Raw genomic sequence first — 55834 nt, 5'->3', positions numbered from 1 at the left:
GCTGGTGCGGCCCTTGGTGGACGCCGGATTGCTACCGGCGAACTACCCGCTCTCGGCCTTCTCGCTGACCGGTTACAGCGGCGGCGGCAAGGCGATGATCGCCGAGTACCAGAACGACAGTGACAACCGCCTGGCTGCGCCACGCCCCTACGCCATGGCGCTCGGTCACAAGCATCTGCCGGAGATGCAGCAGCATGGCCGCCTGGCCCAGCCGCCGGTGTTCTCGCCGATCGTCGGCCCGTTCCTGAAGGGGTTGATGGTCAGCGTACCGCTGCAGCTCTCGCACCTGCCGGAGGGCGTGGGCGCGGAGGACCTGCTCGGCGTCTATCGCGCGCACTACGCCGACGAGCCATTCGTCCGGGTGCGGCCGGTCGAGGCACTCGACAATCTGGACAACGGCTTCTTCGACGTCCAGGGCGCCAACGAGACCAACCGCGTCGACCTGTTCGTGTTCGGCAACGACGAGCGCGTCTGCCTGGTATCGCGACTCGACAATCTTGGCAAGGGTGCAGCGGGCTCCGCCGTGCAGAACATGAACGTGCATCTAGGTGTGGACGAGACGACTGGCCTGGACGTCTGACGCCTCGCCTGTCGAGGCCGGGGCCGCCGACAGGCCCGGCCCGGCAGGTTCGGCAGCCGTTATCGGCGACGATAGCGATCCAGATACGCGTGGATCGCCGCGATATCCTGCTCGCCATGGCCGGCGTTGACCGCATCGAACCAGAGGTTGCGGATCTGGGCCAGTGACGGCAGCGCCTCTTCGTCCCCCGCCTCCAACGCGAGCCCCGCGTCCTTCAGCCCCCACTGCAGCGCCATCTGCGGATCGAAATCGCCGCCGGCGATCGTGTCCAGCTTGAGCTTCATGTAGGGCGTGGCCAGCGGGCCGCCCTCGAGTACCTGCCACAGCTCGTCGCCCGCGACGCCGAGCGCGTCGGCGAGGTGGGCGGTCTCGGCGATCCCCTGCATCATCGAGATCAGCCAGGCGTTGATGACGACCTTCATCCGGGCGCCCCGTCCGGCCTGCCCCAGCCAGTGGGTCTGTTTGCCCAGCACGTCGAAGATCGGCTCGACGACGCCTGCCGCGCGATCCCTGTCGCCGCTTGCCAGTACGACCACCGCGCCCTGCTCGGCCGGGGCCTTGGTGCCGGAAACCGGGGCATCGATGAAGACGATATCGTCCCGTGATTCACCGACTTCGGCGATCAGTCGATCGGTTTCGGCCACGCCCAGCGTGCCCATCTGAACCAGCACGGCGCCTCTCGCCATCGTCGCCAGCGCCCCGCGGTCGCCTAGTAGCACATCACGGGTTATTGCCAGGTCCGGCAGCATGACGATGACCGCCTGGGCATCGACGACGGCATCGGCGGCGGAGTCGGCGAGTCTGGCGCCACCGGCGACCAGGTCATCCGCCTTGCCGGGCGAGCGGTTCCAGACGCTGACATCGAAGTCGGCCTCGAGGAGGTTGTCGGCGAAAGCGTGGCCCATGGCGCCCAGGCCCAGCACGGCGACGGAGCGGGAATCGGACATCAGCAAGATCCTCGAGACAAACACGACTCTCGAAGCCTAGGCGGGCACTGCCGTTTCGTCATCCTCGCGTGCCGTCATCGGCATCCGGCAGACGGCGACCAGACTCAATGCCGCGAAGACCAGCATCGGCCATAGCGACAGGCTCGCACGGTCGAAGGCTTCCGCCATCCAGCCGCCGACCATCGGCATGACAAAGGCCAGGGAGTAGCCGACGAAAGACATGCCGGCGGTCAGCGAGGCCACCGCCTCGCCGCGTTCCAGGCAAGGCGGCAAGGCCATGATCAGGGTCAGCTCGAGGGTGATGCCGAAACCGGAAACCACCAGCGCGATCAGGGCGGGCCACCCCTCCATCGCCAGGAAGCCGACCAGCCCCAGCACGCCGAGCGCGGCGAAGATTCCCAGCGGCCAGCGTCGAGTGATCCAGCGTCGCCCCCGCCACAGCATGACGAGCGAGGCCGCCAGCGGACTGGCGTTGTAGAACAGCAGCGCCAGGGTCAGCAGCTCGGTCTCGTCGCGGGCATCGAGTATGCTGCTCATGTAGGCATTGGTCGCCATGAAAAGCCCGACCGACGCGGCCAACGGCACGCCCATCAACCAGACACGCCGGGAGCGCAGCGAAATGCCACGCCGGGGTCCACTTTCGGCCTCTGATACCCCGCCGGCACGTCGCGGTGCCGCTCGCAGCTTCAAAACCAGTAGTGCCACGATCATCAACGCCGGCAACGACCACAGCAGCATCGCCACCTGCCAGCTGTCGCCAGCCAGTTTCAACACGATGGGTCGGGTGGCGCCAGCGCCGATCAGCTCGCCCACCGTCATACCGTTGAGATAGACCGTGCTACCGAGCGCCAGGTGGCGTGGTGTCCAGTCCCGCAACAGCGCTGGTATGGTCACCTGCATCAGTGCCAGGCCCAGCCCCATCACCACCGACGCGATGAACAGAACGGGGACGGAGAGCGTCAATCCGCGAGCGCCGGACCCCATCGTCACGATGACCAGCGCCAGCACCAGCGCTCGCAGCATGCCGATTCCCCGGGCGAACCGGACCGCCAGCATCATGCTCAAGGCCAGCACCACATAGGGCACGGTGGTCAACGCCCCCACCGCCGCGCTTCCCAGCGAGAGTGCCTCGGCAATATCCCCGGCCAACGGCGGCGCGATCAGAATCGGCAGGCGCATGTAGAGACCGACCAGCCAGAGCAGGGCCAGCGCGCTCCAGGGCAGTGCCTCGCGGGCGACCGACGACGGAGTGGAAATTTGTGTGCGCGAGAAAAATCCCATGATGCCACCCATGAACGACGACTCGAGCTTGCCGCTCCGCGGATGCGGGTCGGCCCCGGCTGTCGAAGGGACCCGTTCGAACCGGTAGCCGATGAGAAAAAATCACCGACACCGGGGTTTTCGACTGCTGAACTGTCTCGCAATCTAGGCAAGTCGCCGGGTAACGACAAAAGAAACTTCTTGCCATAATAAATGAGTTATTTTCACTCATGGTGTCACACTCCAATGCGCTACCTGCCGTCACTGAACGCCTTGCGCGCCTTCGAGGCCGCAGCCAGACACGAAAGTTTTCATCACGCCGCCGAAGAGCTTCACGTGACCGCATCGGCGATCAGCCATCAGGTGAGAGGACTGGAAGAGACGCTACAGACGACGCTGTTCGTACGCCGCACTCGGCAAGTGCTGCTTACCGACTCGGGGCGACGGTTGTTCGGGGGTGTTCGCGACGGCCTGGATCGCATCGGCGATGCCGTCGCCGCGGTCACACCCAGGCCGGAGGACCCTGTCCTGACGGTCTCGACGGTTCCGATCTTCGCCAGCGGGTGGCTGATCCCGCGGCTGGCCGACTTCCAGTCCGCCTACCCGGCCTATCAAGTGCGACTGGAGACTTCCGTCGATCTTGTCGATGTCGAACAGGCGGATGTCGACATGGCGATCCGTTACCTCTCCAGGCCTCCGGCCGCCAGCCTCGAGACGCGGTTCCTGTTCCACGAGAGGCTAACCGTGGTCTGTTCGCCCGCCCTGGCGGAGAGACTGAAGACGCCCGAGGACCTCACCAGCGTGACGCATATCCAGACCCGGCTGCGCCCAGAGGGCTGGCGGGCGTGGCTCACCCCCCGCGGCCTCTCTCACCTGGACAACGGCAGAGGCCCGACCTTCGACAACGACACGCTGGCGCTGGAGGCGGTCATGACCGGGCTCGGCGTCGCCATCACCCACCAGGAGATCGCCCACCCGCTGATCGCCAGCGGCCGCCTGATCGAACCTTTCGGCGCCGGTCACGTGATCGGCCTGAGTTGCTACTGGGTCTGCACCCGCCGTCGCAGCCAATTGCCCAAGGTGGTCGCCTTTCGCGACTGGCTGCTCGACCGCCTGGCCGAAGAGGGCCTGCTCGACGCCGGCCGCCCGACCCACCGCTGAAGCGCCCGACGCGGGTCCGCACACCCAGCGCTTTCACCCGGCACGACTACATGCCGTGCTTGATGCCCCGTTCGATCAGCAGCCAGTTGGCGGGGTAGGAGGTCATGAAGCCGACCAGCATCGCGACCTGCATCATGAACCAGAACGGCGCGGTGAACGCATCCATCTCTCCCAGCCAGGCGTGGAGCGCGATCAGCATCCACAGATACATGCCGATCTGGAATGCGATCAGTGACAGCGTATCGGCCTTGATCGCGTCTCGCAGCGCCGCTCCCGGGCCGGCGTCGCTCATCGCCCGAATCGGCAGGTACTGGAACAGCACGCCAAACAGATAGGCGCCGATGAACGCCAGCGCGAAGTGCCCCAGCACCGTCGAACCCAGCAGTGCGAACCCGGTCACCGTCGCGATGGGCGCCGTCACCACATCGCCCAGCGTGCAGCCGCCGCCGCAGTGCGTGGCGGAGACGAAGACGCTCTGCCACTTCGGCTTGTCGCCGCCGTGATGGTGTCCATGGTGGCCATGGTCGTGGCCATGATCCTGCCGGACCTGCTCCGACCGGGTTGGCGCGCGTCCCATCCGTCGATACGCCCACCATCCGATCAGCGGCATGTAGAGCCCCGTGATCGGCCAGGTCACGTTCATGATGGACATCGGCTGGGGGCGCCTCGAGACATCGACGGCGATCGTGAGCGCAGTGGCGATGCCCAGCAGCAGGAAGCCCCAGGACCAGACAGTCAGCATGGCATTGTCCTCCCTTACGGTTTGTTGACGCCGGATATCCGAATCCGGGCCATGACGTCGAGCATGCCCTAGGTATAGAAACGCCCGGCGTCGTCCACAAGCGACGTCCGGGACACCGGTTGGCAGGCGCGCCTGTCATGGCTTGGCGGCTCTCCCCACGTGTCCTCCAAAGCTTCACCTGAAAAAAGACGTTAAATCACGCAAATAAATACCCCTCATCACCCGCATCGGTGTAATGATCGCCGCTACCGAGTAAAGATTACGAATCTATCGAGCAGACGCTTCGACAGGCGTCAATACCACCATGGTCCGACGCGTGGATGGTGACAATTTCCTTATCGTTCTAATGATGAACGGCTACTTTATAAGCCACCTCGCTTAATGCATCATCTCGCGCCAGCAACCGCGCTGACACGACGGGGTCGGGTCGGTAACGCTCATTTCAGGACTTGTCACCATAAGGATTTCGCTCATGCCCGACATGCAACGATCGAACTATCGCAGCGCGCTGGTCGTCGTCACGACGATCTTCTTCATGTGGGGATTCATCACCTGTCTCAACGACATTCTGATCCCCCACCTGAAGGCGGTCTTCTCGCTCAACTACACCCAGACCATGCTGATCCAGTTCACCTTCTTCGGCGCCTATTTCATCATGTCGTTGCCGATGGGCAAGGTGCTGGCCAGAATCGGCTACAAGAACGCCATCAGCCTGGGCCTGCTGATCGCGGCCGTGGGCGCGGTGATGTTCTATCCCGCTGCCCGAGCGCCCTCCTATCCGCTGTTTTTGACCGCCCTGTTCGTGCTGGCCAGCGGGGTGACGATGCTGCAGGTCGCGGCCAACCCCTATGTCAGTCTGCTGGGGCCGGAAGGATCCGCTTCCAGCCGGCTCAACCTGGCCCAGGCGTTCAACTCCCTGGGCACCACGCTGGCGCCGTACTTCGGCGGGATGCTGATCCTGGGCGCGGCAGTGCTGGGCGCTAGTGAGCTGGCCGAGATGTCCAGCGCCGACCGGATGGCCTACAAGTTCCAGCAGGCCCAGAGCGTGCAGCTCCCCTACCTGCTGCTGGCGGCGGTCCTCGCCATTCTCGCGGTGGTGATCTACCTCTGGAAGTTGCCCAACTTCAAGGACCAGGCCCGCGACGACAGCCCCACCGAGAAAGTTACCGCCGCCCAGGCGCTGCGCCATCCCCACGTGCTGTTCGGCGTGATCGGCATCTTCGCCTACGTCGGCGCCGAGGTGTCCATCGGCAGCTTCCTGATCAACTACATTTCGCTGCCGGACATCGGCAACATGAGCGAGAGCGATGCCGCCAGCTATGTCGCCTACTACTGGGGCGGCGCGATGATAGGCCGCTTCATCGGGTCGGCATTGATGCAGAAGATACGTCCCAGCCTGCTGCTGGGCCTGTTCGCCATCGTGGCGGCGCTGCTCACGGTGACCACCATGCTGGCCTCCGGTCATACCGCCATGTGGAGCATCGTCGCCATCGGTCTGTTCAACTCGATCATGTTCCCGACCATTTTCACGCTGGGCATCGCCAAGCTCGGCCCATTGACCAGCAAGGCGTCGAGCCTGCTGATCATGGCCATCGTCGGCGGCGCCATTCTGCCGGTCGCCCAGGGCGCGATCGCCGACACCGTGGGTATTCACCACGCCTTCGTACTGCCGCTGATCTGCTACCTGTTCATCGCCTTCTACGGTTTCCGCGGCTCGCGGGTCATCGATCCGCATCCGTCGGTGCGGGACGCCCACGCCGCCTCGTCCTGAACGCCCCGGCCGCCACCTGAAACGCCCCTTCCGCGAGGGGCGTTTTCGATGGGGCCCTCGACTCGTCGAAGCCGGGCATCGGTTCCCGGCTTCGATCCGTCACCCGGCTGGCCGGTGGCTCCGCCGACCGCGCACCACTCGACCAAACGCCAGACGCATGACGAGCGCGACCTTAGTCGCGATCCCCTTGAAAGTCATACAATCAAATCGGGATAATCGCTTAGCGAGCAAAACATAGACGCGTTATCGATTCGCCTGCTTCCTTCATCGCCGTCCCCTCGTCCCAGCCACGAGAGCCCCGACGTCGTCTCCTTCGCGAGCCAGCAACCTGCCGCCCCGTCGCGGCAGGCGAAGTCGGCTCGATAGCGTGCCCATGAACCGACAAGGACTTCCATTGCTTCTCATGACCCGGACGATCGCCAGCCAGGGCAACGACGCATGACCCAGGTCGAGCAGCTGTTCGAGCGCTACGGCCCCCGCTATAAGCTCTGGGTCACGCTGACGGTGATGCTGGGGCTGGTGGCGCTGGGCATGTCGATCACCATCGTCAACGTGGCCATCCCCTACATCAAGGGTGCCTTCGGCATGAGCGACTCCCAGGTTCAGTGGCTCTCCACCGGATTCCTGGCCTCGACCACGGTATCGCTGCTGATCGCTCCCTGGCTGGTGGCGGCGGTCGGCCAGCGTGCCACCTTCGTGGGGCTGCTGCTGGCGTTCATCGCGGCTTCGATCCTCGGTGGCCTGGGCCAGGGCATGGCGGCGCTGGTTGCCGCCAGGATCGTCCAGGGCGGCATGACCGGGTTGATCCGACCGGTCGCCATGCAGGCGCTGTTTGCCACCTATCCACCGGAAGGACGCGGCATGGCGACCGCCATGTACGGCATGTGCCTGGGGCTGCCGTTGACCCTGGCGACCGTGGTCGGCGGCTGGCTGGTGGAGCACTTCACCTGGCGCTACGTCTTCTTCGTGACTCTGCCGATCTGCTTCGCGGCCATCGTCATGGGGCTATTCTTCCTGCCGACCCGGGAACAGAAGGGGCCTCGTCCACCGTTCGACTGGGCCGGTGTCGTGCTGCTGTTCGTCGGCGTCTTCTCGCTGCTGGCGGCGCTCTCCAACGGCCAGCGCTGGGGCTGGTACGACCCGCGAGTGCCCGAACTGATCCTGACCTCGGTGCTCTGCGGTGCCGCCTTCATCGCCTGGCAGAGACGTATCGCCCACCCGCTGCTGGATCTGGCGATCTTCCGCAACCGGCTGTTCGTCGCCGGTACGCTGGCGATGTGCCTGTTCGGCGGCACCTTCTACGGCATCATGTACCTGCTGCCGCAATTCGTGCAGGCGGTGCTGCACTACAGTCCGATCACCGCCGGCCAGATATTCCTGCCGTCCACTGCCGTACTCGGCATCCTGGTACCGCTGGTGGGCTGGCTCAGCGATCGTTATCCACCCCACTGGATCACCCTGCCGGGGCTGGCCTGCACCCTGTTCTCGGTCTGGCTGATGGCGCAAATGGACTGGGACACCTCGTTTTTCTACCTCGCCATGGCGATGGGCATTCTCTCCATCGGCATGGCCTCGTTCCCGCCACCGACGCTCTCCAACGCCATTGCCGGTCTGCCCGGCCACCTCACCGGCCACGGCTCCGGCGCGATCAACTTCGCCCTGCAACTGGGCGGCGCGCTGGGCACGGCGGGACTGGTCATCCTGCTGGACCGCCAGACCGCCTATCACGGCCAGCTCCTGAATGCCGGCGTCAACGCCGGCAACACCACCGCCCGCCAGGCCCTGGGACAACTGACCGACCTGGTGGGCCGCCTCGGCGTGCCGGAAATTCACCAGCCGGCCATGGCCGGCTATCTGCTGGGCCGCATCGAGGCGATCTGGGCGTCGATTCTCGCCTATCAGGACGGCTTCTGGATTCTGATCGGCAGCCTGCTGCTGGTGGTGATCCCCTCGCTGCTACTCAGCCGCTGGCGCCGTTCGCCCCATGCCTGACTCCGCTCATCCGATCGACGAAGGATCCACTCGCACCATGACCGCCGACGCTTCCCAGCCCCGCAAACGCCGCCTGCCGCGCAGCGCCAAGCTACTGATACTCGCCATCGTCGTGGTGCTGTGCCTGATCTGGATCGGCCTGGCCGTCGCCCATCGCCTGACCCATGTCAGCGCCCAGGACGCTCGCGTCATGACCGACGAGGTCACCGTCAGCAGTCGTCTCGAGGGTTGGGTGACGACGTTCGACCTGATCGAGGGCGACACCCTGCAGCGCGGCGATGCCGTCGCCGCGCTCTACAGCAAGCCGGACCAGCGCAAGCTCGAAGCGCTGACGGCCAGGGTCGCGACCCAACAGGCACGCCTGGCGTACGAGCAGGCACGACTGGCGACGGCCGAGAAACAGTTGAAAGGCGGCATCAGCCTGATGCAGCGTCAGCTGGAGGCGAGCAAGGCGGCCGAGAAGGCCTCCCAGGCCCGGCTGACCGAAGCCGAGCGCGATTTCCAGCGCTCCGACACGCTCTACCAGAAGCGCTCGGTCTCGGAGCAGCGCCGCGATCAGGACTACTACGCCTATCAGGCCGCACTCGCGGAACACGCCCAGGCGCAGCAGGAGGTCCGGGTCAGCCAGGCACTGGCCGACAACGCCGAGGTCGGCTTCATCAACGGTTCGCAGATGCCACTCCCCAATCCCGAGGTGCTGACACAGCAGGTGCGGATCGCCCGCCAGCAACTGGCCGAAACCCAGGCGACGCTGGAAGAGGCGCAGTTGCGCATCGCCGACCTCGAGATCGACAGCCCCGTCGACGGCGTGATCGACAAGACGCTCATCGACCAGGGAGAATACGTCAGCGCCGGCCAGCCCATCGCGATGATGCACGATCCCTCGAAGCTGTGGGTGGAGGCCAACATCAAGGAGACCGATGTCGGTGCACTGCGCACCGGCCAGTCCGTCGCCATTACCGTCGACGCCTTTCCCGACCAGACCTTCAGCGGCCATGTCGCCGTCATCGGCCGCGCCGCGACCAGCCAGTTCGCGCTGCTGCCGGATCCCAATCCCTCCGGCAACTTCACCAAGATCACCCAGCGAATCCCGGTGCGCATCCGCTTCGACGACGGTCCCACCGAACTGATCGGCCCCGGCATGATGGTCGAGGTGGATATCGATGTGAGCGGCGCAGGGGAACGTGAGCCGGCCGACGCATCCTCGGTCCAAAGCTGAGCGAACCCCGCTACCGGCCCAACGCCCGGTCTACGAATGGCTGGCCGATCAGGCCAATGCGCCACCGCAGGAGCATGGCGTGCCACGCGGCAAACCGGCCGAGATTTCTCACACCGATCCGGCTTCGGCATGGTCGGCGCGCACAGCGCGGGGCCGGTTCGGCTGATGCCGGAGACCCTGCGACACGTCAGATCATTGGCCAATCGCCGACCAGTCCTGTTCACCACCATCGGCCTCAATGATCGCGTCCATGCGCGAGGCGATCAGCTCAGTCAGCGGCAGATCGGCGTCGCCTGCCGCCGCGAGCGCCAGTCCCACGTCCTTGCGGCCCAGCCGCATCGGGAACCCCGCCGGCTCGAACCGCTGCTCCGCGATGATCGGGCCGTAGCTCCCGATCAGGCGATTGCCGTAGTTCACGTCGAGCAGCAGTGCCACCATCCGATCCGCAGCGATGCCGTGGGCGGCGACGATGCGGAACTGTTCCGTCAGCATCTGCATGACGGCCGGGATGCCGGCGTTGAGCGCGACCTTCGCTGCTGCGGCCATCACCGGGCGGTCGCCGACCCGTTGCGTCCCCGCCCCGATTACGTCGAACAAGGGCTGTGCGACATCCAGATCCTCCGCCGCGCCCGCCGCGATTATCGACAGCTTGCCGGCCGCTGCCACATCCGGGCGACCCAGCACCTGCGCCGACACGAAACGCTGTCCCGCCGCGGCGTGCGCCGCCGCCAGTCTGGCGGTGAGGTCCACGCTGACCGTGCTGCACGAGATATGGAGCAGGCCGGGACCTGCCGCGAGCAGTCCGCCGTCCCCGAACACGACCGCCTCGACGGCCGCGTCGTCAGCCAGCATCGTCATGACGGTGCCAGCCTGGGCGGCCGCGGCGGGGTCGGCGGCGATCTTCGCACCCCGAGCGGCGAACGGCTCGGCCTTGGCCCGGTCCCGGTTCCAGACGGTGACCTGATGACCGGCCACCACGAGATTGTCGGCCATGCCCGAGCCCATCTGCCCGAGCCCGATAAGTGATACATCCATTTTCATCTCCTTTAGCTCCGAAGTCCCCGGCGATCTGAGTTGACCAACCTGGCGACATCGGCGTTGATCGTTAAGCGTCGACCGGATCGGCAATGTGCGCGACGATGCCGGTTTGGCCCGGCGCGACATAGTCGGCCATGGTGTGGCGATCGGGGAAGTCACCGCCATTTTGCGGCCGGAAGGGGATCGGTGTGTCGGTGAATAGCCCGTCAAGACGCACACGCCATGCTGCCTTGATCTCCTCCACTTCTTCCGCCGTTGAAACGTGACCCGCGCCATAGACCGCGTGCGTCGGGAGCACGTCCATGCCGGGGTAAAACAGCGCGCCATGGGTCAGCGGGAACAGCAGTTGCTCGATCGGCCCGTTGATACCCCGCGGGCCATAGTCGGCCGCTGGGCCGCCTGCCTGCACGTTGACCAGCGCTCGCTTGCCCTTGAGGATGCCCTCGCCAAAGCGGAACTCGTTGGAGCCATTCTGATATCCGTAGGCAAAGCCGAAGGCATAGACCCGCTCTATCCAGCCCTTGAGGATCGCGGGCACGCTGTACCACCACAACGGGAACTGCAGGATCACAGCATCGGCCTCAAGCAGCTTCCGCTGCTCAGCGACCACGTCGGGCGTCTGATTTCCGCTTCCGTATGCATTGCCTGATTCCATGATGAAAGACAGCCGCTCGGGGTTGTCACGCACTGGAAAGTCATCGGCGTCGTACACCGCCTTCCACTTCATGCCGTAAAGGTCCGAATGGATCACGGTGTGTCCCGCTGCCGACAACGTCTCAGCAGTCACATCGACCAACTGCCGTGTCAGCGAAGTGGGTTCGGGGTGCGCGTAAACAACGAGAACTTTCATGATTATCTCTTCCTGATAGTTGGGGGTTGCTAGAATTCGACGACGATCTTGCCGAAATGGCCGCCAGATCCCTGGAGCCGGAAGGCGTCCGCGATTTCGGCCAGCGGAAAGGAGCGGTCAATCGTCGGGTGGCGGTAGCCGGCGTCGATACCGCGGATCAGGTCCAATTGATGCCGGCGACTGCCGACGTTCAGGCCCTGGAGCCGTTGCTGCCGCGCCATGAGCATGCATAGGCGAACAGGTATCCGTGCCGTCGATTGAAGCGCCGCAGGACTTAGCCCGCTCTCGGCCATCGTAGTGCAACTACTTTGGGGGGTTGAAATCGAACGTTTTATGTGTCGTTATCGACACGATGGATACTAGGAATCTCGATCTCGGACTTCTCGTGACGCTTGAGGCCCTGCTTGCGGAGCGCAACGTTACACACGCCGCGCGCCGGCTGAACCTCAGTCAGCCGGCCTTGTCGGCACGGCTGGCAAGACTCCGCAATGCATTCGGCGATCCGCTCCTGATCCCGGGCCAGCGCGGGATGGTTCTGACCCAGCGGGCACTCGAGCTGATGCAGCCACTGCACGAGGCACTGGAGGGTGTTCGCCGCGTCGTCGAGCAAGGAACGCCGATCAATCCGGAGACCCTGCGTGCGACCGTGGTGATCGCCGCGAGCGACTACGTCCAGTATGCGCTGCTGGCACGCTACTCGGTCGCCTTGCGGGCCGAGGCGCCGATGATCCGCATCGCCTGGCGGGCGTTCGACATGATGGCACTCACGACACAGTTGGAGCATGGCGAGGTAGACCTAGCCTTGGCAACGCCCGAACACGCGCCGGCGGTGATGCGCCAGCGCCGACTCTACGAGGAGGAGTATGTGGTCGTCGCACGACAGGGGCACCCAGCCGTACGCGGGGTCCTTGATCTGGACTTGTTCTGCGCGTTGGACCACGTCGTCGTTTCGCCTCAGGGCGGCGGCTTTGCCGGGTCCACCGATGCGGCTCTTGAGGCGATCGGCCGCCGTCGTACCGTCGCCTTGTCCACATCGGGCTTCCTGATCGTGCCGGAGATCGTGTCACGGTCCGATATGATCGCGCTGATCCCACGCCGGATCGCAGACGGTTGGTCAGACCGGGTCCAGGTGCTGGAGCCGCCACTCCTCATACCTGGGTTTGTCATCGCGATGGTCTGGCACGAACGCACGACCAACCATCCAGCACAAAACTGGCTGCGTGACCGGCTTGCTGCGTTGGCGTGACGCTCCGCCCCTAACCGTACCCGGCCACCGGCGGCCCATTTTTCAACAGTCCCGCTCGGTTTCCGAACAGTGCCGCGATCAGGACTACTACGCCTATCAGGCCGCACTCGCGGAACACGCCCAGGCGCAGCAGGAGGTCCGGGGCAGCCAGGCACTGGCCGACAACGCCGAGGTCGGCTTCATCAACGGTTCGCAGATGCCACTCCCCAACCCCGAGGTGCTGAGACAGCAGGCGCGGATCGCCCGCCAGCAACTGGCCGAAACCCAGGCGACGCTGGAGGAGGAGCAGTTGCGCATCGCCGACCTCGAGATCGACAGCCCCGTCGACGGCGTGATCGACAAGACGCTCATCGACCAGGGCGAATACATCAGCGCCGGCCAGCCCATCGCGATGATGCACGATCCCTCGAAGCTGTGGGTGGAGGCCAACATCAAGGAGACCGATGTCGGTGCACTGCGCACCGGCCAGTCCGTCGCCATTACCGTCGACGCCTTTCCCGACCAGACCTTCAGCGGCCATGTCGCCGTCATCGGCCGCGCCGCGACCAGCCAGTTCGCGCTGCTGCCGGATCCCAACCCCTCCGGCAACTTCACTAAGATCACCCAGCGAATCCCGGTGCGCATCCGCTTCGACGACGGTCCCACCGAACTGATCGGCCCCGGCATGATGGTGGAGGTGGATATCGATGTCAGCGGCGCCAGCGAGCGACGGCCCGCGCCGACCGTCGACGGCTGAGCGCAATATTCTTCAAGATTCCCCCGCTCCCCGCCATCTACGCTCCTCTTCCCCCGGACAAGAGGAGCCATCCATGTCATCCGCTATCGTCGTCTCCATGGCCGCTTTCGCCCTGGCCGCCTCGCTATCTCCCGGCCCGGTCAACCTGGTCGCGTTGAGTACCGGGTTGAGCTACGGCTTTCGGCATAGTCTTCGCCACGTGAGCGGTGCCACCTGCGGTTTTACCTTGCTGTTGCTGTCGATCGGCTGGGCGCTGCAGCCGATCCTGAATTGGCCGCTCGCCATGATCGCGATTCGCTGGGCCGGCGTGCTTTTTCTGCTCTACATGAGCGTCGGACTGGCACTCGACGACGGCCATCTCCGCGCCCGCGACTCTCACCGCGCTTCGTTCCGCCGTGGGGCACTCATGCAGTGGCTGAATCCCAAGGCCTGGATGGCCTCCGCGGCGGGCACCGGCGCCTACACGGCTGCCGGCAGCGCCGGTTCCGTCGCGCTGTTCGCGCTGATTTTCTTCGTCATCTGTTATCTGAGCCTGGCGAGCTGGGCCGCGTTGGGCGCCTGGCTGGGAAGCCGCCTGCCGACGCCACGCCAAGTGCGCTGGATCAATCGCGGATTGGCACTGATGCTGTTGCTCAGCGCCTCGAGTCTTGCGGTCGTCCCACTCGGCGATACTGGTCAGGCGTCGCTGCGGTGAAGCGTTTGAAGGTCCGCTGAAAATGCGACTGGTCGGCGAACCGGCACTCGAGCGCCACATCGGCGATGGCACCACCCGCTCTCAGGGCGGCCTGGCCATGGCGAACGCGACAGTCGGTCACAAAGGCATGGGGCGTGATGCCGTACTGGCGCTTGAAGCTTCGCACCAGATGGGCTGGCGATAATCCTGCCTCGGCGGCAATGCGCTCGAGTGGCAAGCACTCGGTGCAGTGGCCGCGAATGAAGTCGACCACCGGCTGCAGCGCCGAGTCGTCGCGCCACGGCTCGGCTCGATAGGCTCCTGGATGCGTCGACAACCGCCGGAAGAATGTCTCGCTTGCCGCAGCCTTGACGACCGGCGGGCAGTCGTCTTCGAACAGCGTGCCGCACAGTCCCAGCAGATCGCGGTACAGCGCTGGCGCGCGCGTCATGTGCATCGCCAACGGCCGAAAGCCACCGTCGCCGATGCCGGCCTCTCGCTGCAGGTCCGAAAGCCAGCGGGCATCGGCATAGAGCATGACGTAGGACCAGGGCGTGTCGTCGATCGGGTTGCAGGCGTGTATCTCGAACGGATTCATGACCACTACCGCACCCTCGGATACCGGTACGGCCCGCCACGGCTCGCCGGGCATCTGATACTCGTAGAGACTGCGTCCGGCCAGCACCGCGCCGATCGAGAACGCCTCGTGGCTGTGCCGCGCATAACCCACGCCCCGACCCTCCCGGGTCAGTCTCGCTTCCAAGAACGGCAATTCGCCGCTGCGCCAGAAGCGCATCTCGCCACGTTGGCGTGAGTATCCCTTCATGAGCTGATCGCCGATGCCTCGATGTGGACAGGTTTCGGGCCGCGATGCGGCCCGGTCTTCCCAGTATGCCAGCGCTCAGGAAGCGCTGAATAGATCGCCGAACGAGATGAAGGGCAAGGCGCACGGAACGCAGAGGCGAGACATGGCATGGGGTCAGACGAGCCTTCGACCGGGCTGGCGCACCAGTACCGCGCAACGCAGCCATTCGCTCGTGCAGGCATTGATGCCGTGGTTCCCTAACGCCCGAACCCGGCTGCATCCGGACTCGCTATTCGTCCTCCCAGCGCCCGGCAGTGACGCTGTGACGACTCCTCGATGACGCGTTTGGCGTCGACCAGTATCTCGCGCCCCCAGAAGGCGGAGTAGGCGCTATCGAACGCAAGCGGTTCCAGGCGTAGGGCGATGCCCGCGACCGTCCCCGCGTCCAGCGGAATGTTGTTGGGATAGGACCACATGAACGATGCCATGCGGTCCGGCGTGACCAGCAGCGTGTCCCCGGTCAGCAGTATCCCGTGCTCGGGCCAGTGCAGCACGCTGGCACCGGGGAAATGACCGCCCAGGCAATGCGCGGTGACGCCGGACAGTATCTCCCGCGAGGCGCCTTCCCAGAAGCGGATTCGCGCATCCGGCACGCTGACCCAGTCACGGTCCTCGGCGTGAACGTAGACCGGACAGTCGAACGCCTGTGCCCACTCCGCCATGGTGCTGAAATAGTGCGGGTGCGACAGCACGATGGCATCAAGCCCGCCGAGTCCTTCGATGATCTCGATGGTCGCCTCGTCGAGCAGCGTCAGGCAGTCCCACAGGACATTGCCCGCCGGCGTCCGTAGCAGGAAGGCGCGCTGACCGATGGCGAAGCTGGGCGTGGTACCTATCGCCATCAACCCCGGCGCCATATGGCGAAAGGTGTTGGTGTGATTGGCCGCCAATTCGCCCGGCGTCGTCCAGCGCTGCCCTTCGACCGGCACGAACTGGCGCTCGTCTTCGCAGATATCGCAGTGTTCCGGCGGCGTATCGCTCTCCGGGTACTGCAAGCCACAAGTGGTGCAGATGAAACCGGTATTACGCATTTCTACCTCTCCGATCAGGAACGAGACATCATCCTCTCTTCTCAAGTTAGCTTGAGGTCAAGGCTTTGCCATGGGCAGTCGACGTTCTGGGTGTCGCATGACCAACCAGCCCGAGATCAGGATCACCATCATTCCGAGCAGGGTCGGCAGGTCGGGAACCTCGTCGAACAACACGACGCCCCAGACAGCGGCAAAGGGGAGATAGGCATAATCGAACGTTCCTACCAACGAAGCGGGAGCGATCTGATAGGCTCGCGCCACGCCCGTGTTGACGCTCACCATCAGTAGCGCATAGAGCAGTATCAGGGCGGCCTCGGCAAGGTCGAGCGGTTGCCACGGGCGACTCAGGAAACCCCGTGTCAGTACCGAGCCATCGGACAGCATCGCCACCAGCCCACTTCCCACGATACCGACCAGCGCAAAGCAGAGATTCAGCCCCAGCGCCAGCACCAGAGGGCGCTCGCTCGCGCAGTGGCGACGCGTCAGCACCATGGCGCCGGCGTAGCAGCAGGCCGCCGCGACCGGCAATGTCATGGCGAGGGAAAATACGCCCAGTCCCGGTCGCAGTACCAGCAGGACACCACCGAAGCCGAGTGCGATCGCCGCCCAGTTCCGGCGGGTGAGCCGCTCTTCGCCGATGGCGGAAGCGAGAACCGCGATGAACAGCGGCGTGGTGTAGATGCCCACGGCTGCAGTGGCAAGCGGGATCAAGGGTAGCGAAGCGTAGAACAGCAACCACATCGCCAGCAACAGCAGACTGCGCAGGATCACCCACCCCGGCCGATCGGGTACCAGCGCCATCCAGCCGCCGCGTAGGAGCAGGCATCCCGCGAGGAGGGGGATCGACATCGACGATGCCGACACCAGCAACTGCCAGAGCGACGGCCCGGCGCCGAGATACTTGACCAGCGCGTCGGACAACGCCAGCAGGCAGACCGACCCGACGATCAGCACCACGCCCTGGGAATGATTGTCATGGCGCTCATGCTGCATGATGATCTCCGTGGTTCACGACGGGTATCACCATGCCCGCGGAGACCGTCATCCGACCAACGACTTCTGCGTCGTTATCCATGAGCTCAGGTTATGAATTGGCTAGGTAAATCGCTGCCGCCCCTGTCGACGCTGCTGCCCTTCGAGGCAGCGGCACGTCTCGAGAGCATCTCGCGCGCGGCCGAGGAACTGCATCTCACCCAGGCCGCCGTCAGCCGCCAGGTTCGCGCGCTAGAGGAGAATCTCGGCGTGGCGCTGTTCGAGCGTCGCAATCGCGGGGTCTTCCTCACCCCGGCCGGTCGCGAACTGGCAGCCACCGTCTCTCGTTCGCTGCGCACCATGGCGGATCGAGCCAACGACATGCGCAGCCCCGGTCGCGGCGCCCAGGTCACCCTGTTCTGCCAACTCTGCGAGGCGTTCTACTGGTTGATGCCGCGCCTGGCCGCCTTCAATCGTCGCCATCCCGATATCGATCTGAAACTGGCCACCTCCACGCGCCCCATCGAGGAACATCACGACCCGTTCGATATCGCCCTGCAGACGAGCGGCAGGCCCAGCGGCAATCACCCCCTGGCGTTCACGGCCAGCGACGAGATCTACCCCATCTGCAGCCCGGATCACCCCGCCGCTCGCGGTCATCCGCGTTCGCTGGCGTCGCTGACGGCGTTCGATCTGCTCCATCACCACGCAACGCCGCCGGACTGGATGGAGTGGCCCGACTGGCTCCGGGCGATGGGGCATTCGCCGGATCCCCCTAACCCCGGAAAGACCTTCGACAGCTATCCGCTGATGCTTCAGGCGACATTGGAAGGCCACGGCGTGGCGCTGGGCTGGCGCCGCACGACCGAGCGGCTGATCGCCTCGGGCGAACTGGTTCGCCCCGTGCGCGAGAGTCTGCATCAATCGGAAGCGATCGCCATCTACACCAGACGGGGCTCACCGGAACGCCCCGCCGCCCGGGCATTGCTCGGCTGGTTGCAGGAAGCGCTGGAGGGCACACCTCCATAGCGCGACCTCCATGCCACCGCTGCTCTCTCTGGCTCCCCGCACGATACTGATCTCCCCCTGCCTGCCCGGGGCGATACGCGGCCCTCAGCCCGAGGCGTCGAGGTGTCGAAGCCAGCCGTCCACGAACGCCTCGCCCGACAGCACCCGGAAATATTCCGTCGAGCGCACGGCAGTTTGAAAATAGGGGTCCCTGTCCGCGGCGAACGTCGGAACGAACCCGGCCCGCCTGGCCCGACGCCGCCGCTGGCGACGATTGGCGCGTGGCGAGAGATCGCTCATGCTGTCCAGCAGCAGCGCCTTGTGTTTCTGTCTTTCCGTGTCGAGCGGCCACAGCATCGGTACCGGCGCATCACCGAACAGCGATTCGATGGCGATGGAACTCGGTGGCATCCAGGCAGGCTGGAAGGCCGGGCCGGGCGGATAGGCACGGCGATAGTGGTTGGCGTAGAGCATGACGCTGGTCGGTCGATGCGCGCTTTTCGACAGTGCCATGGCCAGCGCCAGCGAGGTCGCGCGATGATCGGCATGCGGGTCGAACTCCGGGTCGGTCACCAGTATCGTGTCCGGGCGTATGCCGTCGATCATCTGGCGCAGGGCCGCCAGCACATGCTCGCGTTCGAGTACATCGATATCCGAAAACGGCAATTCCACACGATTGAATGCACGAGCCTCGCGTAGAGGCCAGATGGGTGTCTGGGGAATGCCGTCATGAATCAACGGCCACCCTTGCCCATCCGGCACCCCGACCAACGTCGATCGCTCCGGCGGCAGACCGGCCAGCAATGGCGTGGCGTAGACGTTCCAGCGCCGCCATTCGGCCTTGCGCCGGGTGCCATCCTCCAGCGTTCGGTCCAGTCCGTCCAGGTATTGGCGATCCACGCTCTTGAGCTTCTCGCCACAGGAGAGGGTGACGATGTGCATGGTCTCGGCCTGGTCGGTGTAGAAACCGCCGGCAGCCAGCTCCGCATCGTCTGGATGTGGTGCCAGGATCAGAAATGGGCCGTTCAGTCGGGGGCGCGGGTGCCAGTGAAGACGCGGCGCCCCGGCAAGCCGGGCGCCGTCGATGCCGAGCCGCATCTCGCTCTCCGCGGGGATGTCGGGAGTCAACGGATAGGCGATTCGCTGGCTGTCGCGTGTCGGTTCCAGGGTGAAGGACTCCCTCTCGCGATCGCCACGACCGACAGTGACGATGGGCAGGCCTCGACGCCCCATGCGCCAGCCCTCGATCTTCAGCGTCAGTTCGATCTCCACCATTCCGGCCATACCGGCCATGGCGTCCGGCAGGCGAAAGCGGTAGCCACCGCCGGCCACGGGCTCCGCCTCATTCCGTCCGTTCATGCCACCCCCATCGATTGCAGATGCCGGGTCATGCTGTCGACGTACCGCTCCAACGCAAAACGCGCATTGACGAATTGCCGACCTGCCACGCGCATGCTGTGATGACGCGCCGGATCGCCGAGCACAGCGGCAACGCTCTCGGCCAGTCGCTCCGGCGAGACGCCGAGCGGCACGCGCAGTTGGTCCGTGTCAGGATCGTAGACTTGGGCGGAGATGCTGCTGTGGTCGGCATGTGTCGTGAGCGATTCGACCGCTTCCGTACATGGCAGCGTGAGCCCCGTAACACCCTCGTCCATGGTCTCCGGCAGACCGTCGACCCGACTCCCGATGACCGGACAGCCAACGGCCGCGGCTTCGATGCCGACCATCCCGAAGGTCTCGCGAAACGAGGGAGACAGCAGCAGGTCGAGTCGGGACAGCGCAGTGGGCATGTCGTCGACGAAACCGTGAAAGACGACCCGGTCTTTCAGATGCAGTTCCTCGACCAGACGCTCCAGATCCCGCTGCATCATGCCGCTGCCAAGTACGTGCAGTTCGGCGTCGAGGCCACCATCCACCAGCCGACGAAGCGCGCGAATGGCAATCGGAAAGCCCTTGACCGGCACCAGCCGCCCCGCCACGCCCAGCCGCCAGCGCCGATCGACAGTCGACTCGGGCGCGTCGATGGAAACGCCGTCCTGCAAGGGATGGATCAGGGGATTGTGCTGCACCACCATGGGGCGATCGGTAACGTCCCAGCGCAGTTGCAACATGCGGCGAGCCGCGTGAGATACACAGATTACGCCATCGCAGGCAGCGATGTGCGCCAGTCGCGACGGACTCGGACTGGAGCGCCAGGCAGAGCCGTGATCGTAATGAACCGCTCGCGCGCCGAGCTTGCGATGGGCCGCGATCAGCGGACCGGCGTTGAGTTGGGACCAGCTCAGCAGCACGTCGGGGCGCGGTTGCCCGGTCAGCGCTCGAGACACGCCCCACTGCCGCAAACCCGGCACCCAGGCCGGCAGCTTGACGCCCTGTGGAGACTTGTAGCGAATCACCGGTATGCCCGGCGGCATCCGAGAGGTCATTGCCGCGGCGATCCGGTCGCCCTTGTTGACCACCACGTTGGTGTGGTGGCGTCGAGACAGCTCCTGAATCAGCGTGGCGCAGAGCATGCCAATACCGCCCGCCACGTTGAGACTTGCAAAGTGCGATACGTTCATGAAACCGCCATCCCCATCGAGCCAGCGACGTCCAGCGCCAGCGTGCCCAGCATGGTAAGGGAAGCGGCAGCGAGCGCAAGCGGCGGTTCACCGAAGCCCCTAGACGAGAATGTCCGAGGGCCCGCGAATCTCCGTCTCGATCCGTGTGCCTGTCTCGCGCTCCTCGTTGGAGAACCCGTCGAATTCGACCAGGTTGCCGAAGTCGAGCCCGGCCAGCTCCCCGATCCGGGCCACGCTGCGCTGGTAGGTCCTGTACTGCCCGAACATGAAGCCGAGCCCGTCGAGCTCCCCGGCCTGCTCGATCATGTAAGCCGTGGCAGAGGGTTGACCATCCGCCATGAAGGCCACCACCTTCCAGTACGCCTCGGGGATTCTCACGCCTCGGTAGCGGCGGTCGTCGTCCCGAAACACGGGGCCGGTGAAGACCGTGATTCGCTGCTCGTCGGCGCGGGCGTTCTCCAGCAGATAATCTTCCAGCCCCAGCCAGGTCTGCTGGTTGAAACCCGCCATCTGCGGCGTGCAGTTGGTGAAGTGGAAGGTGTCGGCGTTGGCCTGCTCGGCCTCTGGTCCCCAGTTGGCCGAAGTGCGGCGAACCAGATGCCCCCGGTCCAGCGGATTGCGCGCGTAGAGCGATTCACCGACCTGAAGCGATTCGTCGATTCGGGGATCGAAACGCCAGTTGTCGTTGTGTCTGGGTACACTGTCGAGCCGGCTGCCATCGAGATTGAGGGCGGTGAAGATCGCCAACCTGCGGGAGCACGACATCACGACCGAGAAGTGCGTGTAGTCGAGCCGGCCGTCGTCACGTCCGGGAACCGGCGTAACATCCTCCGCACGTTCTCCGACGGGCTCCGGCAGTGGCACCACGAGGTCGCCCAGAAACGCCGTGTCGTAGCCTTGCCGGTCGTTCAGTGACTCGGTATCGACGGCGCCCATTGACGGCGCTGCCACCATCGATCTTTCGGTGCCAGGGGCAGCGAGGCGACGCAGGTCGCGCAGGCCGGGACGGTGAAATTCCTTGTGGGGCATGGGACTTTACTCTCCAGGGTCCGATCGAGCGCGACCGCCAGCCTGCCACGCCGTCATGAGCGTCGCATGACAGGCCGACGACTTACGTCCAGAAGTTGATCTACGACGGGGCGCAAAGTCGTTGGACTGCACTGTATCGAGACATGCAGCATGTTCAGAAGTCGTGCTCAGCCTCGGTCAGCGACGATGAGCCGACATTCAGCCGCTGCAGATGCAGGCGCCGAGCCAGGCGAATGACCGGCCGAATCAGCATCTCGACGCTACCGATCAAGAACAGCCAGGTACCTGCGTACGCTAGGGAATCGTAGAAGAAAAAGAGGCTCCCGATCACGAACCAGACACCGATCAGGATATCGTTGGCGATGCTCACGACCTCGTAGCGTTGGCGAATTACGAGTTCGTCTCGCCCGAAGTGGAGCGTCAACGCTTTGCTGCCGCCGCCCGCACGCTGTTGGTTGCTCTCGCTCATGTCGCTATCGCTCCGCTTGAAATTCGTCACGCTAGTCTGGTTCAGCCTGACGATGCCCGCAAAGCCGGTTCCCGCCGAGTTATCGAAGCAACGCGCTGGCCCCCATGGGGATTGTCTTCCATGATGGAGTCATACGAATTGGCCTGCTTCAGGCAATCCACATGAAGAGGTGAAAGTCAGTGTCCCATTCGACGCAAACGCGGTATGAGCAGACGCCTGCCGCCGACAACACCACGATGTTCATCTTCGGCGCTGGCGGCGATCTGGTGAAGCGGCTGTTGATCCCTTCACTCTACAACCTGGACCGGGATCGCCTGATCGCCCCGGAAATGCGGATCGTCGGCATCGATCTCGCCGAGCACGACGACGAGAGTTTTCGTCGACATCTCAAGGACTTCATCGCCGACAATCATTCGGAGAGCCGGGGCGGCTCCTTGGACGAGTCCCACTGGCGGGATTTCGAGAAGCGACTGCACTATCGCCAGGGCGATTTCACCGATGACGCCATCTATCGCCAGATCGAGGATGTCATCGCCTCGTCGGGCAGCGACAACGCGCTCTTCTACTGTGCCACGTCGTCGCGCTTCTTCAGCGACATCGCCAGAAAACTCGACGGCGCCGGACTGCTCGAGGAGCGAAACGGGCAATATCGCCGGCTCGTGGTCGAGAAACCGTTCGGTCACGACCTCGAATCCGCACAGACATTGAACGCCAACCTGCTCGAGGTGATGAAGGAAGAGCAGATCTACCGAATCGACCATTTCCTCGGCAAGGAGACGGTCCAGAACATCCTCGTCGCCCGCTTCGCCAACGTCCTGTTCGAACCGTTCTGGAACAATCATTACATCGATCACATCCAGATCACCGCCGCGGAGACGGTCGGCGTCGAGGAACGTGCCGCCTTCTACGACAAGGCCGGTGCGATGCGCGACATGGTACCCAACCACCTGTTCCAACTGCTGGCGATGGTCGCGATCGAACCGCCGGCCGCGTTCGGCGCCGACTCCCTGCGCAGCGAAAAATCGAAGGTACTGGGCGCCGTCCGCCCGTGGACCACCGAGGAAGCCGCCCACCACTCCGCCCGCGGACGCTACGAGAAAGGCACCCTCGACGACCGCCAGGTGCCCGGTTATCTCGACGAAAACGGCGTCGACGCGGACAGCCAGACCGAAACTTTCGTCGCCATGAAGGTGATGGTCGACAACTGGCGCTGGGTCGGCGTGCCGTTTTACCTGCGCACCGGCAAGCGCATGAGCGCGCGGGATACCGAAATCGCGATCTGCTTCAAGCCGGCGCCCTACGCGCAGTTTCGCAACACCGACGTGGAGCGGATGGCCTCCAACTGGCTGATCATCCAGATCCAGCCCAACGAGGGCATGTGGTTCGATTTCCAGGCCAAGCGACCCGGCCCCGAGCTCGAGATGGACACCGTCAAGATGGGCTTCGCCTACAAGGACTTCTTCGATCTACCCGCGGTCACCGGCTACGAGACGTTGATCTACGACTGCCTGACCGGTGACCAGATGCTGTTTCAGCGCGCCGACACCATCGAGAACGGCTGGCGTGCCGTGCAGCCGTTCCTGGATGCCTGGGCTCGGCAGTCCGAGGCCGGGGAATCCGGTATCGAAGGCTATGCTGCCGGCACCGACGGACCCGCCGGCGCCCATGAACTGATCCAGCGTGACGGCCGCACGTGGCACAAGGTAGGGGAAGCGACGGGCCCCGGCGTGGCGCCGGTGCCCGGCAAGCGCTGAGACCGTGGCGCGCGCCGAATCGGACCGCCGCGAACGACGCCGGATAGGCGCGGTCGCTATCAGGTCACCCGCTACGGCTATCAGATCACCCGCTATGGCTACCAGATCTCCCGATACAGCTCGGTCATCTCCTGGTGGCTCGGCACCCGTGGGTTGTTGCCCGGCGAGCCGGAGGCCAGCGCCTGCTCCGCCATGGTGTCGAGCAGCGCGAGGTAGCGCTGCTCGTCGATGCCGTAGTCGCGCGGTCGCGGCACCTCCAGCTCGCGGTTGAGGGCGGCCAGTTCGTCCAGCAGTCGCTGGCCGGCGCGAGCATCATCGTCGACGGCGGCGGCAACGCCCATCGCGCGGGCGCAGGTGGCGTAGCGTTCGCGGGCCTCGGGCAGCGAGAACGCGGTAACCGCCGGCAGCAGCATGGCATTGGACATGCCGTGGGGCACGTGAAAGGCCGCGCCGATCGGACGACTCATGCCGTGCACCAGCGCCACCGAGGCGCTGGAAAAGGCCAGTCCCGCCAGACTCGATCCCAGCATCATCGCTTCCCGCGCCGGACGGTCGTCGGGCTGGTGGTAAACCCGGCGCAGATGGGGGCCGATCAGGCGCATCGCGGCCAGCGCATTGTGATCCGAGAAGGGGTTGGCCTTGCGACTCACGTACGCCTCGATGGCATGGGTCAACGCATCGATGCCGGTATCGGCGGTGACCCGTGCCGGCACCGAGAGGGTCAGCTCGTAGTCGATGATCGCCGCCGCCGGCATGAAGCCGATCCCGGGGCAGAGCATCTTCTCGCCGACACTATCGTCGGTGATGATGGTGAAGCGCGTCATCTCCGAGCCGGTGCCGGCGGTGGTGGGAATGGCGACCAGGGGCAAGCCGATCCGCGCGGCCGAACGCGGAAACTGATAGTCACGGATCGCGCCACCGAAGTGCCCCAGCACGCCGATCGCCTTGGCGGAGTCGATGGGGCTGCCGCCACCCAGCGCGACCAGGCCGTCGAAGGCACCCCGCCCGGTGCCATCGCGCATCGACTCGACGCCCGCGCGAATCGATGCCTCGGTGGGCTCCGGCACCGTATCGGCAAATACCCGGTAGTCGAGATGCGCCGCGTCGAGCAGCGCCTCGACACGCGCCAGATAGCCGAGCTTCACCATGGTGGTGTCGGTAACGATCAGCGGCCGCCGCACGCCCAGCGCCGCGAGCACCTCCGTCAGCCGCTCGAGCGCACCACCACCGACCTCCATGATGCGTGGCATCAGGATGTTGCTGGACATCGACTCTCCTCCTCGTCCGACCTTGCGACCTTTCCAGCGGCACGCCGGCCACCGCCCTCCACAGGCAGCATGCCACGCCATGGCGACGCTGGACGCGAGCCTGCCACCAAAGTGCAAGATCCAGCGACGGCTCTGCCGCCGAGACCGGCTTCGGAGAGCGCGATGCGCAAGGCGCACCCAGCGAGGCCGTCAGGAAACGGAATCCAGTCCCCGCGCCATCAGCTTCTCGACCAGCGGCTGGCCCGCGATCTCGAAGTTCTGGTCGAGCTCGAGATCGCGGAAGCCGCAGCCCGCATAGAAGCGGATGGCGACAACGTTGCCGGCCAGCACCCACAGCCCGACATCGCGATAGCCATGGTCGAGGCACCAGCGGTAGGCCCGGTGCCACAGCGCACTACCCACGCCCTGGCGCTGTGCCCGCGGGGAGACGTAGAAACCGTACAACTCGGCCCAGCCGGGGGTCATCGCACGCACCTCGGGGCGCGCCTCTTCGGTCTGACGGAAAGGGCCGATTCGAACCCATCCCAGTATGTTGCTCCCACGTGATGCCACGAAGACGCTGGTGTCATCCACCAGCGCCTCGCGCCAGGTCTCGACCTTCGACGCAACATCAAGCGACGCCAGCGTAGCGTCGTCGATCAATCCGCGATAATTGTGGCGCCAGGCGTCGACATGAATGCCCGCGATCGACGCCGCATCGTCCCGCGTCGCCCAGCGTACGCTAACGCCGTCCGCCACGTTCACTCCGCCAGCCGGCCCAGCGCGAAGCCGGCGATGGCGGTGTCCTGCACCCCGGTCCCGGTGAGATCGCAGACGGTGATCTGGGAATCCGCAGTACGCAGGCTGCTCCCACCGGCGACCACCCTGCCCAGCTCGTTGATCCGGAAAGGCGCGTCGTGGCCGGCGTAGGCCTTGAGCTCGCCGTTGTTCTCGCTCTGGGCGCGGGCGTCGGCTACGAAATGATCGGCCCGCTCCATCACCGACGAATCGAGTTCGCGCTTGTCCGGGCTATCGGAACCCATGGCGGTGACATGGACGCCATCGCGCAGATGCTCTCCGGAGAGCAGCGGCTCGCGCGACGGCGTGGTGGTGACGATGATGTCCGCCTCGCGGCAGGCGTTGCCGATCTCGGCGTGCACCGTCACGGTCAGCCCGTATTTTTTCTGCATCCGTGCCGCGTAGGCTTCGGCCTTGGCGACGTCCCGCGCCCAGACGTCCAGCGTATCGATGTCGCGCACCAGCTTGAGCGCGGCGACCTGCAGCTCGGCCTGCAGCCCGGCGCCGAGGACGGTGACGCGCTTGCTGTCGGCGCGGGAAAGATGCTTCGCCGCAATGGCGCCGGCCAGCGCGGTTCGAATATCGGTGAGATAGCCTTCGTCGAACAGCACCGCCTCGACCAGCCCGGTCTTGGCCGAGAATACGATCATCAGTCCGTTCAGGCTCGGCAGGCCGAGCTTGGGATTGTCGAAGAAGCCGGGGCTGACCTTGATAGCGAAGCGTTCGTTGCCCTTGATATGGGCGGTCTTGACGTCGACTTCGCCGTTGGACTCCTCGATCGCCATCGACAGGATCGGCGGCTGGACGACGTTGCCCTCACCCAGCGCGCGAAAGCCGGCTTCGACGGCATCCAGCGCGGCATGATCGAGCGTGACGACGTGCTGAATCTGTTCGCGGTTATAGAGTTCCATATTCAATCCTTCTAACCCGTGCAATAGCTATTAAGATTGAGCGGGTCTGAAAAGTCGGCGAGCGAAGGCCAGACCGGGCGCGTAGCTAAGGCAAAAATTAGCGGAAGAGGACCGGGCTGGCGCTCCAGTTTACGGGTTGTAAATGAGTACTTTAAGCTCATTTTTAACGCCGTATGGCCGAGCGCAGGCAGTTTTCAGACGATCAGCGCTCGGGATAATCGATCAGGGCCCTGGCCCGCATCAATGTCTCTGCATCGACACCGTTGCCCGAGACGATCAGTGCGACTTTCTGGCCCCGGATATCGATATCGTGCTCCTCGATGGCGGCGAGCCCGACCGCCGCGGCACCTTCCACCAGCATCTTCTCCTGCTCGAAGAAGTGCAGCATGGCGCGGGCGATCGCCGGCTCCGAGACCCGGTAGTGATCGTCCATCACCTCGCGCACCAGCGCGAACGTGCAGCGGTTGTCGAGCCCGATACCACCACCGAGCGAGTCCGCCAGCGAGGCTTCTTCCTCGACCTCGACCGGCCTGCCGGCTGCGAGACTGTCGATCATCGCCGCGCCGCGCTGCATGCTGACGCCGGTTACCGTGGCGCGCGGATTGACGCCCTTGACCGCGCGGCCGATACCGCCCAGCAGACCGCCACCGGAAAGACCGACGAAGGCACGATCGAGGCTTGGCAGGTCCTCCATCAGCTCCAGGCCGATGGTGCCCTGGCCGGCCGCGATCAGCGGATCGTCGAAGGGTTCGATCAGCGCCATGCCCTCCTCGGCGACCAGGCGCCGCGCCTCGACGAAGGCATCGTCCTGGGAGCGGCCGATCACCCGCGCTTCCGCGCCCAACGCTTCGATGGCTGCCACCTTGTTGGCCGGCACCAGCTCGGAGAGGCAGATCACGGCCCGCGCGCCGAGTCGCTTGGCCGCCCACGCCACCGCACGGCCGTGATTGCCGGTGGAGGCCGTGGTCACGCCGCGCTCGAGCTGCTCCGACGATAGCGAGGCGATCTTGTTGAGCGCGCCCCGCAGCTTGAACGCCCCGCTCGGCTGCAGGGTTTCCAGCTTTAGATAGACTTCGGCCTCGAACCGCAACGACAGGCTCTGGGAGAGGATCAGCGGCGTGCGTGCCGCCTGCCCGGCGAGTCGCTGGCGTGCCAGGTAGATATCGTGAAGCGTGACGGGGTCGGACATGCGGGCTCCCGAAGCAATAATGAAAAGCGGCAGAGCTTTCACCCTGCCGCAGGCGTACGGTTGCATCAAGCCGATACGGCAACAGCCGTCGGCCCAGGCCTATAGCGCCTTTTCGCGGGTCAGCTCGTCGGTCACGCGGTCGACGGCACGCTTGGCGCGAGCGATCACCTCGTCGACCTGGCTGCGGTCGATCACCAGAGGCGGCGCAAAGCCGAGGATATCGCCGTTGGGCATGGCCCGGGCGATCAGGTTCTCTTCCAGCGCCGCCGCGGCGACCCGAGCGCCAACCTTCAATGAGGGATCGAACGGCGTGTACTCGCCCTTCTCCGGCGCGAACTCCAGTGCGGCCATCAAGCCTTCGCCACGTACATCGCCCACCAGCGGATGCTCACTGAAGGTCTTCTTGAGCTGGGCATTGAAGTAGGCGCCGGTCTCGGCGGCGTTACCCACCAGGTTCTCGCGTTCGATGATATCCAGATTGGCCATCGCGGCGGCGGCGCCCAGCGGGTGCCCGGAGTAGGTCCAGCCGTGGCCGATTGGCCCATATTCGCCGGTCCCATCTTCCAGCGCTTTCCATACGCGCTCACCGACGATCACACCGGAAAGCGGCTGATAGGCGCTGGTCAGGCCCTTGGCGATGGTGACCAGGTCCGGCTCGATACCATAGTGCTGGAAGCCGAAATCGCTGCCCAGACGACCGAAGCCACTGACGACCTCGTCGGCGATCAGCAGGATGTCGTGGCGCTTGAGCACGGCCTGGATCGCCTCCCAGTAGCCTGCCGGCGGCGGAATGATGCCACCGGTGCCGAGCACCGGCTCGCCGATGAAGGCGCCGATGGTTTCCGGGCCTTCGCGCTGGATCAGCGCTTCGAGCTGCTCGGCACAGTAGACCGAGAACTCGCGCTCACTCATATCGCCGCGCTCCCTCCTATAATAGTAGGGGGCCTTGGTGTGCAGAATGCCCTCGATAGGCAGGTCGAAATGCTGGTGGAACGCGGGCAAACCGGTCAGCGAACCGGCGGCGATGCTGGAACCGTGGTAGCCCCGCTGACGCGCGATGATCTTTTTCTTCTTCGGCTGGCCGGTGACGTTGTGGTAGTAGCGCACCAGCTTGATCTGGGTCTCGTTGGCGTCGCTGCCGGAAAGCCCGTAGTAGACCTTGTTCAAACCGTTGCCGGCGAGCCTGGCGATCCGTTCGGACAACGCGATCAGCGGCTCGTTGGAGTGACCGACATAGGTGTGGTAGTAAGCCAACTCCTTGGCCTGGGCGTAGATGGCATCGGCGATCTCGGTGCGGCCGTAGCCGATGTTGACACAATAGAGCCCGGCGAAGGCGTCGATCATCTCGCGGCCGTCACGATCGACGATGGAGATTCCCTTGCCGCCGGTGATGATGCGTCCCGGCGCGTCGCCGTGGGCGTGATCACGCAGATGGGTGGATGCGTGGAAGACATGGCGGCGATCGTTGTCGATCAGGGTACGGGTATCGGTCATAACCTTTCCTTAACCAAAACGAAACGCCATCGCTTGTCCGGACGGCGTTTCAGGAGCGGGCGCAGCGGTCGGGGTGACCCTTGTGTCATACCCGCGTTGAAAGTCCTGGAACTTATGAATTACTCGCCGAGGGCATATTGCCGAGGCAGTAGTACTTGGTATCGAGATACTCGTCGAGTCCCGCGGCGCCGCCCTCGCGACCGAGGCCGGACTGCTTGACGCCGCCGAAGGGGATCGGCGCGCCGGTCATCTTCACGCTGTTGACGCTGACCATGCCGTACTCGAGCCCGCGCATCAGCTTCCAGATACGACGCACGTCGTGGGTGTAGACGTAGGCGGCGAGCCCGTACTCGGTGTCGTTGGCGAGCTGGATGACTTCGTCGTCGTCATCGAACGCACAGACCCCCGCGACCGGCGAGAAGGTCTCCTCGCGAAACACACGCATCTCCGGGGTGATATCGGCCAGCAGCGTCGGCATGAAGAAGTTCTCGCCGGGCGCCTGGCCCCCGCCGCCCAGTTGGCGCGCGCCCTTCTGGATGCCGTCCTCGACGATACCCTTGGCCATGTCGACCGCGCGCTGGTGGATCAGCGGGCCGATATCGCTCCCTTCGAGACCGTTGCCGACCTTCAGCGCCTGCATATGCACCACGAAGCGTTCGACGAAGACATCGTAGATCTTGCGGTGAACGAAGATACGGTTGGCGGCGAGACAATCCTGCCCGGCGGTCTGGAACTTGGCGGCGACTGCCTCTTTCGCCGCCGCATCCGGATCCATGTCGTCGCAGACGATGAACGGCGCGTTGCCGCCCAGCTCCAGCGACATGCGCTTGACGCTGGAGGAACTCTGCCGCATCAGCAGCTTGCCGACGCGGGTCGAGCCGGTGAACGAGATATTGCGAATGCGGTTGTCGTTGCACAGCACCTCGGACACGGTCGCCGGGTCGCCGGTGACGACGTTGAACACGCCCGCCGGAATACCGGCCCGCTCGGCCAGCTCGGCCAGTGCCAGCGCGGAGTATGGCGTCTCATTGGCCGGCTTGACGATCACAGTGCAACCAGCAGCCAGCGCCGCCCCGGCCTTGCGGGTGATCATCGCCAGCGGGAAATTCCAGGGCGTGAACATCGCCGAGACGCCCACCGGCTCCTTGATCGTGCCCAGTGCGGCGTTGGGGATATGGCTGGGAATGGTCACACCATAGGCACGCTTGGCCTCTTCGGCGAACCACTGAATGAAGCTGGCGCCGTAGTCGACCTCGCCACGGGAATCGTCGAGCGGCTTGCCCTGCTCATAGGTCATCAGCAGCGCCAGGTCTTCCTTGTATTCGTGCAGCAGGCGATACCAGGCGTTGAGCTTCTCGGCCCGCTCGTGGACATTGATCGCCCGCCACTCAGCGAAGGCGCCCTCGGCGGCGGTCACCGTCTCGGTGATCTGGGCCGCTTCCAGTAGCGCGCAGTGGCCCAGGATCTCTCCCGTCGCGGGATCGACGACCGCTTCCTCGCGGCCCTCGCTACCGTGGGTCCACTTGCCGTCGATATAGGCGTACTGACGGAAAAGCCGGGGATCGTTGAGTTTCATGTCGCCTCCTGCAAGGTGTCGGCGGTGAGCAGAACGGCTTGCCTATCCTGCGAGTGCGACCATGTTATCGATTCTGCAGCGAGGAATTTTTTTGTCTCGGCCGATTTACGGTCCGTTTTCTTTCGAAAGGTTTAGCGGGAGTTACGATTTTTTTGGCGGGATGTGCGACGGAACGAATGAGCCCGGCTTGGGCCGGGCTCATCGTCATTTTCCAGTCGCTTGTTCTCAGGCCTGCGAATCATCAACTTCGGAGAACACCGGCGGTCCTTCGCGCTTGACCGTCTTGGTGACGATATAGGTGAAGTAGCGCTCGATGCCGAGGTCGGACACCAGCCAGGCATCGATCAGGCGCTGATAGGCGTCGATACTGTCGGCGGCGATCTTGACCAGGTAGTCGACGCCGCCGCCGACCGCGACGCATTCCGCCACGGCATCGGTTTCCGACACCATGCGCTCGAAGCGGGCAAAGCTCTCGGCGTTGTGCTGCTTGAGTTCGATCTGCACCCACACCGGGGTGCGCTTGACGATGGCGTCGGGATTGATCCGGGCGCTGTAGCCTTCGATGACGCCGGCTTTCTCCAGTCGCTTGACCCGTTCCCAGCAGGGGCTGACGGAGAGGCTGATCGCCTCCGCCAGCCGCGACTTGGTGATCCGGCCGTCGCGACTGAGGATCTCCAGGATCTTGAGGTCGTAGCGATCGAGCTTCATGAGACCTGATCACGTTCCAGCGACTCGACCACTTCCGCGACCACGGCGATGGTATCGCCCATGCCCACCTTGGCCGGGAAACGCCGGGCGATCAGAACGCCGTCGCGCTGGGCACGGTACTCGACCGGCGCCGCGCCGGTGCGACTCATGTCATAGACCCGCGCCAGCACCTCGCCTTCCTTCACCATCGCGCCAAGGGAGACCATCAATTCCAGCAGTCCGGAGTGCTCGCTCTGCACGTAGCAGCTGGCGTCCGGCATGTCGACGTAGATCATGGGTTCGGTCGGCTTCTCGATCTCGCCAGCCATCAACCCATAGTGAATCAAGAAATTGCGCACGCCGCGCTCGGTCAGCGCCAGACTCTGCGGCGTCGAGGTGCCGCCGCCGCCGAGCTCGGTGGTGACGAAGGTCTTGCCCTGGGATTCCACCGCGGTGTCGTAGAGCTTGGTGGCGTCGAGCTCGAACATCATCATGGCGTAGGGCGCGCCGAAGGCGACGGCACCGGCGAGGCTGGCGCTCTCCTGGGCGAGATCGTCGAGCCGGTGGGCGGCGGCGAACGGCACGATGTCCAGCGTGCGACCGCCGGAGTGCAGATCCAGCGCCACGTCGCACATCGGTACCAGCACCCGAGTGAAATAGTCGGCGATCTGACTCGTCACGCCGCCATTGGGGTCGCCGGGGAAACTGCGATTGAGGTTGCCGCCATCCAGCGGCGAGGTCCGCTTGCCGGCTTCCGCCGCAGGCGTGTTCATCATCGGCACGATGATCACGCGGCCGCGCACGTCCTTGGCCTGGAGCGTACTGGCGAGCTTGAGCAGCGAGGTGATGCCTTCGTACTCGTCACCATGGTTGCCGCCGGTCAGCAGCGCTGTCGGCCCTTCGCCATTGGCGATCACGGTGATCGGGATCATCACCGCGCCCCAGGCCGACTCGTCGACCGAGATCGGCAGTTTCAGGAAACCGTGCTGAACGCCCTGGGCATCGAAGTCGACGGTGGCGCTGATCGGGCTGGGACGCAGGGATGCGGACATGCGAACTCTCCTCAATGAAGCGGATAACGCGCCAGGGGCCCATAGCCGATTGACGCGTCATTGATAAGGTAACAGGAACCTCGGGGCGAACCCGTCATGCGGCCTTGTTTGACGAACAACTGACGCACCTATTTAACAAACAGCTGGCGTGGAAAGTCGCACAGCGGCTCGGCACCATTCTCGGTGATCAGGATGCTTTCGGTGATCTCGAGGCCCCAGTCGTCCATCCACATGCCGGGCATGAAGTGGAAGGTCATCCCAGGCTCGAGGATCGTCTCGTCGGAGGGGCGCAGACTCATGGTGCGCTCGCCCCAGTCCGGCGGATAGCTGATCCCGATCGGATAGCCGCAGCGCGCCCCGCCCCGGTCGAAGCCATACTTGTCCATCGCCGCCCCCAGGGCCAGCGCGATGTCGGCGCAGCGATTGCCGGGCTTGGCCACCGCCAGCCCGTTGTCGATCCCTTCGAGCAGGGCCGATTCGCCACGGATGAAGTCCTGCGGCGGTTTACCCAGGAAGACGGTGCGCGACAGCGGCGCATGATAGCGCTTGTAGCAGCCGGCAATCTCGAAGAACGTGCCCTCGCCCTTGCGAAACGGGGTGTCGTCCCAGGTCAGGTGCGGCGCGGCGGCGTCGCTGCCGGTCGGCAGCAGCGGCACGATGGCGGGATAGTCGCCGCCATGGACCGTGCCATGCTCATCGGTCCAGCCCTCGGTGCCGACCCGATAGATCTCGGAGACCAGCTTGCTCTTGGCCAGGCCGGGCTCGATCATCTCGAGGATCCGGGTGTGCATGCACTCGACGATTCTCGCCGCCGTGCGCATATAGGCGATCTCCTGCGGCGACTTGATCGCCCGACACCAGTTGACCAGCGCCGTGGCATCGATCAGTTGGGCATGCGGCAGCTCCTTGAGCAGGCTCACGTAGGCCTTGCCCGAGAAGTAGTAGTTGTCCATCTCCAACCCGACATTGCCGGTGTGCCAGCCGTACTCGGGCAGCACCGACTGGGCCAGGTACTCCATCGGATGCATGTCCGGATTCTGGACGTAGTAATCCGGGTAGTAGCGCACACGCTCGGCATCCATCCAGCAGGTGCGCCAGGCCCCGTTGGCGTCCTGGCGCCGCCCGTACCAGACCGGCTCGCCCTCCAGCCCCACCAGCACGCACTGGTGAACGTAGAACGACCAGCCGTCGTACCCCGTCAGCCAGCCCATGTTGGAAGGATCGCTGACAACGAGAACATCAATTCCGCGGCTCGCCATGGAAACGCGCACTTTGTGCAAACGATTGGCGTACTCTTCACGCGAGAAAGGTAAAGAAACCTGAAACATGGAGCCACTCGACTAACGGGACCGAATTGTTGGGACATCGGCGGTCGAGGGGATCGAGCCGAGTGTCCTGCCGCTTGCCGACCGGGTGTGAAATTGTCATGATTTACTTGCCAACATTCATGACAATTATCGGTCAATGCATCGATGATGATAGTAGCATCGTCGCTCAGCGTGCCGTCAAAGGCTTTATTGCATCATGACAATCGACCTGACGCCCTTCCTCGGCGGGCATGGCCCCAAATATCTTTCCATCGCTCGCGCCCTCGCCGAGGCGGTTCGCCACGGCGTGCTCTCTCCCGGCATGCGCCTGCCGACCCATCGTGAGCTCGCCGAAACCCTGGGCGTCAGCGTGCAGACCGTTTCCCGCGCGTACGAACAGGCCGAGAAGAGCGGCCTCGTCCAGGCGCGGGTCGGCAGCGGCACCTGGATTCGCGATGCCGAGGGCGATTCCGAGAACGAATACCTGCGCGCGCCGGCTGCCGTCACCGACGCCGCCCCCATCGACCTGTCGATCGCCCATCCGGTCTGTCCACCTTCCCACCATCGGCGCTTTCGCGAGGCGTTGGCGGAACTCGCCAGGACCGCCCACGCCGACGTGATCGGCGCCTGCCGGCCAATCGCCGGCCTGCAGCACCAGCGCGAGCGCGCCAACGCCTGGCTGAAGGAGCGTCTCGGCGTCCCTGGCGAGGCCGATGACCGGCTGCTCTGCAATGGCGCTGCCCATGGGCTGATGCTGGCCATCGCCACGGTGGTCCAGCATGGCGATATCGTGCTGACGGAGATGCTGACCGATCACGGCCTGATCGCGTTGGCGCGCACGCTCGGTTTCCAGCTCCACGGCGTGGCGATCGACGATCAGGGCGTCATTCCCGAGGCGCTGGAGGCGGCCATCGTGAAATACCGCCCGCGAGCCGTCTGCCTGACCCCGACCCAGCTCAACCCCACCGGCGCGACCATGGAGAACGCCCGCCGGGACGTCGTGGCGGAGATCCTGTTGCGTCACGATGTCTGGCTGATCGAGGACGACGTGCATGCGCTGCTGGAGCCTGCGGGCCTCCAGTCCCTGACTGCCAGGCTGCCCCAGCAGAGTTTCCATGTCACCAGTCTGACCAAGGCGACCGTACCCGGGCTGCGCGCCGGCTATCTCAGCGTGCCCCGCGGCCAGATGCACCACACCTTGCCAAGGCTGCGCGCCACCAGTTGGATGGCCACGCCGTTGGTGTTCGAACTGGCGGACTACTGGCTGGCCAGCGGCATGGTCGATACGCTGGCCCACGAACAACGCCAGTTGCTGGCAGAGCGGCAACAACTGGCGTCGCGCAAGCTGGCGGGGCATGCCATCGAATCGCGCCCCAGCAGTCTGCACATCTGGCTGGCGCTGCCGGAGCCGTGGCGCGCGGAGGAGCTTCAGCAGCAGGCGCGCCAGGAAGGCGTCGCCATCACCACCGCCCAGCCGTTCCTGGTCGAGCAGTCCGCCATGCCGCGGCGTGTTCGCATCAGCCTGGGAGCCGAACCGGATCTGTCACGCCTGGCCAGCGGCCTGGACGTGCTGAGCCAACTGCTGGGTGAAGCGCCGCCACCGATGCTGGAGATCGCGTACTGAAGGCGACGAGCGACGCGAAGAGTGTCAACCGGTTGGCAAACCCGCCCAGCCGCGCGCGCCGATTTCTTTCGCCACGCACAACCTGCGATGATGGCCGACGCCAACAATAGAGTCGCAACGGAGCCAAGATGCGAGTCCTGATCTACCATAACGACGCCGAGCAGTGGCGCAACATCCTGCTCGAGCGCCTGCCGGACGCCGAGATCCAGGTCGCGGCGGGCAGCGGCAACCCGCAAGTGGACTACCTGGTCGCCTGGAAACCGCCAGCGTCGGTGTTCGACGAGCAGACGGCGCTCAAGGGCATCGTCAACCTGGGTGCCGGGGTAGATGCCCTGCTGCAGAACCCATCGCTGCCGCGCGGGATCCCCATCGTCAAACTGCGCGACGCCGGGATGGGCGAACTGATCGGCGACTACGCCCGCTACGGCGTGCTGCATTTTCAGCGCGATTTCGATCGCTATCGACGCCAGCAGGCAAACAGCGAATGGCGCGAGGTGGCGGTTGTCGACAAACCCGACTGGCCGGTTGGTGTCCTCGGCCTCGGCGCGATCGGCACCCGCGTGGCCCAGATGCTTGCCGCCGATGGCTACCCCATCCACGGCTGGAGCCGTTCGCCCAAGCAGCTCGAGGGCATCACCTGCCATCACGGCGATCACGGTCTCGATACGCTGCTGCGCCAGGTCAAGACGCTGATCACGCTGCTACCGGACACGCCGGCCACGCGACACATCATCGACCGCGGCAACCTGGCCAAGCTCCCCGCTGGCGCCAGCCTGATCAATCCCGGTCGCGGCACCCTGATCGACGAACCCGCCCTGCTCGACGCACTCGGCGAGGCAGAATCCGAAGGTCGCCTGCGCGGCGCACTGCTGGACGCCTTCCCGAGTGAACCGCTGGCGGCGGACAGCCCGCTATGGCGCCATCCGCGCATCCTGATCACCCCGCACATGGCCGGACCGACGCCGATCGGCGCCGCCGCCGACCAGGTCGCCGATGCACTGGATGCGATGTCGAAGGGCAAGGCGGTCGAGACCGTCGATCCCGACGCGGGGTATTGAGTGCAAGGGACGAAACCAATCATGTAGCATGCTAACAAGATGGCTCAAGACTTTCGTCTTGAGTAGAATCCCCGAGGCTTATCAAAGGGGATTCGAGGGATGAGACAAACAAGCCGGGTATCCAGGCCGGTCAGCGCCCTGCTGATCGTGGCCGGCGCCATCTTCGCCATCTTGGGGTTGGGGGTTGGGGCTCGCGGTCGGCGGCGCCATGCTGATCGGTCGCGGTGGCAGTTGGTATTACTTGCTGATGGGCTTGGCGCTGATCGCCACGGGCATCGAAATCGTCCGCGGTGGTACCAAGGCCCTGGCCATCTATTTGGTGGCCTTCATTGCCACCGTCATCTGGGCGTTCTGGGAAGCGGGGCTGGATTTCTGGGCGCTGCACGCGCGTATCTTCACTTTCCTGTGCGCGCTGTTCCTGCTGCTGCTGATTCAACCGCTGATCCTGAGGCGAGCCGGCCTTCAGGCCAACAAAGGCGTCAACCTTGGCGCTGCCGCCGTTGCACTGATCGCGATCGTCGGCATGACCTGGGGCATGTTCCAGCCCCATGGCATCCACAATAGCGTCGCCGCCACCGGCGAGACTCCGGTTACCGATGTCACTCGTCAGGTGGACTGGGATCACTACAGCTCTGACGGTAGCGGCGGGCGTTTTGCCGCGCTCGATCAGATCAACCGAGACAACGTCGACTCCCTCGAGGTCGCCTGGACCTTCCATACCGGCGACACACCGCTTAGCCCCACCGGGGCGGGTTTCGAGGATCAGCAAACGCCGCTGCAGGTCGGCGATTCCGTCTACCTCTGCACGCCGTCCAACACCGTGATTTCGGTCGATGCGGATACCGGCGAAGAGAACTGGCGCCATGAGTTCCCTACCGACACCAAGACCTGGGTGCGCTGCCGCGGACTGGCCTATTTCGATGCCGACGAGCCGGTCCAGCAGACGACGTTGGGCGATGCCTCGCCGGTTCCACAGCCGTCCCTCGCCGCCGATGCCACGGCCTGTCGCCGCCGCATCTTCATGAATACCATCGACGCCGTTCTGGTCGCCCTGGATGCTGAAACCGGTGAGCTGTGTCAGAGCTTCGGCGACAACGGCCGCGTCGATCTCAAGGCCGGGTTGGGCGACGCCAAGGCACCGCTCTATTCCCTGACCTCGCCGCCGACGGTAGCGGGCACCACCGTCGCCGTCGGCGGTCGCGTGGCCGACAACGTCGCCCTCGACATGCCCGGCGGTGTCATGCGAGGTTTCGATGTCATTACCGGCGAGATGCGCTGGGCGTTCGATCCCGGCAATCCGCAGGATCGGGAAGCGCCGGCCCCCGGTGACAACTACGTGCGCTCGACGCCGAACGTCTGGGCGCCGATGACCTACGACCCAGCTTCCAACATCCTCTTCATGCCGGTGGGCGGCGCCGCCATCGACCTCTGGGGGCCGGAGCGCACCCCGGAAGACGAGGAGTACGGCGCGACCATGCTGGCGCTCGACGCCACCACTGGCGAAGAGAAGTGGCACTACCAGACGGTCCATCATGATCTGTGGGATTACGACGTGCCGATGCAGCCGACGCTGATCGACTTTCCCGAAGCGGATGGCTCGACAACCCCGGCGCTCACCTTCGGCAGCAAGGTCGGCCAGATCTTCGTGCTGGATCGGTTGACCGGCGAGCCGCTGACCGACGTCGTCGAGCAAAAGGTCAAGCCGGCCAACATTCCCAACGAAAAGTACTCGCCGACCCAGCCGGTCTCCGTCGGCATGCCGCAGATCGGCGCGGAGCACCTGACAGAGGCGGACATGTGGGGCGCCACGCCGTTCGACCAGTTGATGTGCCGCTACATCTTCAAGGGCTATCGCTACGACGGGCTGTTCACCGCGCCGGATACCGACTACTCGCTCTCCTACCCGGGCTCGCTGGGCGGCATGAACTGGGGCGGATTCTCCTACGACCCGACCTCGCAGACACTCTACGTCAATGACATGCGCCTGGGGTTGTGGGTCCACATGGAACCACAGGACAAGGACGCCGCCGCCTCCCAAGGTGGCGAAGCGGTCAACGCTGCCATGGGTGCGGTGCCGCTCAAGGGCACACCCTACTCGGTGATCAAGGACCGCTTCCTGTCTCCGCTCGGCATTCCCTGCCAGGAGCCGCCGTTCGGCAGCCTGACCGCGATCGACATGAAGACCCAGGAGGTCAACTGGGAAGTTCCGCTGGGCACGATCCAGGACACGGTGATGTTCGGCACCAAACTGCGCATGCCGATGCCGGTCGGCATGCCGACCATTGGCGGCTCGCTGACGACGCAAGGTGGCCTGACATTCTTCGCCGCGACCCAGGACTACTGGCTACGCGCCTTCGACTCGGCGACTGGCAAAGAAGTTTGGAAGACTCGCCTGCCGGTCGGCAGCCAGGGCACGCCGATCTCCTACGTCTCGCCGGAGACCGGCAAGCAGTACATCCTGATCTCGGCAGGTGGCGCTCGCCAGTCACCGGATCGTGGCGACTACGTGATCGCCTATGCCCTGCCGGACAGCGACTAATCTCGACTCGCTTGCCGTGACTGATCAACGGGGCCTGCGGGTCCCGTTGTCGTTCGTACGGCCTGCCGCCCTCCCCGTATCCGCGCTGGCGCCATACGACGGCGCTGCCCCCCCCCCAGGCCTTCGCGGCATATCGAGAGGAAGTCCACGAATGGCATCTTGGGAACACCGTCAGCAATTCGGCGTCTGATATCTCACTCGACTGAACGTGCGAGAACCGCCCCACTGAAACACGTAGCAAGGGAAACCATGTCACTCAACTATCGCCAAGCGTTCAAGGCAACGGCCGCATTGGCATTGGCCTGCTGGACTAGTCTGGCACTGGCCGCACCGACGCCGTTCACCGCCCACTATCGACTCGATATCAGCGGCTGGCCGGATGCGACGATCACCCACCAGCTCTCGCACCTGGGTAATGACTTGCAAACCGGCGATGTCTGGGAGAGCGACATGCGAGCGAGCATCAAGGTCGCCAGCGGCGAGGAGCGCGGGCGATTTCAGCTCGATGGCGATCGCGTGCAGGCGCTGGACTACACCAGCGCCTACTCGCTGGTGGGAATCGGCGACGACTATCATCTGGACCGGTCCCAGTTGCAGGCGCTACCGGACCGCCAGACCGCCCTTTTCGATCTCTCGCGCAAGGCGCCGGATGCCCGCTGCGCCAGCACTCAGGTCTCGCCCTGCCAGCTCGACTATCAGAATCACAAGGGCAAGACGGAGATGCTCTACTACCGGGTGGTCGATCGTAGCGACATCGAGACGCCCGCCGGCACGTTTCCGGGCGTTACCGTGGACACCTGGGACCCCGACAAACAGGGCCGACATCTCTACTTCACCTTTCACCGCGAGATCCCCGGCCTGCTGCTCAAGATGCGCTACGTGCGCGACGACGAGGAACGTAGCCACCTGACCCTCACCGATCTGACGCTCGCCCCCTCCAGCGCAGCCCCGGCAAGCACCAACGGCGGATAACCGGCCAGCCGTTCTTCCCTCTTCAGCGCGTATCCTCTAGAGTTCATTGCCAATCACGGGCGCCGATTCATCGGCGTCCGTTTTTTTCGTGCCGCATCGTTGTCGGTGACTCATGGGTTCGCTTCGGGAGAGGTCATGCTGCTGGGGTTGTTGTGGATACTGCTGCCATTGATCGTGGGCTACCTGATCCCCGTTCGCCAGGCTGGGATTCGTCAGGCCATCGATCGCGGCGTCAGTGCCTCGGTCTACGTGATCCTGCTGCTGATGGGCATCAGCCTGGGCGGGATGGAGAACCTGCTCGGGCAGTTGTCCCGCATCGGATCCACGGCGCTGATCCTGTTTCTGGTGATCTCGCCGATCAATCTGCTGGCGCTGGCATGGTTATCGCGTCGACGGCTGGCTCGCCGTCAATCGCTGGTGGACAGCAAGGACAACGCCGCGCCCGCCGGCAAGCTGCAGGCGATGTTGGGCTCGCTGCAACTGGCGGGCGTGGTGCTGCTCGGCGTCATCATCGGCGCGGGCGCCCAGCTGCTGGGATGGCACCTGGCCTCGCTGGCGGAAACGCTGGCGACTTGGGCGCTCTACGCCCTGCTCTTCCTGATCGGCTGCCAGCTTCGCAACTCCGGACTCGGACTGCGCCAGATTCTGCTCAACCGACTGGGGCTGGCGATCGCGGCGACCGTGTCCGCGAGTTCGATGCTGGCGGGGCTGATCGCGGCACCGCTGCTCCAGTTGCCCTGGAACGAGGGGATGGCGATGGCCGCGGGGTTCGGCTGGTACTCGCTCTCCGGCATCCTGATCGGCGACCAGCTCGGACCGGTGCTCGGCGGCGCCGCCTTCTTCAACGACCTGGCCCGCGAACTGCTGGCCTTCCTGCTGGTACCGCTGTTCATCCGTCGCGCCATGCCGCTGGCGATCGGCTATGCCGGCGCGACATCGATGGACGTGAGCCTGCCGGTGATCCAGCAGTACGGTGGCATCACCTGCGTGCCGCTGGCGATCGTCAGCGGGTTTCTATTGTCACTACTCTCTCCGCCGCTGATCTTGTTGTTGCTATCGTTCTGACTCTTTCATGAGGCTTTTTCCACGATGTGCTCTACGACCATGGGTCCAGAGAGCTCGCCAGCACCGGCGTGGTAATCTACCCCGAAAGTTACCGGTAACCACCAGACACAAGAATCGATTCCGGGGATTGTCATGCCACGTCGTTCCTCTGGGCGGGTGACGCTTCAACACATTGCCGACCGTGTCGGCGTCACCAAGATCACGGTGTCACGCGCCCTGCGGGAGCCCCACCGGGTTTCAGCCGCCTTGCGATTGCGCATCGAATCCGCCATCGACGAGCTCGGCTACATTCCCAATCACTCCGCCGGCGCCCTGGCCAGCGGTCGGTCGCATAGCGTTGCCCTGTTGATTCCGTCGCTCTCCAACTCGGTGTTCTCGGAAATCCAGCGGGGGGTCCAGGAGGGACTGAGTGAAGCGGGTTATCAGGTACTGATCGGTCATACCGGCTATTCGATCCTGGAAGAGGAACGACTGATCGACACCTACTTGAGCTACGGCGTCGAGGCACTGATTCTACCCGGCACCCGCCACACCGATCATGCCTGTCGCCTGCTGGCGCGAGCCCGGGTGCCGGTGGTCGAGACGCTGGAGCTCACCGAGACGCCGCTGGACATCAACGTCGGGCTGGACCAGCACGAAGCCGGCGTGGCGATGACGCAGGCGTTTCTCGAGCGGGGCTATCGACGAGTCGGCTTTCTCGGCGCGCGCATGGATCACCGCGCGCAACTGCGCATGGCGGGATGGGAGACGGCGATGCGGCAGGCGGGGCTATCGGCCCAGCGCTGCCTGACCACGCCCCACCCCTCCTCCTATCGGCTGGGCGGAGAGATGCTGGGCTCGATGCTGGAACGCTGGCCGGATCTGGAGGCGGTGTTCTGCTGCAACGACGACCTCGCCGCCGGGGCGCTGTTCGAGTGTCAGCGGCGCCGGCTCGAGGTGCCTGGTGCTCTGGCACTGGCCGGCTTCAACGGTCTCGACATCACCGAGGCGACCGCTCCGCCACTGGCAACGGTGGTGACACCCCGGCGGCGTATCGGTGATGTCATCGCCTCACGCCTGCTGGCTCGCCTTCAGGGCACCCCACTGCGACCCTCCAGCGAAAACCTGGGGTTCCAGATTCGCATTGGCGGGAGCCTCTGAACGGAGCCCCGCCTGCGCGCGCCTCCGGGGCGGGCGGGTATTTCAGCGCCCGGCGGCGAGAAATCGCTTCTCGAGTTTCAGTACCGCTTCGTTGACCACCTGCTCGAGCGTGCCGGCGATGTCGACGGTTACCGCCTCATCCTCGCCGGGGGCTTCGAGCGTGGCCAGCTGGCTGTCGAGCATCGACTCCCCTTTGAAGAAGTGCTCCCGGCGCGCCTGGATGCGCTGCAGCAGCAGTTCGCGGCTTCCGGCAAGATGCACGAAGGTGAGTTCGCCATCGCCTTGGCGCAACGTATCGCGGTAGCGCTTCTTGAGTGCCGAGCAGCCGATGACCAGCGTCTCGTCCCTGGCCCTGGCCTCGGCCAGGAACTCCGCCAGTCGCTGCAGCCAGCCGGCCCGGTCGTCGTCGTCGAGAGGTTCGCCGCGAGACATCTTGGCGACGCTCTCCGGCGAGTGGTAGTCGTCCCCATCGAGGAAGCGCCCTCCCAGTGCGGTTGCCAGCCGCTGCCCGACTTCGGTCTTGCCGCAGCTGGATACGCCCATTACGACGATGCGCCGACTCATCTTTGCGTCCATGACATTGCCTTCCGATTGGTACCAGCAGGGTTGCTACGCAGGTAATGACTACCTGGTAATCGATACATATGTGACTGGTACGGATGTGATTGGTGCCGTGTGGTCTCGCCGGTCTGCTACCGGGCTAACCCGATGGGATCGATGTTGTCTCTACGTCTTTAGGTGCATTGTTGAGATCGACCTGTTACCGGTAACATCCATTTTCGCCAACTCCACCGCGAAGCACAACGCCACCATTGGCGTATAGCCGGCCTCCGGCGCCGCGTGCTCTCACCAAGGAATGTCGTCGACATGGATAGCCCTACCTCTCTGATACTCGCCGCGCTGGGCAGCATCATCGTGCTGCTTTACCTGGTCATGAAACTGCGCCTGCACGCCTTCGTCGCACTGCTCGTCGTCAGTGGTCTGGTCGGGCTGGCCACCGGCATGAACGTCGACCAATTGCTGGATACGGTCGAGAAAGGCATGGGCGGCACGCTGGGCTTCGTCGCCACCGTGGTCGGCCTGGGCGCCATGTTCGGCAAGATGCTGGAAGTCTCCGGTGGCGTCGATCGCCTGGCCAGCACGCTGCTCGACAAGTTCGGCGAGAACCGCTCGCAGTGGGCCATGGGGGTCACCGGTTTCCTGGTGGCGATTCCGGTATTCCTGGACGTCGCCTTCATCATCCTGGTGCCGCTGATCTACGCCCTGACACGCCGCACCGGCCGCTCGCTGCTTTATTACGGCATTCCGCTGCTGGCAGGGCTTGCCGTGACCCACTCGTTCATTCCACCGACACCGGGACCGATCGCCGTCGCCAAACTGATCGGCGCCGACCTTGGCTACGTGATCCTGTTCGGCGCAATCTGCGGGCTGCCGGCCATGATCATCGCCGGCCCGCTGTTCGGCCGCTGGATCGCCAAGCGTATCGACGCCCAGATTCCGGATTACATGGAACTGCCGAAGAACGATCTCGATACAGCCGGCCTGCCCAGCTTCAAGCTGATCCTGTCGATCATCCTGCTGCCGCTGGCCCTGATCGTCCTCAACACCGTCTCCGGCGTCATCCTGCCCGAGAACAGCCCGGTTCTGGCTGCCTTGACCTTCCTCGGTCACCCGTTCGTGGCGCTGACCCTAGCCACACTGCTCGCCTTCACGTTGCTGGGCACGCGCCGCGGCATGACGCGGGAACAGGTGATGGAAGTCGCCACCAAGGCGCTGGAACCGGCCGGCATCATCATTCTGGTCACCGGTGCCGGCGGCGTGTTCAAGCAGGTGCTGATCGATTCCGGCGTAGGCGAAGTGATGGGCAACATCATGGCCGAAAGCGCCCTGCCGCCGATCCTGCTGGCGTTCCTGATCTCCACCGCGGTGCGTGTGATCCAGGGCTCGGCCACCGTCGCGATGATCACCGCCGCCGGCCTGATGGCCCCGGTGATCACCACGCTCAATCTCGACGGCCCGGTGCTCGGCCTGCTGGTCATCGCGATCGCTTCCGGTGCCACGGTGTTGAGCCACGTCAACGACTCCGGCTTCTGGCTGGTCAACCGCTACTTCGGTCTGACCGAGGCGCAGACGCTCAAGAGCTGGACGGTGATGGAGACGATCATCGGTCTGACGGGGCTGGTGATGGCGCTGATCGTGGGCCTGTTCGTCTGACCCGCTACTCGGCCATGAAACGCATGACGCCCGCTGCGGGGTTCCCGCAGCGGGCGTCCTGGTCTCCAGCACCGTCGACCGGCACGTCGAAGGCTCGCTAGCGGCTCGTGCCCAGCGCTTCCCGCACCGTCGCTTCCCGACGCCGGGAGAGCTCCTCCCCCAGCGCTAGTCCACGAAACCCCTCGTCGAGCAGCGCTTTGGGCAGGATCTGGGAGGCCAGCCGCCAGGCCAGCGCCAGATCGCCCGCCAGTTCGCCGTCGTCGTGGGCGATCAGGGCCAGCAGCGGCGCGACGCGCTCGGGCCGCCGCCAGGCGTCGATCCCGTCCAGCCAGGCCATGATCGCGCCGGCACGATCTTCGGCGTCACCGGGCCGCAGATCATCGATGCGGAGACGCAACCGGCGGGACAGTGCCGCCAGCCGCATGGCATCCCGAAAGGCGTTGGGCGCCTTGACGGCATCGTTGAGCCGCGCTTGCTCATCGTCCTCGAGGTGCTCGCCGAGCCGCGCCCAGCGCCATAGCGCCACGCTGTGGGACGCGGATTCGTCGGGGACGGGCGCGAGTCGCGCCAACACCTCGGGTAGCGACGGCGTCACCAGCGGCGGCATCAGCACCGTCAACGCCCCGCACGTCTCCAGCGTTTGGAAATAGGCGGAAGGGTCGGCTTCGCCCAGCGCCTTGTGTGTCTCCGTCCACACCCGCTCGGCGACGAGATACTGCATTTCGCCGCTCTCGGTGAGCTGGCGCATCAGCGCCATCGTCTCCGCGGCGATGGTGAAACCGAGCTTGCGGTAACGCGCCAGGAAACGCGCCGCGCGCAACACCCGCAACGGATCCTCGACGAATGCGGCCGAGACATGCCGGAGCCTTCTGGCCGCAAGATCGGCGGCACCGCCATAGGGGTCGACCAGTTCGCCCGCCGGGGTCTCGGCCATGGCGTTGATGGTGAAATCCCGCCGCGCCAGATCGGCTTCCAGCGTCACGTCGGGGCTGGCGTGGACCTCGAACCCGGTGTAGCCGTGCCCCTGCTTGCGCTCGGTGCGCGCCAGCGCATACTCCTCGTGGGTATCGGGATGCAGGAAGACCGGAAAGTCGCGGCCAACGGGCTTGAAGCCGCGCTGGCGCAGGGTCTCCGGCGTGGCGCCGACCACCACCCAGTCACGATCGCCCACCGGCCAGCCCAGGCGGGAATCACGGACGGCGCCACCCACCAGGTAGACCTCCAGCCCGTCGAGACGGGGATCGGGGGGCATGCTCACTTCTCGCCACTGTTATCGTTCGACATGTTCGGGCCGGCGATGCGCCCAGTCCACGAACCCGCCGTCCAGGCTGTAGACCTCGTCGAAGCCCTGCCCGGCAAGCCAGGAGGCGGCTTGTTGACTGGAGTGCCCGTGATAGCAGACCACCACCACGGGCGTGTCGCTGGGCGTCTTGTCCACCAGCTCCGCCACCGTGGTGTTGTCGAGATGCCGGCTGCCGGGAATATGGCCCTGGGCGAAACTCATGGGATCGCGAATGTCGACGAGCTTGAGCGAGCGTCCTTCGCTCAGCCACTGCGCCAGCGTCGTCGGATCGAGATGGGCGAAAGACTGGGTCATGAATCACTCCTGAAAAGCGTTGGCTGAGCGAACGGAAGCGGAACCATTCACCGGTCTGCCGACCTGGACGGCACCGAGATCCGCTCGCCGCTGTCGAGATCTAGGGCGGTCAGGGAACCTCCCCATACGCAGCCGGTATCCAGCGCTTGCGCATCGACCCTGGCCCCCGGGGTCTGCCCCTCCAGCGCGGCCCAATGGCCGAACAGCAGCGTCAGGCCGTCGGCGCGGGGATAGGTGAACCAGGGGGCGTAACCCTCGGGCGCGCTGTCCAGCCCTTCCTTGGCGGCAAAATCCAGCGTGCCATCAGCGGCGATGAAGCGCATGCGGGTGAACACGTTGACGATGGCTCGGATGCGATCCATGCCGGCCAGGTCGGGCTCGAAACGAGCCGGGCGATTGCCGTACATCACGTTCAGGAAAGCATCCACGTCGTCTGACCGCAACACCGCTTCCGCCTCCGCCGCCAACTCGTTCGCCTGGGCGAGCGACCACTGCGGCGGCAGCCCGGCATGGGTCATCACGCAGCCGCGCTCGGCGTCGTCGACCAGCAGCGGCTGGCGCCGCAGCCATTCGAGCATTTCGTGCCGGTCCGGCGCCTCGAGAATGTCGCTCAGAGTATCTTTGCGCTTGAGCTTGCCATGGCCCCGCGCGACGGCCAGCAGGTGGAGGTCGTGGTTGCCAAGCACCATGCTGGCGGCGCCGTCCAGCGCGACGCTCCTGCGCAGGCAGCCAAGCGAATCGGGGCCACGATTGACCAGGTCGCCGGCCAGCCACAGCTGGTCCCGGGAGGGCGAGAAATCGAGCCGCTTGAGCAAGGCTTCGAATTCGGCGTAACAGCCCTGCAGGTCGCCGATTGCGTAGGTCGCCATGCGCTTCCTCGTGTTGGTGGTGCCGCCTTCGATGCCGGTACGGCGGCGGACGTGAACGCCGATCGCTCGCCGCTCAGTGGACCTGGTTGGGGCCCGCCAGACGAAACGGCGCGATGGCGACATCGAAGGCGGCCTGACTGGACAGGTCGATACAGGTGTAACTGCCCTGCATGACGCCGACGGGGCATTCGATCACCGCACGACTGGTATAGCGAAAGCTGTGCCCGGCGGTGATCGTCGGCTGCTTGCCGACCACCCCGTTGCCACGCACCTCCTGCACCTTGCCGTGCCCCTGGGTGATCTTCCAGTAACGCGACAGCAGCTGTACGCTGCGGTCGGAGTGATTGTGCACGGTCACCGTGTAGCTGAACACGAACCGGTTGTCGCCGGGCGACGATTCGTCCTCGCGGAACGTCGGCTCGACGTCGACCGTGACGGCGGGTGAGACCTCGCTCATGAACTCTTCTCCGTCGCGGAAGGGTTCTCCGGCTGGTGACCCGTGAGATGGTTGCTGATAGCGACAAACTCCTCGACCCGCAGCGTCTGCGGGCGACGGCCGGGATCGATTCCCAGCGCCGCCAGTGCCTCGGCGTCGATCATCCCCTTGAGATTATTGCGCAGGGTCTTGCGCCGCTGGCCGAATGCCTCTCTCACCACGTCGGCAAAATGGGGCTCATCGAGGGCCGGTGCAGGCGGCTCGGTATAAGGCGTCAGGCGCACGATCGCCGAATCCACCTTGGGTTGCGGCACGAAGGCGCCGGGCGGGACCACGAACAGGGACTCGACCGCGCAGTGATACTGGGTCATCACCGACAGCCGCCCCCAATCGGGCCCGCCGGGCTCAGCGGCGAGGCGCTCGACGACTTCCTTCTGCAGCATGAAGTGCATATCCAGGATGGCACCACGGGCCGTCAGCAGATGGAAAATCAATGGCGTCGAGATATTGTAGGGGAGATTGCCGACCACCCGCAGCGGTCGTCCATCCTGTTGCGACAGCTCACGAAAATCGAACTTGAGTGCATCCCCCTCGTGAATCGTGAACTCGGGGTAGTCGTAGAACTGAACCCGCAGGCCGGGGATCAGGTCGCGATCCAGTTCGATTACCTCCAACGCGCCGGCGGCCTCGAGTAGCGGCCCGGTCAGCGCGCCCTGACCAGGGCCGATCTCGATCAGGCGATCGCCGCCACGCGGACCGATGGCCCGCACGATGCGCGAGATCACCCCGCCGTCACGGAGAAAATTCTGGCCGAACCGTTTCCGGGCGCGAGGCATCGGCGAACGATCGGAGGAGCGTGTAGCCATGAAAACAAGATTCCTTCAGTGAGCGCGGGCCGTCATCTGCCGAGCCACCTGCAGTGCGACCCGGAGACTACCCACATCGGCCAGACCGGTACCGGCGAAATCCAAGGCGGTGCCGTGATCGACAGAAGTACGAACCATTCCCAGGCCCAGCGTGATATTGGCAGCCTGCCCGAATCCGGCATACTTGAGCACCGGCAGGCCCTGATCGTGATACATCGCCAGGACAGCATCGGCCTGATCGAGATGGCGGGGCGTGAACAGCGTATCCGCCGGTAGTGGGCCCACCAGGTCGAGGCCCTCGTTGCGCAGCCGATCCAGCACGGGCGTGATGACCTCCAGCTCTTCGCGCCCCAGATGTCCGTCTTCTCCGGCGTGAGGGTTGAGCCCACAGACAAGGATCCGGGGCGACGCGATGCCGAAGCGCTGGTTCAGCTCTGTCGCCAGGACCCGGATGACGCGCGTCAGGCCTGCACCGGTGATCGCCTCAGCCACCCGGGAGAGCGGCAGATGGGTGGTCGCCAGCGCTACCCGCAGTGGCTTCGAGGTGCGCTCGGTGGCAAGCATCATCACCACCCCCTCGACACCGCAAGCGTCGCGAAGGTACTCGGTGTGGCCGGTGAAACCGGGATGCCCGCCCTCGATGATCGCTCCCTTGTGAAGCGGCGCCGTCACCATGGCGTCGGCCGTTCCCCGCCGACAGGCCTCGATGGCAACGTCGAGTGTCTCCAACACGTAGCCAGCGTTGGCGGGGTCCAGCCGGCCAGGCATCGACGGCTTCGCCAGTGACACCGGCCAGACCGGCAGCCGACCGTCGGTGGGCACCGGCAACCTCGTGCCCAGATCGACGACATCCAGTTCGACCAGCCAGCCAAGCAGCCGGGCACGCTCGGCCAGCAGATCCGGGTCCCCCACCGCGACCACCGTCGCCGCCAGTTGCTGCCAGTCCCGGGCAACCGCAAGCGCGAGTTCGGGGCCGACACCGGCCGGTTCACCGGTGGTCAGTACCAATACCGGCAAGGCCATCAGCCGTTGTCGAGACGATTGTCGATGTAGGCGCTGGCCCGAATTTCCTGTGTCCAGGCCTCCACTTCGTCATTGACCTTGCGCTGGAAGATCGCCTGGCTGGCTTGATCCCGGCTCATCTGCCCGTTGTCGCCACCACGGGTGTCGATCAGCTTGACCAGGTGGAAACCGCTGGGACTACGAATCGGCTCGCTGACTTCCCCCTTGGACAGATCCGGAATCACGTCGGCGAAGATGGAGGGAATCTGCGCCACCTGGCGCCAACCGAGATCTCCCCCCTGTAACGCCTGCGCGTCATCGGACTCGGCTACGGCCAGTTGCTGGAAGTCGGCGCCACCCTGCAGTTGCTGATAGAGCTTCTGCGCTTCGGCCTGCGCCTGGGTGACCTGATCCGGCGTTGGCGACTGCGGCACGGCAATCAGAATCTGGGCGAGGTGATAGGCGACATTGCTGTTCTCGCTGCGCTGCGCCAGAAAACGATCGACCTCGCGATCGGACACCGTGATTCTGCTGGCGACCCGGTCTTGCTGCACTTGTCGTATCAGTAATTCCCGACGCACCTGTTCACGCACTTCCGCCAGGGTCTGGCCCTGCTGCTCCAGCGTGTCCGCGAACTCGTCCAGACTCATCCCATTGTTCTGGGCGATGCCGCGCATGGTGCTGTTTAGCTGGGTCTCGTCGATGCTCAGCTTGGCATCGGCGGCCATCTGCAGCTCGATCTGCTCGGTGATCATGCGGTCCAGTACCTGACGCTCCAGCGCCCGCTCCGGCGGCATCTGGATGTTGTTGGCCTGGAGCTGGTCGCGCGCCTGGGCGACCCGCCGTTCGAGCTGGCTTTGCATGATGGCATCGTCGTTGACCACGGCGACGATACGATCCAGCGGCACCACTTCCGCCATCGCGGACAATGGCGACAGCAGCATTATTACCAGCGCCAGGGGGATCCATACTCTAGGACGCATGCCTACCTCTCTTGCTTGGTGGAAAGGCGAGCCTTTCGGGCTCGCCGTAAACATGGATTGATCGGGACAGCCCGAGTCGTCAGAACTGCGTCGCTTCGTAGCCCGGCACCGCTCGTGCAAAGTAGCTGTCGGCTTCCTGGCCGACGCCGCCCAGCCCCTTGAACACGAAGCGCAGGAACAGGCCTCGATCCGTGTAATCGTCATCGATGGTGTTGGCGGTGTCATTGTCTTCGACCCATTCACGCCATACCACCTGGACTGCGCTGCAGCAGCTGTTGAACTGGACGCCGGCCAGCGTTTCCAGGTCGCGGCTGTTGGTGTTGTCGTAGAGATAACGGCCTATCAGGTCCAGCGATGACGTGGCCTTGTAGGCGAACGACACGTCGAAGTCCTCGCGACTGTAGTTCAGACGATCCTCCTCGTCTCCCGACGGATCGAACCCTTGGAGTTGCCATCGGTAGCCAAGGTTCACTACATGGCCGACCGGGCTCAGGTACTGGAGATAGGCCGATGCTTTCTCGGTCTTGGAGCGGTCCGGATCGTAAAACCATTCGTAACGCGAGCGCCACTGATCGTTGATACGCCAGTCGAGCTGCGTGATGACCGGCGAACGATCGCGGGTGGCACGATACCAGTCCTCGTAGTCGGTCTCCTTGTTCGGCAGCGTGTTCGGATCGCCCTCGATATCGATGTTGCGATCCGAGAAGTAGGCGCTTTGTCCCACGGAGAGTGCCAGACGCTCGCGCCCGGTGTCGTCCTCGAGGAAACGCGTCGAAGCGCCGTAGGAGAGCTTGTTGACGTCACCCACTCGGTCGGCCCCCGTAAAGCGATAAGGCGACCAGAGCTGGCTCCACGAGATCGCCCGCTCGTCGGTGTCGAAATCGGGAAACTCCGACTGATCCCGCTCCGGCACGTAGGCGTAGTAAAGACGCGGCTCGAAGGTCTGCTTCCACTCGCTATCGAATAGCGTGACGTCACGCTGGAAAATCAGGCCGGAGTCGACCGAATAGACCGGTACCGTGCGCGAGAGGCTCTCGTCCCGATCAGTGTCGCGATTGCCGTAGTCGAGCTCGTAATTGGTCTGCCACAGCTGGAAACGCGGCTCCAGAAAGCCCCAACTGGGCTGCCCGCGCCACCCGATGGCCGGAGTCAGGTTAATACGCGACCCGTTGGCCGCCTCGCGCAGGCGGATCTGGCGGGTATTTCCGGTCTCCTCATCCTCCCAGAAACCATCGCTATCGACGCCATGCAGATCGCGCCAGAAGTAGGTCGCGTTGGAATTCCACTCCTGATAGAAACCGTTGTCCTGCCCCCAGCGCGCATTGGCGGTCAAGCTGGGCAGCTTGTAGAACGGCCGATCGTCCTCGTCGAGAGGATAATCCATGCGCTGGTAACCCTGGGCCCGGGCGTCGAGGTTCCAGGTCGTGCCCTGATAGCTCAGCCGCGCCAAGCGCTCGAGGTACTCGGTATCCTGCTCACCGAAGTCACGCCCGAAATCGTCGAAATAGCGCCCGTCGCTGGCAGCACCGTAACGCATGGCGTAATCCAGCCGGTCGGTGAAGCGTCCGTAGTGGCTGTAGTCGATGTACCAGCGATCTTCTCCGTCGAATGCATCATTGGGATCGTTGGGATTGTCATTCTCGCCGCCATTGTCGTTGGGCAGATAGGCGCCCTCGATGGACCCCTGGTCGCTGCCGAACAGATACCGGAACTCGCCACCCAGCATGAAGCCGTGATCGGAGATGATCCGTGGGGTGATGGTCGCATCGTAATTGGGAGCCAGATTGAGGTAGTAGGGCTGGCTATAGTCTAGACCGTCGCTGGAAATTCCCATCGTCGGCCACAGGAACCCACTCTGCCGGCGATCGTCGATGGGAAACCTTACCCACGGCCAGTAGAAGACGGGCACGTCTCCCATTTCGAGTCGCGCGTTGGAAGCCGTGCCGAAGCCCTGTTCGCGATCGATGGTGACATCGCTGCCCACTATCCGCCACAGCCGGCTATCCGGGGCACAGGTGGTGAAGCTGGCCTCACGCATGCGATAGCGGCCGTCATCGAGACGCTGCATCGCCTGGGCATCCCCGCGCAGCCGTTGTTCATGGACGACGTAGTGGGCATCGTCGATGCGCGCCGCATCGCTGTCGAGCGAAACCTGGCCATCGTCACCGCGCACCAGCATTCCCGGATAGCGAATCGTCAGGGGGCCGTCGGCGAAGGCCGTATCCCGGGCAGCGTTGACCCGCACCCGCGGCGACTCCAGTTGGCTTTCGCCGCGCCGCAGCACGACATTGCCCCCCAGAATGGTTTCGCCATCATCGCCATACTCGGCCGATCCCGAATTGGACAGCACCTCTTCGGGGGTCTTTCCCTCGGGCAGCAGGTAGCCCGGTTCGATATAGCGGCCACCGCAGAGCGCGCCAGCCGGTGCCTGGTCACCCCAGGGAGACCAATCCAGCTGGTCCGCCGGTAGGGGTGCGGGGGGTGCCGCCTGGGCCGTCGATGAAATCAGGCCGGTGAGGGCAGTCCAGACCAGTCGCTTGCCCATGTCCTCTGTGTCCTTGCCGAGTGAAGTCGGTATTATACAGACCTCGACGGGACTTGCCGCGAAGCCGTTCCTTGTTGAACCGTCTGGGTGCAGCGCGGCCGTGCCGAGGATTCGGCGGAGACCCATCGACTTGGCGATAACGTCCGGACACGGCACACTGAGCATTATGCCACTGGATGCTTCGCTGTCGCGCTCGGGGGCCACCGTCCTGCACCGCTCGATGCACCGACGTCTCGCACCGCGATTCCGGATTATCGCCCAGCATGCGGTGCCATTCTCGGCCCGTCAACTCACGGCAAGCGCAGTCATCGGCAACGCGCCAGAACACCCTCTCATTATCACCGGAAGCCTGCATGACCTTGCGCTTGGATGCCCTTCGCCACTGGATCGCCGCTCAGCATCGTCTACCACAGGAGGCCTGCCAACTGACAACGGTGGCCGGCGACGCCAGCCTGCGTGGCTACTGTCGCGTCACCTTCCCGGACGGCACGACGCGGGTCGTCATGGACGCGCCGCCGGCGCTGGAGGACAGCCAGCCATTCGTGACCATTGGCCGCGAGTGGCATGCGGCGGGATTGCCGGTGCCGAAGATCCACGCCGTTGATCTATCGTGGGGATTCATCGAACTCGACGATCTCGGCAACGACAGTCTTCACCATCATTTCGATATCGAGTCCGGCGCACGCGAAGGGACTTCGCAGGCGCTGGCGCTGCTCGACAAGATCGAACGACTCGCGCCGGTCGCCTCACTGCCCAGCTACGCCGCCGACTTTCTCGAAGAGGAAATGGACCGCTTCCCCGACTGGGGCCTGACCCGCTGGCTCGGCATCGAGACGCCACCGCAATGGCCCGAGGTCAAGCGCCACCTGCTCGCCCACATCGCCAGGCTCCCCACCGTCGCCGTACACCGCGACTTCGATGCCATGAACCTGATGATCCATCGGGACCGGCTCTGGATCATCGACTTCCAGGGCGCGCTGGCCGGGCCACTTGGCTACGATCTGATTTCCCTGCTGCGGGGCCGCTATCACCACTGGTCGCGTCAGGAGATGGATCTCTGGATCGAGGATTTTCGCCAGCGCTGTCTTGCCGCGGGGCGGATCGGCCCCGACCTGGATGCCGAGACGTTCCGAGCCGGTGTCGAGGCGATCGGTGCCCAGCGCCAGCTCAAGATTCTGGGTCAATTCTGCCGACTCTGTCTGCGCGACGGCAAGCCCCGCTATCTCGACTGGTTACCCCATTTCTACGGTCATCTCGACGAGGGGTTGGAAGCGCTACCTGCACTCGGCGATTTCCACCGCTGGCTGCGCGAAAGCTACCGCCCGGCGATGGAAGCGCGCCTAGTCGAACAACGCACCACCAGTGATGCGGGGAATCCGCCATGAAAGCCATGATCCTGGCCGCCGGCTTCGGCACCCGCATGCGACCGCTCACCGACCACTGCCCCAAGCCGCTGCTGCCGGTCGCCGGCAAACCGCTGATCGTGCATCATCTCGAGCGCCTGGCGATGGCGGGAATCTGCGACATCGTGATCAACGTCAGCTACCGCGGCCAGCAGATCATCGACGCCCTCGGCGACGGCGAGCGCTACGGCGTCTCGCTCCAGTTCAGCGTCGAACGGACACCGCTGGAAACCGCGGGCGGATTGCGTCAGGCGCTGCCGCTGCTGGGCGAGGCGCCGTTCATCCTGCTCAACGGCGACATATGGACGGATTTTCCGCTCGAACGTCTCGCCCTCGCCGACGACGACCTCGCCTCGCTGGTAATGGTGGATACCACCGACTTCCATCGCCGGGGCGATTTCCATCTCGATTCACAGGGTCGGCTGCACGCCGAAGGCGAGCCGCGGCTGATCTACGCCGGTCTCGGCGTCGTGCATCCCGAGCTGATCGCCGATCTGCCGGCCGGGGAAGCCGTCAAGCTGGCACCGCTGCTGATCGATGCGATACGGGCGGGCCGCGCCGGCGGCTGGCACCATCGCGGTGACTGGGTCGACGTCGGCACGCCGCAGCGTCTGGCCGAGCTGGAAACGCGACTCGGGCAGGCGTAACGAATCCGGACGCCACCAGCGCTTGCCGGGAGTGTTATCCTGCCGCCATCGACCCACGAGTGATTCGACACGCCATTCAACACGAATCCCCAGCTAAGGAATGCTTGCCATGAAAGCCACAGTCAAATGGACCGATGGCCGCCAGTTCGTCACCGAATCCGGCAGCGGCCACAGCGTCGTCATCGACGGCAACCCGGATCACGGCGGACGCAACACCGGCCCCCGCCCCATGGAGATGGTGTTGATGGGACTGGGCGGCTGCACCTCGTTCGATGTGATCCAGATCCTCGAGAAGGCCCGCGCCGAGGTCACCGACTGCGTCGCCACGCTGGAAGCCGAACGCTTCGACGGCACTCCCAGCGTCTTCACCAAGATCCACGTCCACTTCGTCGTCACCGGCAAGGGGCTGAAGGACGCCGTGGTCAAGCGCGCCGTCGATCTCTCCGCCGAGAAGTACTGCAGTGCCTCGCTGATGCTGAGCAAAGGCGGAGTGGAGATCACCCACGACTATGAGATCGTCGAGGCGTAAGCCTCGAGCCGCGACAACCCGAGATTTGCCGTAAAGAAGAAAGCCAGCGACATTGAACTGACCCCATAAAGTTGGACGATTCACTTAGCCGGCGTTTAAGGCCTGGGCCCTGTACTGAACAGGGCTCAGGCCTTTTAGTGTCAGTTTGATGCGTTCGTGATTGTAGTAATGGATGTAATG

At 64.7% G+C, this 55834-nt stretch carries 52 protein-coding genes (1 of these 52 cut by a window edge); 20 read left to right on the top strand and 32 right to left on the bottom strand.

Going from position 1 to position 55834, the window contains the following annotated elements; genetic code table 11:
* Nucleotides 1-580 carry the 3' portion of an N-acetyl-gamma-glutamyl-phosphate reductase gene (gene argC / locus F0A16_RS17030; RefSeq protein WP_149436569.1) on the top strand. Its footprint begins 392 nt before the window's first position, so only the last 580 of its 972 coding nucleotides appear in the window; the start codon falls outside the window, past its left edge; it ends in the stop codon at nucleotides 578-580.
* 59 nt (nucleotides 581-639) lie between these two features.
* Here argC and F0A16_RS17025 read toward each other — a convergent pair whose 3' ends face one another.
* Nucleotides 640-1527 (bottom strand): NAD(P)-dependent oxidoreductase, encoded by an 888-nt coding sequence (locus F0A16_RS17025; protein WP_149436568.1) that lies wholly within the window; start codon nucleotides 1525-1527, stop codon nucleotides 640-642.
* A 36-nt stretch (nucleotides 1528-1563) separates the two neighbouring features.
* Nucleotides 1564-2820, bottom strand: coding sequence for an MFS transporter (locus F0A16_RS17020; protein WP_149436567.1), 1257 nt, complete (start codon nucleotides 2818-2820; stop codon nucleotides 1564-1566).
* 213 nt (nucleotides 2821-3033) lie between these two features.
* Here F0A16_RS17020 and gcvA point away from each other — a divergent pair, with 213 nt between their 5' ends.
* Nucleotides 3034-3948: a transcriptional regulator GcvA gene (gcvA, locus tag F0A16_RS17015; protein ID WP_187776057.1), complete on the top strand. Its 915-nt coding sequence runs from the start codon at nucleotides 3034-3036 to the stop codon at nucleotides 3946-3948.
* A gap of 46 nt (nucleotides 3949-3994) precedes the next feature.
* Here gcvA and F0A16_RS17010 read toward each other — a convergent pair whose 3' ends face one another.
* Entirely contained in the window at nucleotides 3995-4690 is a 696-nt protein-coding gene (locus F0A16_RS17010; RefSeq protein ID WP_149436565.1) for a DUF4396 domain-containing protein, read from the bottom strand.
* A 472-nt stretch (nucleotides 4691-5162) separates the two neighbouring features.
* Between F0A16_RS17010 and fucP the strand changes: the two genes are divergently transcribed.
* The 3 genes from fucP (at nucleotide 5163) to F0A16_RS16995 (ending at nucleotide 9672) form a co-directional block, all read left to right on the top strand.
* Complete coding sequence (gene fucP / locus F0A16_RS17005; RefSeq protein ID WP_223119814.1) at nucleotides 5163-6461, top strand: L-fucose:H+ symporter permease; 1299 nt, start codon at nucleotides 5163-5165, stop codon at nucleotides 6459-6461.
* A gap of 438 nt (nucleotides 6462-6899) precedes the next feature.
* A complete protein-coding gene (locus F0A16_RS17000; protein WP_149436564.1) occupies nucleotides 6900-8453 on the top strand; it encodes a DHA2 family efflux MFS transporter permease subunit in 1554 nt (517 codons plus the stop codon).
* A 37-nt stretch (nucleotides 8454-8490) separates the two neighbouring features.
* Entirely contained in the window at nucleotides 8491-9672 is a 1182-nt protein-coding gene (locus F0A16_RS16995; protein WP_187776056.1) for an HlyD family secretion protein, read from the top strand.
* Between the two features lie 192 nt (nucleotides 9673-9864).
* Here the strand turns inward: F0A16_RS16995 and F0A16_RS16985 are convergent, their stop codons facing one another.
* The 3 genes from F0A16_RS16985 to F0A16_RS16975 all read right to left on the bottom strand — a co-directional run bounded on the left by F0A16_RS16985 (nucleotide 9865) and on the right by F0A16_RS16975 (nucleotide 11781).
* Nucleotides 9865-10707 (bottom strand): NAD(P)-dependent oxidoreductase, encoded by an 843-nt coding sequence (locus tag F0A16_RS16985; protein ID WP_149436562.1) that lies wholly within the window; start codon nucleotides 10705-10707, stop codon nucleotides 9865-9867.
* Nucleotides 10708-10777: 70 nt separating this feature from the next.
* Nucleotides 10778-11560, bottom strand: a complete 783-nt coding sequence (locus F0A16_RS16980; RefSeq protein WP_149436561.1) for an NAD(P)H-dependent oxidoreductase — start codon at nucleotides 11558-11560, stop codon at nucleotides 10778-10780.
* Nucleotides 11561-11589: 29 nt separating this feature from the next.
* Complete coding sequence (locus tag F0A16_RS16975; RefSeq protein ID WP_239023865.1) at nucleotides 11590-11781, bottom strand: zinc-binding dehydrogenase; 192 nt, start codon at nucleotides 11779-11781, stop codon at nucleotides 11590-11592.
* Nucleotides 11782-11945: 164 nt separating this feature from the next.
* Here F0A16_RS16975 and F0A16_RS16970 point away from each other — a divergent pair, with 164 nt between their 5' ends.
* The 3 genes from F0A16_RS16970 to F0A16_RS16960 all read left to right on the top strand — a co-directional run bounded on the left by F0A16_RS16970 (nucleotide 11946) and on the right by F0A16_RS16960 (nucleotide 14236).
* Nucleotides 11946-12806, top strand: coding sequence for a LysR family transcriptional regulator (locus F0A16_RS16970; RefSeq protein ID WP_223119812.1), 861 nt, complete (start codon nucleotides 11946-11948; stop codon nucleotides 12804-12806).
* Entirely contained in the window at nucleotides 12790-13542 is a 753-nt protein-coding gene (locus F0A16_RS16965) for an HlyD family secretion protein (protein WP_239023864.1), read from the top strand. Before F0A16_RS16970 ends, F0A16_RS16965 begins: the two co-directional genes overlap by 17 nt.
* Nucleotides 13543-13615: 73 nt before the next feature.
* Entirely contained in the window at nucleotides 13616-14236 is a 621-nt protein-coding gene (locus F0A16_RS16960) for a LysE family translocator (protein WP_149436560.1), read from the top strand.
* On the opposite strand, the gene F0A16_RS16955 is transcribed toward F0A16_RS16960, so the two are convergent.
* The 3 genes from F0A16_RS16955 to F0A16_RS16945 all read right to left on the bottom strand — a co-directional run bounded on the left by F0A16_RS16955 (nucleotide 14175) and on the right by F0A16_RS16945 (nucleotide 17104).
* Nucleotides 14175-15041, bottom strand: coding sequence for an AraC family transcriptional regulator (locus F0A16_RS16955; RefSeq protein ID WP_149436559.1), 867 nt, complete (start codon nucleotides 15039-15041; stop codon nucleotides 14175-14177). The genes F0A16_RS16960 and F0A16_RS16955 overlap by 62 nt on opposite strands.
* A gap of 236 nt (nucleotides 15042-15277) precedes the next feature.
* Nucleotides 15278-16111 carry an MBL fold metallo-hydrolase gene (locus tag F0A16_RS16950; RefSeq protein ID WP_149436558.1) on the bottom strand — a complete coding sequence of 278 codons (834 nt, stop codon included), beginning with the start codon at nucleotides 16109-16111 and terminating at the stop codon, nucleotides 15278-15280.
* 57 nt (nucleotides 16112-16168) lie between these two features.
* Nucleotides 16169-17104, bottom strand: coding sequence for a DMT family transporter (locus tag F0A16_RS16945; RefSeq protein WP_149436557.1), 936 nt, complete (start codon nucleotides 17102-17104; stop codon nucleotides 16169-16171).
* Nucleotides 17105-17197: 93 nt separating this feature from the next.
* On the opposite strand from F0A16_RS16945, the gene F0A16_RS16940 reads away from it, so the two are divergent.
* On the top strand, nucleotides 17198-18112 hold the full coding sequence (locus tag F0A16_RS16940; protein WP_149436556.1) for a LysR substrate-binding domain-containing protein: 915 nt from the start codon (nucleotides 17198-17200) through the stop codon (nucleotides 18110-18112).
* Between the two features lie 84 nt (nucleotides 18113-18196).
* On the opposite strand, the gene F0A16_RS16935 is transcribed toward F0A16_RS16940, so the two are convergent.
* From F0A16_RS16935 to F0A16_RS16920, 4 genes are all read right to left on the bottom strand, one after another.
* Nucleotides 18197-19450 (bottom strand): PIG-L family deacetylase, encoded by a 1254-nt coding sequence (locus F0A16_RS16935; protein ID WP_149436555.1) that lies wholly within the window; start codon nucleotides 19448-19450, stop codon nucleotides 18197-18199.
* Nucleotides 19447-20652 carry a glycosyltransferase family 4 protein gene (locus F0A16_RS16930; RefSeq protein ID WP_149436554.1) on the bottom strand — a complete coding sequence of 402 codons (1206 nt, stop codon included), beginning with the start codon at nucleotides 20650-20652 and terminating at the stop codon, nucleotides 19447-19449. Before F0A16_RS16930 ends, F0A16_RS16935 begins: the two co-directional genes overlap by 4 nt.
* 99 nt (nucleotides 20653-20751) lie before the next feature.
* Nucleotides 20752-21681 (bottom strand): DNA/RNA non-specific endonuclease, encoded by a 930-nt coding sequence (locus F0A16_RS16925; RefSeq protein WP_149436553.1) that lies wholly within the window; start codon nucleotides 21679-21681, stop codon nucleotides 20752-20754.
* 154 nt (nucleotides 21682-21835) lie between these two features.
* Nucleotides 21836-22150 (bottom strand): YrhK family protein, encoded by a 315-nt coding sequence (locus F0A16_RS16920; RefSeq protein WP_149436552.1) that lies wholly within the window; start codon nucleotides 22148-22150, stop codon nucleotides 21836-21838.
* 179 nt (nucleotides 22151-22329) lie between these two features.
* On the opposite strand from F0A16_RS16920, the gene zwf reads away from it, so the two are divergent.
* Nucleotides 22330-23904, top strand: a complete 1575-nt coding sequence (gene zwf, locus F0A16_RS16915; protein WP_149436551.1) for a glucose-6-phosphate dehydrogenase — start codon at nucleotides 22330-22332, stop codon at nucleotides 23902-23904.
* Nucleotides 23905-24002: 98 nt separating this feature from the next.
* Here zwf and F0A16_RS16910 read toward each other — a convergent pair whose 3' ends face one another.
* The 9 genes from F0A16_RS16910 to doeA all read right to left on the bottom strand — a co-directional run bounded on the left by F0A16_RS16910 (nucleotide 24003) and on the right by doeA (nucleotide 34186).
* Nucleotides 24003-25172, bottom strand: a complete 1170-nt coding sequence (locus F0A16_RS16910; RefSeq protein ID WP_149436550.1) for an iron-containing alcohol dehydrogenase — start codon at nucleotides 25170-25172, stop codon at nucleotides 24003-24005.
* A 189-nt stretch (nucleotides 25173-25361) separates the two neighbouring features.
* On the bottom strand, nucleotides 25362-25910 hold the full coding sequence (locus tag F0A16_RS16905) for a GNAT family N-acetyltransferase (protein WP_187776055.1): 549 nt from the start codon (nucleotides 25908-25910) through the stop codon (nucleotides 25362-25364).
* A 2-nt stretch (nucleotides 25911-25912) separates the two neighbouring features.
* A complete protein-coding gene (locus F0A16_RS16900) occupies nucleotides 25913-26860 on the bottom strand; it encodes a cyclodeaminase (protein WP_149436548.1) in 948 nt (315 codons plus the stop codon).
* A gap of 202 nt (nucleotides 26861-27062) precedes the next feature.
* Entirely contained in the window at nucleotides 27063-28049 is a 987-nt protein-coding gene (gene eutB / locus F0A16_RS16895) for a hydroxyectoine utilization dehydratase EutB (RefSeq protein WP_149436547.1), read from the bottom strand.
* A gap of 99 nt (nucleotides 28050-28148) precedes the next feature.
* Nucleotides 28149-29543 carry an aminotransferase gene (locus tag F0A16_RS16890; protein WP_149436546.1) on the bottom strand — a complete coding sequence of 465 codons (1395 nt, stop codon included), beginning with the start codon at nucleotides 29541-29543 and terminating at the stop codon, nucleotides 28149-28151.
* Between the two features lie 112 nt (nucleotides 29544-29655).
* Nucleotides 29656-31119: an NAD-dependent succinate-semialdehyde dehydrogenase gene (locus tag F0A16_RS16885; RefSeq protein WP_149436545.1), complete on the bottom strand. Its 1464-nt coding sequence runs from the start codon at nucleotides 31117-31119 to the stop codon at nucleotides 29656-29658.
* A gap of 225 nt (nucleotides 31120-31344) precedes the next feature.
* Nucleotides 31345-31827 carry an Lrp/AsnC family transcriptional regulator gene (locus F0A16_RS16880; RefSeq protein WP_149436544.1) on the bottom strand — a complete coding sequence of 161 codons (483 nt, stop codon included), beginning with the start codon at nucleotides 31825-31827 and terminating at the stop codon, nucleotides 31345-31347.
* Nucleotides 31824-32858, bottom strand: coding sequence for a N(2)-acetyl-L-2,4-diaminobutanoate deacetylase DoeB (gene doeB / locus F0A16_RS16875; protein WP_149436543.1), 1035 nt, complete (start codon nucleotides 32856-32858; stop codon nucleotides 31824-31826). Before doeB ends, F0A16_RS16880 begins: the two co-directional genes overlap by 4 nt.
* Nucleotides 32859-32986: 128 nt before the next feature.
* Entirely contained in the window at nucleotides 32987-34186 is a 1200-nt protein-coding gene (doeA, locus tag F0A16_RS16870) for an ectoine hydrolase DoeA (protein ID WP_149436542.1), read from the bottom strand.
* 196 nt (nucleotides 34187-34382) lie between these two features.
* Between doeA and ehuR the strand changes: the two genes are divergently transcribed.
* The 6 genes from ehuR to F0A16_RS16840 all read left to right on the top strand — a co-directional run bounded on the left by ehuR (nucleotide 34383) and on the right by F0A16_RS16840 (nucleotide 42563).
* A complete protein-coding gene (ehuR, locus tag F0A16_RS16865) occupies nucleotides 34383-35789 on the top strand; it encodes a MocR-like ectoine utilization transcription factor EhuR (RefSeq protein ID WP_149436541.1) in 1407 nt (468 codons plus the stop codon).
* Nucleotides 35790-35917: 128 nt separating this feature from the next.
* Complete coding sequence (locus F0A16_RS16860; protein ID WP_149436540.1) at nucleotides 35918-36847, top strand: 2-hydroxyacid dehydrogenase; 930 nt, start codon at nucleotides 35918-35920, stop codon at nucleotides 36845-36847.
* Nucleotides 36848-37031: 184 nt separating this feature from the next.
* Nucleotides 37032-39386, top strand: coding sequence for a membrane-bound PQQ-dependent dehydrogenase, glucose/quinate/shikimate family (locus tag F0A16_RS16855; protein ID WP_275401764.1), 2355 nt, complete (start codon nucleotides 37032-37034; stop codon nucleotides 39384-39386).
* A 249-nt stretch (nucleotides 39387-39635) separates the two neighbouring features.
* Nucleotides 39636-40358 (top strand): hypothetical protein, encoded by a 723-nt coding sequence (locus F0A16_RS16850; RefSeq protein WP_149436538.1) that lies wholly within the window; start codon nucleotides 39636-39638, stop codon nucleotides 40356-40358.
* 135 nt (nucleotides 40359-40493) lie between these two features.
* Nucleotides 40494-41423, top strand: coding sequence for a LysO family transporter (locus tag F0A16_RS16845; protein WP_149436537.1), 930 nt, complete (start codon nucleotides 40494-40496; stop codon nucleotides 41421-41423).
* 132 nt (nucleotides 41424-41555) lie between these two features.
* Nucleotides 41556-42563: a LacI family DNA-binding transcriptional regulator gene (locus F0A16_RS16840; RefSeq protein ID WP_149436536.1), complete on the top strand. Its 1008-nt coding sequence runs from the start codon at nucleotides 41556-41558 to the stop codon at nucleotides 42561-42563.
* 42 nt (nucleotides 42564-42605) lie between these two features.
* Here the strand turns inward: F0A16_RS16840 and F0A16_RS16835 are convergent, their stop codons facing one another.
* Complete coding sequence (locus tag F0A16_RS16835; RefSeq protein ID WP_149436535.1) at nucleotides 42606-43139, bottom strand: gluconokinase; 534 nt, start codon at nucleotides 43137-43139, stop codon at nucleotides 42606-42608.
* A 291-nt stretch (nucleotides 43140-43430) separates the two neighbouring features.
* On the opposite strand from F0A16_RS16835, the gene F0A16_RS16830 reads away from it, so the two are divergent.
* Complete coding sequence (locus tag F0A16_RS16830) at nucleotides 43431-44777, top strand: GntT/GntP/DsdX family permease (RefSeq protein ID WP_149436534.1); 1347 nt, start codon at nucleotides 43431-43433, stop codon at nucleotides 44775-44777.
* 97 nt (nucleotides 44778-44874) lie between these two features.
* On the opposite strand, the gene F0A16_RS16825 is transcribed toward F0A16_RS16830, so the two are convergent.
* From F0A16_RS16825 to F0A16_RS16790, 8 genes are all read right to left on the bottom strand, one after another.
* Nucleotides 44875-46029 (bottom strand): tRNA nucleotidyltransferase/poly(A) polymerase-related protein, encoded by a 1155-nt coding sequence (locus F0A16_RS16825; RefSeq protein WP_275401763.1) that lies wholly within the window; start codon nucleotides 46027-46029, stop codon nucleotides 44875-44877.
* Nucleotides 46030-46047: 18 nt separating this feature from the next.
* Nucleotides 46048-46374, bottom strand: coding sequence for a thiosulfate sulfurtransferase GlpE (gene glpE / locus F0A16_RS16820; protein WP_149436533.1), 327 nt, complete (start codon nucleotides 46372-46374; stop codon nucleotides 46048-46050).
* 47 nt (nucleotides 46375-46421) lie between these two features.
* On the bottom strand, nucleotides 46422-47243 hold the full coding sequence (locus tag F0A16_RS16815) for a symmetrical bis(5'-nucleosyl)-tetraphosphatase (protein ID WP_149436532.1): 822 nt from the start codon (nucleotides 47241-47243) through the stop codon (nucleotides 46422-46424).
* Nucleotides 47244-47316: 73 nt separating this feature from the next.
* Nucleotides 47317-47700, bottom strand: coding sequence for a Co2+/Mg2+ efflux protein ApaG (apaG, locus tag F0A16_RS16810; protein ID WP_149436531.1), 384 nt, complete (start codon nucleotides 47698-47700; stop codon nucleotides 47317-47319).
* Nucleotides 47697-48545: a 16S rRNA (adenine(1518)-N(6)/adenine(1519)-N(6))-dimethyltransferase RsmA gene (gene rsmA, locus F0A16_RS16805; RefSeq protein WP_149436530.1), complete on the bottom strand. Its 849-nt coding sequence runs from the start codon at nucleotides 48543-48545 to the stop codon at nucleotides 47697-47699. Before rsmA ends, apaG begins: the two co-directional genes overlap by 4 nt.
* 15 nt (nucleotides 48546-48560) lie before the next feature.
* Nucleotides 48561-49568 carry a 4-hydroxythreonine-4-phosphate dehydrogenase PdxA gene (pdxA, locus tag F0A16_RS16800; protein ID WP_149436529.1) on the bottom strand — a complete coding sequence of 336 codons (1008 nt, stop codon included), beginning with the start codon at nucleotides 49566-49568 and terminating at the stop codon, nucleotides 48561-48563.
* Nucleotides 49568-50530 (bottom strand): peptidylprolyl isomerase, encoded by a 963-nt coding sequence (locus F0A16_RS16795; RefSeq protein WP_149436528.1) that lies wholly within the window; start codon nucleotides 50528-50530, stop codon nucleotides 49568-49570. The genes pdxA and F0A16_RS16795 overlap by 1 nt, the downstream gene beginning before the upstream one ends.
* Nucleotides 50531-50609: 79 nt before the next feature.
* Nucleotides 50610-53075, bottom strand: coding sequence for an LPS-assembly protein LptD (locus tag F0A16_RS16790; protein WP_149436527.1), 2466 nt, complete (start codon nucleotides 53073-53075; stop codon nucleotides 50610-50612).
* Between the two features lie 353 nt (nucleotides 53076-53428).
* Here F0A16_RS16790 and F0A16_RS16785 point away from each other — a divergent pair, with 353 nt between their 5' ends.
* From F0A16_RS16785 to F0A16_RS16775, 3 genes are all read left to right on the top strand, one after another.
* The gene (locus tag F0A16_RS16785) at nucleotides 53429-54460 is read left to right on the top strand and encodes an aminoglycoside phosphotransferase family protein (protein WP_149436526.1); all 1032 of its coding nucleotides are present in this window, start codon (nucleotides 53429-53431) and stop codon (nucleotides 54458-54460) included.
* Nucleotides 54457-55125 (top strand): N-acetylmuramate alpha-1-phosphate uridylyltransferase MurU, encoded by a 669-nt coding sequence (gene murU, locus F0A16_RS16780; protein ID WP_149436525.1) that lies wholly within the window; start codon nucleotides 54457-54459, stop codon nucleotides 55123-55125. Before F0A16_RS16785 ends, murU begins: the two co-directional genes overlap by 4 nt.
* Before the next feature lie 109 nt (nucleotides 55126-55234).
* Nucleotides 55235-55654: an OsmC family protein gene (locus tag F0A16_RS16775; protein WP_110602569.1), complete on the top strand. Its 420-nt coding sequence runs from the start codon at nucleotides 55235-55237 to the stop codon at nucleotides 55652-55654.
* An 84-nt stretch (nucleotides 55655-55738) separates the two neighbouring features.
* Here the strand turns inward: F0A16_RS16775 and F0A16_RS16770 are convergent.
* On the bottom strand, nucleotides 55739-55834 hold a 96-nt coding region (locus F0A16_RS16770), incomplete at its 5' end, for an IS3 family transposase (RefSeq protein WP_149435321.1).

Origin of the sequence: Salinicola corii (genome assembly GCF_008298015.1) — a bacterium.
Classification (GTDB): Bacteria; Pseudomonadota; Gammaproteobacteria; order Pseudomonadales; family Halomonadaceae; genus Salinicola; species Salinicola corii.
Note: the sequence above shows the minus strand (reverse complement) of the source record. Positions and strands in the feature narration are given on the sequence as shown.

What these genes read in the sequence shown, in the direction of transcription:
- F0A16_RS17000 (WP_149436564.1), top strand. Translation starts at nt 6,900, where the DNA reads ATGACCCAGGTCGAGCAGCTGTTCGAGCGCTACGGCCCCCGCTATAAG.
- F0A16_RS16790 (WP_149436527.1), bottom strand. Translation starts at nt 53,075, where the DNA reads ATGGGCAAGCGACTGGTCTGGACTGCCCTCACCGGCCTGATTTCATCG.
- F0A16_RS16885 (WP_149436545.1), bottom strand. Translation starts at nt 31,119, where the DNA reads ATGAAACTCAACGATCCCCGGCTTTTCCGTCAGTACGCCTATATCGAC.
- F0A16_RS16900 (WP_149436548.1), bottom strand. Translation starts at nt 26,860, where the DNA reads ATGGAACTCTATAACCGCGAACAGATTCAGCACGTCGTCACGCTCGAT.
- F0A16_RS16975 (WP_239023865.1), bottom strand. Translation starts at nt 11,781, where the DNA reads ATGGCGCGGCAGCAACGGCTCCAGGGCCTGAACGTCGGCAGTCGCCGG.
- F0A16_RS16785 (WP_149436526.1), top strand. Translation starts at nt 53,429, where the DNA reads ATGACCTTGCGCTTGGATGCCCTTCGCCACTGGATCGCCGCTCAGCAT.
- F0A16_RS16830 (WP_149436534.1), top strand. Translation starts at nt 43,431, where the DNA reads ATGGATAGCCCTACCTCTCTGATACTCGCCGCGCTGGGCAGCATCATC.
- F0A16_RS16840 (WP_149436536.1), top strand. Translation starts at nt 41,556, where the DNA reads ATGCCACGTCGTTCCTCTGGGCGGGTGACGCTTCAACACATTGCCGAC.
- glpE (WP_149436533.1), bottom strand. Translation starts at nt 46,374, where the DNA reads ATGACCCAGTCTTTCGCCCATCTCGATCCGACGACGCTGGCGCAGTGG.
- gcvA (WP_187776057.1), top strand. Translation starts at nt 3,034, where the DNA reads ATGCGCTACCTGCCGTCACTGAACGCCTTGCGCGCCTTCGAGGCCGCA.
- F0A16_RS17010 (WP_149436565.1), bottom strand. Translation starts at nt 4,690, where the DNA reads ATGCTGACTGTCTGGTCCTGGGGCTTCCTGCTGCTGGGCATCGCCACT.
- F0A16_RS16925 (WP_149436553.1), bottom strand. Translation starts at nt 21,681, where the DNA reads ATGCCCCACAAGGAATTTCACCGTCCCGGCCTGCGCGACCTGCGTCGC.
- F0A16_RS16980 (WP_149436561.1), bottom strand. Translation starts at nt 11,560, where the DNA reads ATGAAAGTTCTCGTTGTTTACGCGCACCCCGAACCCACTTCGCTGACA.
- F0A16_RS16985 (WP_149436562.1), bottom strand. Translation starts at nt 10,707, where the DNA reads ATGGATGTATCACTTATCGGGCTCGGGCAGATGGGCTCGGGCATGGCC.
- apaG (WP_149436531.1), bottom strand. Translation starts at nt 47,700, where the DNA reads ATGAGCGAGGTCTCACCCGCCGTCACGGTCGACGTCGAGCCGACGTTC.
- pdxA (WP_149436529.1), bottom strand. Translation starts at nt 49,568, where the DNA reads ATGGCCTTGCCGGTATTGGTACTGACCACCGGTGAACCGGCCGGTGTC.
- F0A16_RS16940 (WP_149436556.1), top strand. Translation starts at nt 17,198, where the DNA reads ATGAATTGGCTAGGTAAATCGCTGCCGCCCCTGTCGACGCTGCTGCCC.
- F0A16_RS16890 (WP_149436546.1), bottom strand. Translation starts at nt 29,543, where the DNA reads ATGACCGATACCCGTACCCTGATCGACAACGATCGCCGCCATGTCTTC.
- murU (WP_149436525.1), top strand. Translation starts at nt 54,457, where the DNA reads ATGAAAGCCATGATCCTGGCCGCCGGCTTCGGCACCCGCATGCGACCG.
- F0A16_RS16880 (WP_149436544.1), bottom strand. Translation starts at nt 31,827, where the DNA reads ATGAAGCTCGATCGCTACGACCTCAAGATCCTGGAGATCCTCAGTCGC.
- F0A16_RS16960 (WP_149436560.1), top strand. Translation starts at nt 13,616, where the DNA reads ATGTCATCCGCTATCGTCGTCTCCATGGCCGCTTTCGCCCTGGCCGCC.
- F0A16_RS16775 (WP_110602569.1), top strand. Translation starts at nt 55,235, where the DNA reads ATGAAAGCCACAGTCAAATGGACCGATGGCCGCCAGTTCGTCACCGAA.
- doeA (WP_149436542.1), bottom strand. Translation starts at nt 34,186, where the DNA reads ATGTTTCAGGTTTCTTTACCTTTCTCGCGTGAAGAGTACGCCAATCGT.
- F0A16_RS16995 (WP_187776056.1), top strand. Translation starts at nt 8,491, where the DNA reads ATGACCGCCGACGCTTCCCAGCCCCGCAAACGCCGCCTGCCGCGCAGC.
- F0A16_RS16835 (WP_149436535.1), bottom strand. Translation starts at nt 43,139, where the DNA reads ATGGACGCAAAGATGAGTCGGCGCATCGTCGTAATGGGCGTATCCAGC.
- F0A16_RS16815 (WP_149436532.1), bottom strand. Translation starts at nt 47,243, where the DNA reads ATGGCGACCTACGCAATCGGCGACCTGCAGGGCTGTTACGCCGAATTC.
- F0A16_RS16850 (WP_149436538.1), top strand. Translation starts at nt 39,636, where the DNA reads ATGTCACTCAACTATCGCCAAGCGTTCAAGGCAACGGCCGCATTGGCA.
- F0A16_RS16955 (WP_149436559.1), bottom strand. Translation starts at nt 15,041, where the DNA reads ATGAAGGGATACTCACGCCAACGTGGCGAGATGCGCTTCTGGCGCAGC.
- doeB (WP_149436543.1), bottom strand. Translation starts at nt 32,858, where the DNA reads ATGTCCGCATCCCTGCGTCCCAGCCCGATCAGCGCCACCGTCGACTTC.
- F0A16_RS16935 (WP_149436555.1), bottom strand. Translation starts at nt 19,450, where the DNA reads ATGAACGGACGGAATGAGGCGGAGCCCGTGGCCGGCGGTGGCTACCGC.
- F0A16_RS17025 (WP_149436568.1), bottom strand. Translation starts at nt 1,527, where the DNA reads ATGTCCGATTCCCGCTCCGTCGCCGTGCTGGGCCTGGGCGCCATGGGC.
- F0A16_RS16845 (WP_149436537.1), top strand. Translation starts at nt 40,494, where the DNA reads ATGCTGCTGGGGTTGTTGTGGATACTGCTGCCATTGATCGTGGGCTAC.
- rsmA (WP_149436530.1), bottom strand. Translation starts at nt 48,545, where the DNA reads ATGGCTACACGCTCCTCCGATCGTTCGCCGATGCCTCGCGCCCGGAAA.
- F0A16_RS16920 (WP_149436552.1), bottom strand. Translation starts at nt 22,150, where the DNA reads ATGAGCGAGAGCAACCAACAGCGTGCGGGCGGCGGCAGCAAAGCGTTG.
- F0A16_RS16945 (WP_149436557.1), bottom strand. Translation starts at nt 17,104, where the DNA reads ATGCAGCATGAGCGCCATGACAATCATTCCCAGGGCGTGGTGCTGATC.
- fucP (WP_223119814.1), top strand. Translation starts at nt 5,163, where the DNA reads ATGCCCGACATGCAACGATCGAACTATCGCAGCGCGCTGGTCGTCGTC.
- F0A16_RS16950 (WP_149436558.1), bottom strand. Translation starts at nt 16,111, where the DNA reads ATGCGTAATACCGGTTTCATCTGCACCACTTGTGGCTTGCAGTACCCG.
- F0A16_RS16795 (WP_149436528.1), bottom strand. Translation starts at nt 50,530, where the DNA reads ATGCGTCCTAGAGTATGGATCCCCCTGGCGCTGGTAATAATGCTGCTG.
- eutB (WP_149436547.1), bottom strand. Translation starts at nt 28,049, where the DNA reads ATGTCCGACCCCGTCACGCTTCACGATATCTACCTGGCACGCCAGCGA.
- F0A16_RS16910 (WP_149436550.1), bottom strand. Translation starts at nt 25,172, where the DNA reads ATGTCCAGCAACATCCTGATGCCACGCATCATGGAGGTCGGTGGTGGT.
- ehuR (WP_149436541.1), top strand. Translation starts at nt 34,383, where the DNA reads ATGACAATCGACCTGACGCCCTTCCTCGGCGGGCATGGCCCCAAATAT.
- F0A16_RS16825 (WP_275401763.1), bottom strand. Translation starts at nt 46,029, where the DNA reads ATGCCCCCCGATCCCCGTCTCGACGGGCTGGAGGTCTACCTGGTGGGT.
- F0A16_RS17020 (WP_149436567.1), bottom strand. Translation starts at nt 2,820, where the DNA reads ATGGGTGGCATCATGGGATTTTTCTCGCGCACACAAATTTCCACTCCG.
- F0A16_RS16860 (WP_149436540.1), top strand. Translation starts at nt 35,918, where the DNA reads ATGCGAGTCCTGATCTACCATAACGACGCCGAGCAGTGGCGCAACATC.
- F0A16_RS16930 (WP_149436554.1), bottom strand. Translation starts at nt 20,652, where the DNA reads ATGAACGTATCGCACTTTGCAAGTCTCAACGTGGCGGGCGGTATTGGC.